Origin of the sequence: Massilia alkalitolerans DSM 17462, from assembly GCF_000427785.1 — a bacterium.
GTDB classification, from domain to species: domain Bacteria; phylum Pseudomonadota; class Gammaproteobacteria; order Burkholderiales; family Burkholderiaceae_D; genus Telluria; species Telluria alkalitolerans.
The window spans coordinates 1-47,120 of record NZ_ATYR01000038.1 but is presented as its reverse complement, the minus strand read 5'-3'; the positions used below and the strand labels follow the sequence as shown (position 1 = coordinate 47,120).

General features: G+C 58.5%; 50 protein-coding genes and 4 pseudogenes. 12 read left to right on the top strand and 42 right to left on the bottom strand.

Translation table 11 applies throughout. The features are described 5' to 3' along the window. The 14 genes and pseudogenes from YWC_RS34280 to YWC_RS0124435 all read right to left on the bottom strand — a co-directional run. Positions 1-203, bottom strand: a 203-nt coding sequence (locus tag YWC_RS34280; protein ID WP_443093629.1) for a DsrE family protein, incomplete at its 3' end; no start/stop codon positions are given. 141 nt (positions 204-344) lie between these two features. Further along, the gene (locus YWC_RS30720; protein ID WP_443093628.1) at positions 345-1,148 is read right to left on the bottom strand and encodes an MBL fold metallo-hydrolase; all 804 of its coding nucleotides are present in this window, start codon (positions 1,146-1,148) and stop codon (positions 345-347) included. A gap of 238 nt (positions 1,149-1,386) precedes the next feature. Next, positions 1,387-1,770: a GlcG/HbpS family heme-binding protein gene (locus YWC_RS0124495; protein ID WP_503826182.1), complete on the bottom strand. Its 384-nt coding sequence runs from the start codon at positions 1,768-1,770 to the stop codon at positions 1,387-1,389. A 630-nt stretch (positions 1,771-2,400) separates the two neighbouring features. Further along, positions 2,401-2,853 (bottom strand): rhodanese-like domain-containing protein, encoded by a 453-nt coding sequence (locus YWC_RS0124485; protein ID WP_443093626.1) that lies wholly within the window; start codon positions 2,851-2,853, stop codon positions 2,401-2,403. 160 nt (positions 2,854-3,013) lie between these two features. Next, positions 3,014-4,726 (bottom strand): annotated as a pseudogene (gene soxB, locus YWC_RS0124480) (thiosulfohydrolase SoxB). 60 nt (positions 4,727-4,786) lie between these two features. Next, positions 4,787-5,083 (bottom strand): annotated as a pseudogene (soxX, locus tag YWC_RS34240) (sulfur oxidation c-type cytochrome SoxX). 429 nt (positions 5,084-5,512) lie between these two features. Beyond that, the gene (soxA, locus tag YWC_RS0124470) at positions 5,513-6,310 is read right to left on the bottom strand and encodes a sulfur oxidation c-type cytochrome SoxA (protein WP_229413192.1); all 798 of its coding nucleotides are present in this window, start codon (positions 6,308-6,310) and stop codon (positions 5,513-5,515) included. Positions 6,311-6,394: 84 nt separating this feature from the next. Beyond that, positions 6,395-6,706: a thiosulfate oxidation carrier complex protein SoxZ gene (gene soxZ / locus YWC_RS0124465; RefSeq protein ID WP_027867739.1), complete on the bottom strand. Its 312-nt coding sequence runs from the start codon at positions 6,704-6,706 to the stop codon at positions 6,395-6,397. A gap of 28 nt (positions 6,707-6,734) precedes the next feature. Continuing rightward, complete coding sequence (gene soxY, locus YWC_RS0124460) at positions 6,735-7,196, bottom strand: thiosulfate oxidation carrier protein SoxY (RefSeq protein WP_027867738.1); 462 nt, start codon at positions 7,194-7,196, stop codon at positions 6,735-6,737. Positions 7,197-7,246: 50 nt separating this feature from the next. Next, a complete protein-coding gene (locus tag YWC_RS0124455) occupies positions 7,247-7,579 on the bottom strand; it encodes a pseudoazurin (protein WP_443093625.1) in 333 nt (110 codons plus the stop codon). 155 nt (positions 7,580-7,734) lie between these two features. Continuing rightward, the gene (locus YWC_RS0124450) at positions 7,735-8,808 is read right to left on the bottom strand and encodes a c-type cytochrome (RefSeq protein ID WP_027867736.1); all 1,074 of its coding nucleotides are present in this window, start codon (positions 8,806-8,808) and stop codon (positions 7,735-7,737) included. Beyond that, entirely contained in the window at positions 8,792-10,141 is a 1,350-nt protein-coding gene (gene soxC, locus YWC_RS0124445) for a sulfite dehydrogenase (RefSeq protein WP_027867735.1), read from the bottom strand. Before soxC ends, YWC_RS0124450 begins: the two co-directional genes overlap by 17 nt. 111 nt (positions 10,142-10,252) lie before the next feature. Continuing rightward, on the bottom strand, positions 10,253-10,618 hold the full coding sequence (locus tag YWC_RS30710; RefSeq protein WP_036215874.1) for an ArsR/SmtB family transcription factor: 366 nt from the start codon (positions 10,616-10,618) through the stop codon (positions 10,253-10,255). A gap of 140 nt (positions 10,619-10,758) precedes the next feature. Next, positions 10,759-11,442, bottom strand: a complete 684-nt coding sequence (locus YWC_RS0124435) for a DUF302 domain-containing protein (protein ID WP_229413189.1) — start codon at positions 11,440-11,442, stop codon at positions 10,759-10,761. Positions 11,443-11,466: 24 nt separating this feature from the next. Here YWC_RS0124435 and YWC_RS0124430 point away from each other — a divergent pair, with 24 nt between their 5' ends. The 3 genes from YWC_RS0124430 (at position 11,467) to YWC_RS0124420 (ending at position 14,285) form a co-directional block, all read left to right on the top strand. Continuing rightward, positions 11,467-12,126, top strand: a complete 660-nt coding sequence (locus YWC_RS0124430) for an ArsR/SmtB family transcription factor (RefSeq protein ID WP_027867733.1) — start codon at positions 11,467-11,469, stop codon at positions 12,124-12,126. A 117-nt stretch (positions 12,127-12,243) separates the two neighbouring features. After that, positions 12,244-13,011 (top strand): MBL fold metallo-hydrolase, encoded by a 768-nt coding sequence (locus tag YWC_RS0124425; protein ID WP_027867732.1) that lies wholly within the window; start codon positions 12,244-12,246, stop codon positions 13,009-13,011. Further along, on the top strand, positions 13,008-14,285 hold the full coding sequence (locus YWC_RS0124420; RefSeq protein ID WP_027867731.1) for an MFS transporter: 1,278 nt from the start codon (positions 13,008-13,010) through the stop codon (positions 14,283-14,285). Before YWC_RS0124425 ends, YWC_RS0124420 begins: the two co-directional genes overlap by 4 nt. Positions 14,286-14,342: 57 nt before the next feature. Here the strand turns inward: YWC_RS0124420 and ccsB are convergent, their stop codons facing one another. From ccsB to YWC_RS0124385, 7 genes are all read right to left on the bottom strand, one after another. Then, a complete protein-coding gene (gene ccsB / locus YWC_RS0124415; protein ID WP_027867730.1) occupies positions 14,343-15,503 on the bottom strand; it encodes a c-type cytochrome biogenesis protein CcsB in 1,161 nt (386 codons plus the stop codon). Between the two features lie 71 nt (positions 15,504-15,574). Continuing rightward, positions 15,575-16,204: a class I SAM-dependent methyltransferase gene (locus YWC_RS0124410; protein WP_084416574.1), complete on the bottom strand. Its 630-nt coding sequence runs from the start codon at positions 16,202-16,204 to the stop codon at positions 15,575-15,577. A gap of 19 nt (positions 16,205-16,223) precedes the next feature. Continuing rightward, positions 16,224-16,922 carry an MBL fold metallo-hydrolase gene (locus tag YWC_RS0124405; RefSeq protein WP_027867728.1) on the bottom strand — a complete coding sequence of 233 codons (699 nt, stop codon included), beginning with the start codon at positions 16,920-16,922 and terminating at the stop codon, positions 16,224-16,226. 45 nt (positions 16,923-16,967) lie between these two features. Next, positions 16,968-17,771 (bottom strand): sulfite exporter TauE/SafE family protein, encoded by an 804-nt coding sequence (locus YWC_RS0124400; protein WP_027867727.1) that lies wholly within the window; start codon positions 17,769-17,771, stop codon positions 16,968-16,970. A gap of 27 nt (positions 17,772-17,798) precedes the next feature. Continuing rightward, entirely contained in the window at positions 17,799-18,236 is a 438-nt protein-coding gene (locus tag YWC_RS0124395) for a YeeE/YedE family protein (RefSeq protein WP_027867726.1), read from the bottom strand. 13 nt (positions 18,237-18,249) lie between these two features. Further along, positions 18,250-18,681: a YeeE/YedE family protein gene (locus YWC_RS0124390; RefSeq protein ID WP_027867725.1), complete on the bottom strand. Its 432-nt coding sequence runs from the start codon at positions 18,679-18,681 to the stop codon at positions 18,250-18,252. Then, positions 18,678-19,037, bottom strand: a complete 360-nt coding sequence (locus YWC_RS0124385; RefSeq protein ID WP_051306730.1) for an ArsR/SmtB family transcription factor — start codon at positions 19,035-19,037, stop codon at positions 18,678-18,680. Before YWC_RS0124385 ends, YWC_RS0124390 begins: the two co-directional genes overlap by 4 nt. 286 nt (positions 19,038-19,323) lie before the next feature. On the opposite strand from YWC_RS0124385, the pseudogene YWC_RS30705 reads away from it, so the two are divergent. The 3 genes and pseudogenes from YWC_RS30705 to YWC_RS0124370 all read left to right on the top strand — a co-directional run bounded on the left by YWC_RS30705 (position 19,324) and on the right by YWC_RS0124370 (position 22,685). Further along, a pseudogene (locus tag YWC_RS30705) lies at positions 19,324-20,988 on the top strand (bifunctional protein tyrosine phosphatase family protein/NAD(P)/FAD-dependent oxidoreductase). Between the two features lie 63 nt (positions 20,989-21,051). Next, complete coding sequence (locus tag YWC_RS0124375) at positions 21,052-21,519, top strand: methyltransferase family protein (RefSeq protein WP_027867723.1); 468 nt, start codon at positions 21,052-21,054, stop codon at positions 21,517-21,519. 431 nt (positions 21,520-21,950) lie between these two features. Further along, positions 21,951-22,685 (top strand): OBAP family protein, encoded by a 735-nt coding sequence (locus tag YWC_RS0124370; protein WP_156923877.1) that lies wholly within the window; start codon positions 21,951-21,953, stop codon positions 22,683-22,685. A 90-nt stretch (positions 22,686-22,775) separates the two neighbouring features. On the opposite strand, the gene YWC_RS0124365 is transcribed toward YWC_RS0124370, so the two are convergent. Then, positions 22,776-23,732, bottom strand: coding sequence for a c-type cytochrome (locus tag YWC_RS0124365; protein WP_027867721.1), 957 nt, complete (start codon positions 23,730-23,732; stop codon positions 22,776-22,778). 2 nt (positions 23,733-23,734) lie between these two features. Continuing rightward, positions 23,735-24,433: a c-type cytochrome gene (locus YWC_RS0124360; protein WP_036215871.1), complete on the bottom strand. Its 699-nt coding sequence runs from the start codon at positions 24,431-24,433 to the stop codon at positions 23,735-23,737. A 538-nt stretch (positions 24,434-24,971) separates the two neighbouring features. On the opposite strand from YWC_RS0124360, the gene YWC_RS0124355 reads away from it, so the two are divergent. The 5 genes from YWC_RS0124355 to YWC_RS0124335 all read left to right on the top strand — a co-directional run bounded on the left by YWC_RS0124355 (position 24,972) and on the right by YWC_RS0124335 (position 28,607). Further along, positions 24,972-25,220: a hypothetical protein gene (locus YWC_RS0124355; protein WP_027867719.1), complete on the top strand. Its 249-nt coding sequence runs from the start codon at positions 24,972-24,974 to the stop codon at positions 25,218-25,220. Then, on the top strand, positions 25,217-26,716 hold the full coding sequence (locus tag YWC_RS30700) for a cbb3-type cytochrome c oxidase subunit I (RefSeq protein WP_036215868.1): 1,500 nt from the start codon (positions 25,217-25,219) through the stop codon (positions 26,714-26,716). The genes YWC_RS0124355 and YWC_RS30700 overlap by 4 nt, the downstream gene beginning before the upstream one ends. 67 nt (positions 26,717-26,783) lie before the next feature. After that, positions 26,784-27,401: a cbb3-type cytochrome c oxidase subunit II gene (locus tag YWC_RS0124345; protein ID WP_027867718.1), complete on the top strand. Its 618-nt coding sequence runs from the start codon at positions 26,784-26,786 to the stop codon at positions 27,399-27,401. Continuing rightward, positions 27,391-28,047 (top strand): c-type cytochrome, encoded by a 657-nt coding sequence (locus tag YWC_RS30695; protein ID WP_169728154.1) that lies wholly within the window; start codon positions 27,391-27,393, stop codon positions 28,045-28,047. Before YWC_RS0124345 ends, YWC_RS30695 begins: the two co-directional genes overlap by 11 nt. After that, positions 28,044-28,607 carry a hypothetical protein gene (locus YWC_RS0124335; RefSeq protein WP_027867717.1) on the top strand — a complete coding sequence of 188 codons (564 nt, stop codon included), beginning with the start codon at positions 28,044-28,046 and terminating at the stop codon, positions 28,605-28,607. Before YWC_RS30695 ends, YWC_RS0124335 begins: the two co-directional genes overlap by 4 nt. On the opposite strand, the gene YWC_RS0124330 is transcribed toward YWC_RS0124335, so the two are convergent. The 13 genes and pseudogenes from YWC_RS0124330 to YWC_RS32355 form a co-directional block, all read right to left on the bottom strand. Beyond that, on the bottom strand, positions 28,585-29,472 hold the full coding sequence (locus YWC_RS0124330; protein WP_027867716.1) for a CopD family protein: 888 nt from the start codon (positions 29,470-29,472) through the stop codon (positions 28,585-28,587). The two genes, YWC_RS0124335 and YWC_RS0124330, sit on opposite strands and share 23 nt — an antisense overlap. Further along, positions 29,444-29,863 (bottom strand): copper resistance CopC family protein, encoded by a 420-nt coding sequence (locus YWC_RS34235; protein WP_169728153.1) that lies wholly within the window; start codon positions 29,861-29,863, stop codon positions 29,444-29,446. Before YWC_RS34235 ends, YWC_RS0124330 begins: the two co-directional genes overlap by 29 nt. Before the next feature lie 260 nt (positions 29,864-30,123). Further along, positions 30,124-31,125: a cytochrome d ubiquinol oxidase subunit II gene (gene cydB / locus YWC_RS0124325; RefSeq protein WP_027867715.1), complete on the bottom strand. Its 1,002-nt coding sequence runs from the start codon at positions 31,123-31,125 to the stop codon at positions 30,124-30,126. A 7-nt stretch (positions 31,126-31,132) separates the two neighbouring features. Next, positions 31,133-32,548 (bottom strand): cytochrome ubiquinol oxidase subunit I, encoded by a 1,416-nt coding sequence (locus tag YWC_RS0124320; protein WP_027867714.1) that lies wholly within the window; start codon positions 32,546-32,548, stop codon positions 31,133-31,135. Between the two features lie 304 nt (positions 32,549-32,852). Then, a complete protein-coding gene (locus YWC_RS0124315; protein WP_036215864.1) occupies positions 32,853-33,680 on the bottom strand; it encodes a cytochrome c oxidase assembly protein in 828 nt (275 codons plus the stop codon). Positions 33,681-33,685: 5 nt separating this feature from the next. After that, positions 33,686-34,111, bottom strand: a pseudogene (locus YWC_RS33625) (DUF2243 domain-containing protein). 220 nt (positions 34,112-34,331) lie between these two features. Then, on the bottom strand, positions 34,332-34,568 hold the full coding sequence (locus YWC_RS0124310; protein WP_027867712.1) for a YgaP family membrane protein: 237 nt from the start codon (positions 34,566-34,568) through the stop codon (positions 34,332-34,334). A gap of 71 nt (positions 34,569-34,639) precedes the next feature. Then, positions 34,640-35,389 (bottom strand): MBL fold metallo-hydrolase, encoded by a 750-nt coding sequence (locus YWC_RS0124305; protein WP_027867711.1) that lies wholly within the window; start codon positions 35,387-35,389, stop codon positions 34,640-34,642. 33 nt (positions 35,390-35,422) lie between these two features. Then, entirely contained in the window at positions 35,423-35,872 is a 450-nt protein-coding gene (locus YWC_RS0124300; RefSeq protein ID WP_027867710.1) for a hypothetical protein, read from the bottom strand. 10 nt (positions 35,873-35,882) lie between these two features. Then, positions 35,883-36,299 (bottom strand): hypothetical protein, encoded by a 417-nt coding sequence (locus YWC_RS0124295; protein ID WP_036215886.1) that lies wholly within the window; start codon positions 36,297-36,299, stop codon positions 35,883-35,885. A gap of 467 nt (positions 36,300-36,766) precedes the next feature. Further along, on the bottom strand, positions 36,767-37,552 hold the full coding sequence (locus YWC_RS0124290; RefSeq protein WP_229413188.1) for an extracellular solute-binding protein: 786 nt from the start codon (positions 37,550-37,552) through the stop codon (positions 36,767-36,769). Between the two features lie 116 nt (positions 37,553-37,668). After that, complete coding sequence (locus YWC_RS0124285; RefSeq protein ID WP_027867707.1) at positions 37,669-39,105, bottom strand: bifunctional metallophosphatase/5'-nucleotidase; 1,437 nt, start codon at positions 39,103-39,105, stop codon at positions 37,669-37,671. Positions 39,106-39,738: 633 nt separating this feature from the next. Continuing rightward, positions 39,739-40,530: a metallophosphoesterase gene (locus YWC_RS32355; protein ID WP_229413187.1), complete on the bottom strand. Its 792-nt coding sequence runs from the start codon at positions 40,528-40,530 to the stop codon at positions 39,739-39,741. A gap of 131 nt (positions 40,531-40,661) precedes the next feature. On the opposite strand from YWC_RS32355, the gene YWC_RS32350 reads away from it, so the two are divergent. Continuing rightward, complete coding sequence (locus tag YWC_RS32350) at positions 40,662-41,306, top strand: HAD family hydrolase (RefSeq protein WP_084416571.1); 645 nt, start codon at positions 40,662-40,664, stop codon at positions 41,304-41,306. Positions 41,307-41,538: 232 nt separating this feature from the next. Here the strand turns inward: YWC_RS32350 and YWC_RS32345 are convergent, their stop codons facing one another. The 6 genes from YWC_RS32345 to YWC_RS33920 form a co-directional block, all read right to left on the bottom strand. Further along, positions 41,539-42,834: a tyrosine-type recombinase/integrase gene (locus YWC_RS32345; protein ID WP_169728152.1), complete on the bottom strand. Its 1,296-nt coding sequence runs from the start codon at positions 42,832-42,834 to the stop codon at positions 41,539-41,541. After that, entirely contained in the window at positions 42,834-43,202 is a 369-nt protein-coding gene (locus YWC_RS34290) for a VPA1267 family protein (RefSeq protein ID WP_503826181.1), read from the bottom strand. Before YWC_RS34290 ends, YWC_RS32345 begins: the two co-directional genes overlap by 1 nt. Next, the gene (locus YWC_RS33095; protein ID WP_156923875.1) at positions 43,203-44,132 is read right to left on the bottom strand and encodes a hypothetical protein; all 930 of its coding nucleotides are present in this window, start codon (positions 44,130-44,132) and stop codon (positions 43,203-43,205) included. After that, complete coding sequence (locus YWC_RS32340) at positions 44,133-46,241, bottom strand: tyrosine-type recombinase/integrase (protein ID WP_084416570.1); 2,109 nt, start codon at positions 46,239-46,241, stop codon at positions 44,133-44,135. It abuts the gene before it with no gap. Then, on the bottom strand, positions 46,234-46,791 hold the full coding sequence (locus YWC_RS33090; RefSeq protein ID WP_156923874.1) for a hypothetical protein: 558 nt from the start codon (positions 46,789-46,791) through the stop codon (positions 46,234-46,236). Before YWC_RS33090 ends, YWC_RS32340 begins: the two co-directional genes overlap by 8 nt. A 100-nt stretch (positions 46,792-46,891) precedes the next feature. Next, on the bottom strand, positions 46,892-47,120 hold a 229-nt coding region (locus tag YWC_RS33920; protein ID WP_027867704.1), incomplete at its 5' end, for an integrase core domain-containing protein.

Here is a 47,120-nt window from a genome sequence, read left to right as displayed (position 1 = left end):
TTGCGCCCCTCGAGGGTGTTATTGCATACCCGGAACTGGACCTTGCGGTTCGCGAGTTCCTGGACCACCGCGTCGTAGGGATTGCCGTTCTTGTCCTTGGCGTCCTCGAGCAGGAAGTCGATCCCGGCGCCATGNGTGACCACGACGATGCTGGCGTTCGGACTGGCNTTCAAGTGNTTACGGATATTNCCGAGCGCCTGCATGGCGTTGCTCGCGTCGCTGATGTGGTACACGACNTTCTCNGGCCGCCCNGCGGCGCCGGCGCTCACGGCAANNCNCAGGAACAGCATGGCAGCGATTACACGGAACAGTTTCATATCGTCTCCTTTGATTGGTANGCGGCGTTACTTCTGCTGCAGGCTNTCCCGCTCCATGAGCAGGAAGGTNCCGTAGGCGTTGATGCGGTTGGCCTGCGCAAATGCAGGATAGCCTGCGTACGCGCTCCAGTCGACCTTCGCATAGGCTTCGTCGAAGGTCGCCAGCTCCGCGACCGCCTCGCCCATCACCTTGCGCAGGAANATCAGGTAGGAGCGNGTCAGCGCGAGGTCCTTGCCCGGATNGCGCGANACATCGCCNTGGCCGGGCACNACCACGGCCGGGGCCAGCGCCAGCATGCGNTCGAGNGCGCCCAGCCACACGCGGCTGTCGGCATCGCCCACGAAGGGCAGCCGCCCGGTGAAGAACAGGTCGCCCGCGAAGAGCAAGCGGTCTTCGACGACGGCCAACATGATGTCGTCCGGTGCATGGGCGCCGCTGGTGTCGATCACTTGGAAGTGCAGTCCGCCCATCTCNAACGCGATCGGCNTGCCTCNCGGGAAAGNGAGCCAGCGGTCCGCCGGCAGCAGGCGCGTGCGGCCNTCGACCCACGGCTTGAGNGNTTCNTTGCGCTGCGCCAGGCGCNGNGCGGCCGTGTNCGAGGCCAGGTANGCGCGGCCCTGCTCGTGCGCCCAGATCTCGGCACCCNCCGCCTTGAATGCCTGCAGNCCGTAGAAATGATCNGCNTGGTAGTGGCTNACGATGACGCGGCGGATNGGNTGNTTCGTCACGCCGCGAATGGCCNGCACCATCGCCTCGCCCAGGGCCGGCGTNCCGAGCGCGTCGAAGACGACCACGCCATCCCCGGTAACCACNAAACCGGCGTTCGACATGAAGCCGGCGTTGGCGTTGTCGGCCATGCCGGAGTGCCCCCTGAACATGTACGCGTGTGCGCTGACCTTGATGGGCTGCAGCACCGGAAGCGGCGCCGCNNCGGCNCCGNCCGCCAGCCAGGACNCGGCGGACAACACCAGCAGGAGGCNCCACANCNTGTGCGNGAGTGCCGCNGCGATACGAATCGACTGCATGTTCAGGTCCTTCTGCGCACNGTGGCGCATGTCAAGAANCGNGTCAGAAATTCAGGTCCTCGGCCACCGCCGCGATNCCCGCGCGTGCGCAGGTGTCGTCGGCGGCGCCACCNGGAGCGCCGGAGACGCCNATCGCGCCCACCAATGCACCGTTGNCCTCGACNGGAATGCCGCCGCCGACGGCCAGCACGCGGCGGATGTGCCGGATCCCGCTNGCCTCGGCGCCCTCCNTGGTGGACAGCGCNAGCGCCGTGGTGCCCATCTTGAAACTGGCNGCNGTCCAGGCCTTGTCGGCCGCNGCGTCCACCGTATGGCTNCCCGCCAGGCGGTCGCGNAGCANTACCTGCACTTGNCCGCCGCGGTCGGCCACCGCCACCGCCACCTGGTAGCCGGCCTGGCGGCATGCAGCCAGCGCGGCCTGGGCCATNCGCANGGCCAGNTCNGGACTCATCANGGTGACGGTGTAGGTGGCAGGCGCAGGCGCCTGCGCCGCGGCGGAGCCGGCGTTCAGCGCCAGCAGCAGCNCGCCGCCNAGGATGCGCAGTCTCATTCGGTTCTCCTGTTNTTGGATGCGGCCAGCGCGCGGCGCGCGCCGGCCAAGGCTTCGTCGAGATAGGCGCCGTACATNCCGGCGACGTCCCCGCCCTCGAGCACAGGCNCCAGCAGTTTGCCNTGGCCGTCGAGNATGGCCACGCTGGGCGCCACCCGGATACCGTAGCGNGNCGCCAATGCNTTGCCGCTGCTGGCCTGCTTATCGAAGCCGCGCAATGGCGCNGTCGACGCCANGCCGGCTTCGCGTATGANCGGACGCNGGCCCGGCACACCTTCCCGGGACAGAGGCAGAAGNTAGTTGCGCCGCACNGTTTCGCAGTAGCTGCAGTCAGGCAGCGAGAACAGNATCACGANCGGTACGCGGCGCTGGGCGGCATCGNGGCCGTCNGCGGCCAGATCGCCCGAGGCAGGTAAAGCCGTGTGCTGNGCTGNCGCNCCANTACCGGCCACGCACGCCGCCAGCAGCGCCGTGTGCACAATGGCNCGCNGCACNANCCCTGCACGCTCAGTAGGCCGGGAAGTAAGCACGNGTCTTGCCCAANTCGTAGGACCACGGCAGNCCGGCGTTNTTCCAGCCGTTCAGGATCCGCTGGCCACGCTTCTCACCCGATGCCACGGCGTCTCCTTCGAAGCCGTCGACGACCGTGTACACCGATGTGTAGCCCAGTTGGCTCAGNAGGTTNGCCGCGCGTGCGCTGCGGTCGCCCGANCGGCANATCANGAGCACNGGNGCATCCTTGCCGAGTCCGGCCGNNTGCAGNCGGCGCGCCAGTTCCGGGCCGAAGTCGCTGTTGACATCGAGCTTGAANCGNCCNGCCTTGTCGTCCCANGGGGCGTCCTCCGGGTGTTCGACATAGGGAATATTGGCATCCACCACGGTCGGCAGGCCGACGTAGGCGACTTCGNAGCGGGTNCGNACGTCGACGAAATAGGCNCGCGGGCCCAGCTCGCGCTTCATNGCGTAGGCCTCGCGTGCATCGAGGTAGCGCCCCGCGATGGTNTGCTTGTTCTTNGGCACCGCACTCGCCTCGACCGCCNAGGCGTGCGCGCAGGCCAACAATGCCAGCGCGGCCGNCAGTGCCCTGATCTTCCGGATTATCNTCGCCATCCTCGCCTCCTCANGCCATGATGCCTGGATTGCCCTGCACGCCAACNAGGCGCGGCGTATTCAGCTTGCGCGGCTTGACGACTTTCTCCGAACGCAGCCATTGCGCCACCACNTCCCACACCGGCTCGCCGGAAGCGCCTTCCGCCACCGGNGCCCAGCCGGCCACCTTGTAGGTCTTCCCCGCNTCGAGCAGCTTNCCGCCCAGNCGCATGTCGCTGATGCGCGAGCCCATCGGCGCNNTGGGATCNATCGCGTAGNTCATCCCNCCCACCCNCACCATGTCGCCGCCCTGCTGGTAGTAGGGATCGGGNTTGAACAGGTTGTCGGCCACGTCNTCCAGCACGGTCTTGATGGTNGCGCCNGTCATNGCGGTNAGCGTGGAATGCGAGTACGTCGTGGCGGTCTGGTCCATCAGGTGTTCCATCAGGATCGGGCTGTCNGGCAGCAGCGTGGTGCCCCAGCGGAAGCCNGGNGAGAANGCCATATCNGCACCCTTGACCGCCATCAGNGCATCGANNATCANNTGNTCGAAGGTNCCGTTGAAGTTGCCGCGCCGGTAGAGCGTGCCTTCNGTNACCGCCAGCTTTTCGTTCAGACGGGCTTCATANGGCTTGCGGANCTTNGCNANCAGGGCNGCCATNTCGCGGTCGGCCGGNAGGAAATTGGAAAACACCGGCAGCANNCGGTACTGGAANGCCTGCACCTTNCCGCCGCGCACATCGAAGTCGAGCACACCCAGGAACTTGCCGTTGCTGCCGGCGTTNGTCACCAGGGTCTTGCCGCCNCCNTTNCTGACGANGACCGGCACCGGAATGCCNTCGTGCGTATGCCCNCCCATGATGGCGTCGATNCCGCGCACGCGCGANGCCATCTTCAGGTCGACGTCCATCCCGTTGTGGGACAGCACGACCACCGCTTTCGCNCCCTTGGCNCGGGNCTCGTCCACCATCTTCTGCATGTTNTCNTCCTGGATGCCGAAGCTCCAGTCGGGAACCANGTAGCGCGGGTTGGCNATCGGGGTGTACGGGAAGGCCTGGCCGATNATGGCCACCGGCACGCCGTTCATTTCCTTGATCACGTAGGGCGGGAANACNGGNTCGCCGAAGTCGTTGGTNTTGACGTTCTGGGCCACGAAATCNACCTTGCCCTTGAAGTCCTTGCCNACNATTTCCTGNACCCGCTTGTCGCCNAGCGTCATTTCCCAGTGCGCNGTCATGACGTCGACNCCCAGCAGCAGGCCGGCGTCGACCATGTCCTGNCCNTTGGTCCAGAGCGCCGTGCCGGAGCCCTGCCAGGTGTCGCCGCCATCGAGCAGCAGCGCGCCGGGGCGCTCGGCCTTCATCTTCTTGACGAGGGTGGCCAAGTGGGCGAAGCCGCCGACCTTGCCGTAGGTGCGCGCCGCCCGTTCGAAGTCGAGTGCCGTGAAGGCATGTGCCTGCGGCGTGTGNGGCGCNANNCCGCTNNCCTTGAGCAGGGCTTCGCCGACCAGGTGCGGCATGCGCCCCGCNGCCGGCCCGAGTCCGATNTTNACGCTNGGCTCGCGAAAATNGACNGGCATCAGCTGCGCGTGNCAGTCGGTGAANTGCAGGAAGTGGACGTTGCCGAAGCGCGGCAGGTCGTACAGNGCGCCNGGNGACGGCGCCGCCATGGCGCCGCGCGNGCCGAGCAGCATGCCGCCGGCGGCGGCAATCCCGAGCAGTTGCGCGAATTCGCGCCGATTCATACCCATGCTATGTCCTTGATACTGTTNGCCGGCNGGCATCCGGATGCCANCCGGCGTGGTTCACTGGTTGACNGGCGANGCNGGATCCANCAGCAATGCCATCACATCCTTGANCTGGGCCTCGGTCANNATGCCGCTNTGGCCGAAACGCGGCATGTTGGAGCAGGCCGTANACGCCTGNGCGTTATAGATTTTTCCCCANGTGTANTTGAGCATCTCGTCGCTGCTGCCGCGGATNTTGCCGTAGTTGTANAGGCTCGGCCCGATNTTNCCGAACGANATNTCNTGCTTCGANATCTGGTGGCAGGCGTAGCAGTTNCCGCCNTTGATGCCGCCGACCNTGTCGGANGACTGCATGCCNCGNCCGTTCTGGGCGANCTTCTCGCCCTCTTTCCAGTCGCCNAGGTACTTGCCGTCGGCNGGCTGGCGGATNTTCTTCATCTGCGTNGCTTCGATCCGNGCCGCGACCTCGGCCGGGCGNTCCTGCGGATACTGGCTGCANAGCTGCTGGGCTTCGTCCTGGNTGNTNACGCGCTCCAGCGTCGCCGGNCCCTTCGAACGGAAGTCCTGCTTCAGCAAAGCGAGCGCGGCCTGCCGGTAATCGGGCTCGGCTGCGACGGTTGCGCAGCCGGCGGCAGNGNCTCCCAGCACGACCATCAGCGTGGTTTTCAGTGGTGTCATGCTGGCCTCCTATCGTTTCAGTGCCGGACCGGCGTACACGCCGCCGTCTGCGTTTTTCGCAAGGAACATNATCAGCGTGGTTTTCAGTGGTGTCATGCTGGCCTCCTATCGTTTCAGTGCCGGACCGGCGTACACGCCGCCGTCTGCGTTTTTCGCAAGGAACATTGTGATCGCGGTGATCGCCTCGGATGCATACATCGGCTCGGGGAAACGCTGCTGCCGGAAACAGTCGTTCAGGCGATGCTGCATGGTGCGTACCTCGCCCTGGGAAACGCGATACGCAGGCCAGGTGGTGTAAGCCGCCTGTGCATTCGCCTTCTCCAGGATGTTCGGCAGTTCCTGCAGGCGGATGCGCTGGCCCGAGGTGGAGTGGCAGGTGGCACAGGCGAAGTCGTGTGCGCCCCCACGATAGAAGAACAGCTGCTTGCCCGTTTCGTACGCCTGCTTTTCCTTCGGATGCCTGGTCGACACCGCCATCGTGGCGCCGCGCGACTCGGCCGTGATGTAGGCCACCAGCGCTTCGATGTCCGACTGCTTGCCGGTCGAGCCAAACGGCGTCTTCGTGGCATCGGCCATGCTGAGCCCTTGCAAAGTCATCCGGCAGTGCAGCAGGCGTTGTTCGAGATCCATGACCTTGTCGACGTCCCTGAAGTAGCGCGGCAGTTCGGCATACGCCCCCTTCAGCACGCCCGGCCCCTTGCCGAAGTCGCATCGCTCTAGCGATACATTCTTCGGGCCCGCTTTCTTCTTCCACAATTCTTCACCGCGCATTTCCCACAGCTCGGCGGGATTGCCATCCGCCAGCATTTGGCGGTATTTGGCGATTTCGTCGGTTGCTGACGATTGCGCCAGCGCCGTGGCGCATAGCACGAGCAGCGACGCTGCGACGAAACCGGAACGCATCCTGGTCATGGCTGTCTCCTCTTGATATGTCTGCGCGGTCTGGCGCCGCGCATGCATGCGCCCCGGCGCGGGGCGCGTCGTGCTTCAGCTGATGGTGCCTTCGTCGGTACGGGTGTCGCCCGCACTGTCGACCCAGGTCACGCTGACCTTGTCGCCCTTCGCGGCGCCCTTGAACTTGAAGGCCAGGAACGGGTCCTTCGAAACCGAGGGACCGAAGTTCGCGTCCAGCACGACCTTGTCCTTGACTTTCGCCACGAGCGTCTTGATGTAATGGGCCGGAATCACTTTGCCGGACGCGTCCTTGCGTTGTCCGGTTTCCATGTCGTGCCGCATCAAGACCTTCACCTCAACCGTGTCGCCGGCAAGGGTGGCGCGGATACGCATTGGGTCTGCCATGTTCTTTCCTTTCAATAAGCTTGATTGATCAGCCGCCGCAGCCGCCGAGCGTGACCTTGATTTCCTTGGTGGCGACCAGCCACTTGCCGTCGGCACGCACCAGCGCGTGCACGTTCGAGGTTGCTCCCATCTTGACCCGCGTGGTAACGGCCGCTTCGGTGCCCGTCGGGATATTGAAGCTGGCCGACATGGTGCTTGGATTCTTTTCCACCAGAACCGCCATGAAGTCGGTATTCGGCGCCTTGCTGGCGATCGATACCGGCACCACGGCGCCGTTCTCGGCGATGTCCGGCCCGGTGATCGACACATCGGGACTGACCGTGAACTTGTCGCCGCCCAGTTCCTTCACCGCCGCCTCGAGGCTCTTGGCGTCGAAGACTTTCTGGCTCCATTCGGCTGCGAACACGTCAGCTGGTTTCAGCACCCCCGCGGCAAACGCGGCCCCCAGGATCGCGCTGATGCGCATGACATTGCGTCGCTGTTGATTCATACCATCCTCCAATTGTTGAAAACGCCCAGCCGCCGGAGCGGCATGCATGCTCACTTCACCTGCGTCATGTACTTGTCGAGCCGATCCTTGCTCATGACGAAGGACTTCGAGAGGGCGTCCGCCCCCTTCTTCGCCTCCACAAGGTTGACCGGCTTGCCGACTTGGATCNCCCCTGCCATGGCCATCATCTTGTGCGGCTCGCACACATAGACGTAGACGCCTTCCTGGTCGAGCTTGACCGAGATTTCCTCGTCCGGCTTGCCTTTCCACGCGGCGGCGCCGGGCGGGGTGACGACCGAAGCGCTGTTGTGCGACGCATCGACCTTGATGAACTTGACGGTATCGCCCTTGGCGACCTTCAGGAAGCCCGGCTCGAAGACCATGGTGCCGTCCTTGCCGGTGTTGAGCATCTTGACCTGGTGCTCGGCCGCCATCGCCCCAACGCAGGCGATCGACAGGATGAGTCCGCTTACGACATGTTTCATATTGCTACGTCTCCCTTAAGTATTGTTAACGGTACGGCTTGCCGCCGTACCGGTTATTGCGGGGCCAGAATCCAGCCCACCAGGACCTTGAGATCCTCCTCCTTCACATGGGCCTGGGGAGGCATCGGGACTGCCCCCCAAACGCCGCTGCTGCCCTGCCTGATCCTTTCGGTCAGCCGCACGGAGGCGCCGGCATCGTCCTTGTACTTGGCGCGCACAGCGGCGAAGCTCGGCCCCATGACCTTATTGTCGATGCCATGGCAGGCCAGGCAGGCGTTCGCCTGCAGCAGGGCGGTCGGCACGGAGCCGGCCGCGGCCTTCGCCAGTGCTGCCGGCGCTGCCGCTGCCGCCGGCGCCGCAGCCGAACTGGCGGCAGCGCGGGTGGCCGGCGCGGGACGGGTGGTATCGACGCCGCGGGTAGCGCCGAAACCGCGGGTCTGCAAGGCCAGGTTGCCGTGGGCATTGCGCGCCGCTTCGGGCAGGGTCGAATGGGGCGCCGGATCGACCGGGCAGTCCTTCATGCAGGCCACGCTGCGCACATCGGGCTTGCCCTTGACGTCCCACATCCCGTGCTTGGTCACCATGCCATTGCGGTTAGGCATGCGCGCCTGGGCCTGCGCCATCGTTTTATCGGAGAGCACGAAGTCCTCGGGAATGATCTCGCCCATGTTCAAGAGGTAGGCGGTCACCGCGTAGACTTCGTCGGTGGTGAGCGACTTCGGGGCGGTCCAGGGCATGGCGCGGTTGATGTAGTCCCAGAGCGTCGAGACCGTCGCCACTTTCATCAAAGTGGTCTTCTGCGGCTGGCGGCCGTTGGCGAGCGCGGCCACCCGGCCGGTCTTGACGTCGTCCGCCGTCGTGCCGCCCACCAGCGGCGTGAATACCTCGTTGGATTCGCCGAAGGTGCCGTGGCAGGACGCACACTTGCCCTCCCATACGACCTGGCCCGCCGCCACGGTCCCGGAGCCTTTCGGCAAGCCCTTGAAGTCGGGCCGCACGTCGATATCCCATGCCGCCACCTCCTTGGGCGTCGCGGGACGCCCCGGCAAGGCCTGGGGACCGGCGAACACGGCGGCAGCCGCGGCCGCCAGCAGCGCACCCGCCGCGAGCTTAATAGACCTGGACATTCGACACCTCCCCCGATTGCGCCACTTGCCAGGACTGGATCGCATTGTTGTGATAAATCGAGCGCGTGCCGCGCACTGAGCGCAGCTCGTTAATCTTCGGCTGAACGTAGCCTGTATCGTCGATTGCACGCGATTGGAGGATTGCCGGCGCCCCGCTCCAATCCCAGTCGATGTTGAAGCGGGTCAGGCATTTGCTCAGCACCGGCGTCTCCAGCCGTGCCGTGCGCCAGTTGCGTCCGCCGTCGACCGAGACGTCGACCCGCTTGACCTTGCCGCGTCCGGACCAGGCCAGGCCAGTGATGTTGTAGAAGCCAGTGTCCAGCAGGCGCTGGCCGGCCGATGGCGTGGTGATCACCGATTTGCATTCCTGGATCGACGTGTACTGGCGATAGCTGCCGTCGGGCATGGCGTCCATGTAATGGATCGCCTCGTCCTTCGTCGCATACGGCTGGTCGCCGACTTCGATACGACGCAGCCACTTGACCCAGGAAACACCCTGGATACCCGGAACGACCAGGCGCAGCGGGTAGCCGTTCTCGGGACGCAGCATTTCGCCATTCATGGCCCAGGCGACGATCACGTCGTCGAGCGCCCTGTCGATTGGAATGGTGCGCGTCATCGACGAACCGTCCGCCCCTTCGGCCAGCACGACCTTGGCCTTGCGCTTGTCGTAGCCGCAATCTTCCAGCAGCACCGAAAGCGGCACGCCCGTGAACTCGCTGCAGCTCAGCATGCCGTGCGAATACTGCACCGACGGGACGGCCACGTTGCCCCACTCCATGGCGGTATTCGCCCCGCACTCGATGAAGTGCATGCGCGACACCGATGGCATGCGCATTAAGTCATCCATCGTGTAGACCTTCGCCTGCTTGACCAGGCCGTTGATCATGAAGCGGTGCTTGCTCGGGTCGATGTCGTGCCATCCCTGATGGTGGCGTTCGAAGTGCAGGCCTGATGGCGTAATGATGCCAAACAGGCCCTGCAATGGAGTAAAGGCCACGGAAGCGGCCGAGACGCGGGTCAGCCCGGGAGATTCCCGGCGCTGCAGATTGGCCTCGAACTGGGACGGCATCCCGTAAGGCGCCGAGGCGACCGGCTTGCCGAGCGTGCGCGCATGCTCGGGCAGCGTCAGGATGTTCGGATCGCCCTCGGCCGCCTGGGCCAGGGCTCCACCACTTGCCATTGCAGCACTGGCTGCGAGAAAGCTGCGGCGCAGGAAGCCACGCCGCTCCTCGTTCAGGCCATGCTCGTTGATGTCATTGATCAGAGAGCGCTCGACAAAATTTTCTGGCGCCTTCAGTACACGGCCGAACTTCCGAATCGGGTTACCCATCTACTCCATCCTTGCGATGAACAATAAAAATAACCGCATGCGCATATGCCTATATGCGCATATGAGCATAAAATGAGTGAAGAGGCGCCGATCTGCCTGCCGTACGGCTCCTTAGCTACCCGTCATGAAATTCTCGATCGCTACCTGGTCTATCTGGCGGCTTTTCTTGACCTTCTCTGCCATGTGATTACACACGGTGCGACACAAGGCGATGGTGTTCTGATCTTCGATTCGGTAGTACACCTGCGCGCCATCCCTGCGGCGCCCCAGGATGCGGGCACGGTACAGCATGTTCAGCTGGCGCGACACGTTCGCCTGGTTGGCCCCGAGCTGCGTCACGATCGCCCCAACGGACCGCTCGCCATTGCACAGGGCGTGCAGGATCTTCAAACGTGTTGGTTCAGAGAGCAGGCTGAAGTAATTCGACACTTGCTCGAATACTTCTGCCATCTCCTCGTTGTCGAGATCAACATCCATGCCTGTGGTGCGCTTTACTTATGAGCTTATGTATTTATAAGCATATAACCATTAAGATACATACTGTGCAAGATATTTCGATGCTGCAAAGCGGCAAACAGCGTCACATCTTGTCTGCACCACTAAGAAAACGAGCAGGATTAGAACTCTCCATTCGCAGCGCGATCAAGCATTTTCAGCATGGTCGCACGCACCCGCGTCACTCTCGCATGGAGTTCCGGTGGCATCGGCCGCCCCAGTTTGATCAGGATGTCCATGTCCATCGCGTAGATCCAGAGCCCATTCTCCTGCTCCACAACGGCAATCCGGCATGGCAGGAAGGCCGCCATCGCCGGACTGAAATCGACGATCGACCGTGCGGTATCGGGATCGCAGTACGAATAGACTTTGAGGAACTTCTGGGCCTGTCCGGTGCGCAGCGCCAGTTCGTTAGAGAGAAACAATTCGCCAACCGGTCGGAGGTTGTCTTCTGCAGCGACGCTTGTGAAGGCTTCTTCGATCTCCTGGATCGACACGCCAGGAGCGACCTTGCGCGACCAGGTAGTGGCCATAGCAGCATCGCCGCCGGCGTCGACCCACTTGCCGAATACCGTGGCAGCTTCACGTGCGGCGCCCGGTTCGGTGCGCGCGAGGACGCCCAGGGTATTGCAGCCCGAAATCGCAGCTGCAAGCGAAATGACGAGCGTGATATGACGGATGGAGGAATGCATGGGGTTGTTTGAGCCGGGAATCGTGCCAGCAGCATATTCTTCAGGAAATTCCTGCACAAGTAAAACCGGTAACTCTTTGAGCTCCAGTTGGAAGCTGAGCAACTTGTCTATCATTCTAAAGAATCTTAGAATGACGATATGAGAGAACTCAAAAACCACCTTTACGAGCAAGTCGCCCGCATCGGCAAGGCCCTCGCCAACCCCAAACGTCTAGAACTCATCGAGTTGCTGTGCCAAGGCGAGAAGTCCGTCGAGATGCTGGCGGCCCAAGGCGAAATCAGCGTGAAGCTCGCCAGTGCTCACCTGAGGGACTTGCGTATTGCGGGCCTGGTGGACACACGAAAGGATGGCAAGTACGTGCTTTACCGGCTAGCCAGCACTAGCGTTGCCGACCTATGGGTCAATCTGCGTTCGGAAGCCGAAGAGCGCCTGGTGGAGCTCCAGATGGCCCTGGGCTCGATCGTTGAACACGCCGACGACCTGCAAGGTCTCAGCCGTCCCGACATTCTGCGCCGGGCAGCTGCTGGCGAGCTTCTGGTGCTGGACGTCCGCCCGGCCGATGAATACGTTGCAGCTCATCTGCCCCACGCACGCTCCCTGCCTGTAGACGAGTTGAAAAAGCGCATTGCCGAACTACCCTTGGATGTGCCCGTGGTGGCCTACTGCCGGGGACCGTTCTGTCTGATGGCCAAGGACGCGGTCGAGTTGCTGCGCAAGCACGGTTATCAGGCCTTTCACCTCACTGACGGTGTGCCCGAGTGGCGGACCCATGGTCTGCCCGTGGCCTACTGCAAATGACACTGAATTTACCACTGGCGACCCTATTGCAGGAGCGCATCGTAGCACGATGGACAAGCTTACTCAATGGACTGCGTAGGCCGACAAGCCCCTTATGATCTGACCCAGGAGACAATCATGTTTTTTCTTCAACGGCCGGCGATCAACACCACACTTTCGTACCTCTTTGGCTGCGCCGGCCTACAGAAAGCTGTAGCCGTCGACGTTGTTGCTGGGGACGAGGACTGGTTCATCGAAGAATCGCAGCGCGCTGGAGCGATCATCGTCCATGTCATCGACACTCACGTACATGCAGACGACTACTTGGGCGGCCGGGAACTCGCGCAGCGTGTTGGCGGAAAGTATTACCTTCCTGAGAGCAACCATCTGCGCGTGGGATTCCCCTTCTCACCGCTGCGCGATGGGCAGCGCCTAGAGGCCGGAAACGTCGTGGTCGACGTTATGCACACACCAGGGCATACCCTAGACAGCGTCTGCTTGGCTGTACGAGACCTGCGACGCGGAGACGAGCCGTGGTTTGTCGTCATTGGTGACACCTTGTTTGTCGGCGCAGTTGGCCGTCCGGACCTGGCAGGTCAAGAACGCGAGATGGCGACGCAGCTGTATGACACGCTGCACTCACGGCTGCTATCGCTGCCGCCTGACCTGGAAATTTACCCGGGTCACCAAGCGGGTAGTACCTGCGGCGCAGGAATATCCGGCAAGCCGGCGTCGACCATTGGTTTTGAGAAGCGCTTCAATCCGATGTTATCAATGTCGCGGGAGGCGTTTGTCGCCGCATTGACCGCCGGGATTCCGCCTCAGTCAGCAGACATTTCCCGCATCATCGAGGCCAACCTTCAAGGCGTGGTGCCAAAAACAGCATCGTCTGAGTATCGACTATGAAGTTCGGTATCCGCGACAACCTCGGTCAATTCCTGCATCAGCTGCTGCAGGTACTACTTGTGGGCATGACAATCGGGATGATGCGCAACGTCGTACCAGCATTGGCCGAGACGGAGTTCGGCGTGCCGCGCGGCTCGTTCATGTTGCTGGTTGCCTTCGTCGTCGCGTTTGGCTTCGTCAAGGGAGCGATGAACTTCGCCGCCGGGCGCCTGGCCGAGACCTTCGGGCGTAAAAGAGTGTTGCTGATGGGCTGGCTGGTCGCATTGCCCATCCCGGCGCTCATCTACTTCGCTACCAGCTGGTCGTGGGTAGTCTTCGCCACCGTCCTCCTGGGCATCAACCAGGGGCTGACGTGGTCGATGACGCAAACGGCCAAACTCGACTTTACCCGTGCCGACCAGCGTGGCCTGGTCATCGGGCTCAATGAATTCTCGGGGTATGTGGGCCTGGCCATTGCCGGAATCGCCACGGGTTACCTCGCGTCTATATTCAGCCCGCGCGGGGCCTTGCTGTGGTTCGGCATGGCCGTTATCGGCCTGGCCACCGTCCTGTCATGGATGCTGATTGCCGAAACGCTGCCATGGGCTCGAGACGAGGTCAAACGCCACGCTGGTCCAAGCGCGCTTGTGCTCAGGCCCCGGTATCCAGAGGCGGTCAGCGAGCATCCCACGACGGCCGAGATGTTCGCCTTGATGAGCTGGCGCGACCGGCGCATGGCGGCCATGTGCCAGGCCGGCCTGGTTGAGAAATTTGTCGATGCCCTGGTCTGGGTTTTCTGGCCCGTCTACCTGCATCAACAAGGGATGAGCCTGCCGGGCATCGGCTGGATAGTGGGCGTCTACGGTTTCACCTGGGGCGCGGCGCAGTTCATTACCGGCCGGCTGTCCGACCGCGTGGGCCGGCATTTGCTCAACTCGTGGGGCATGTGGGTGTGTGGCGCAGGCGTGGCGTTGATGCCGCTGGGCACGGGTTCGTTATGGTGGAGCGCATCCGCCGCCATCGCAGGCCTGGGCATGGCAATGCTGTACCCGAACCTGAGCGCAGCGGTAGCCGACATTGCCCACCCCAACTGGCGTGCATCGGCCATCGGCATCTACCGCTTTTGGCGTGACCTGGGCTACGGTATCGGAGCGCTCGGTCTTGGCGCTGCAGCTGCGCTGGGTGGACGCATCGAGAGTGCATTCTGGTTCGTCGCCCTGTCCATGCTAGTCTCGGGCGCCGTCCTCTTCCGCTGGGGTGAAGAGACCCATCCTCGGCTCAATCCCGCCACCTGATTTTGCTGACCCAGGCTGAACTCTCAAGCGATCGAGCTTCTACAAAACCCGGATGGTTCACAGCTCCCCATACGAGTGCAGCCCCGACAGGAACATGTTTACGCCAATGAATGCGAAGGTAGTCACCAGCAGGCCAACCACCGACCACCATGCAGCCACGCGGCCGCGTAGTCCGTTCATCAGGCGCAGGTGCAGCCAGGCCGCGTAGTTGAGCCAGACGATCAGCGCCCAGGTCTCCTTCGGGTCCCAGGACCAGTAGCCACCCCAGGCCTCCGCTGCCCAGAGCGCGCCCAGGATGGTGGCGACGGTGAAGAAGGCGAAGCCGACCGAGATCGATTTATGCATCACGTCGTCCAGCACCTCCAGCGAAGGCAGGCGGTCGGCCAGGATGCCGTGCGATTTCAGCAGGTAAGCGCATCCGACCATTGCGGCCAGCGCGAAGGTGCCGTAGCCGATGAAGTTGGCCGGCACGTGGATCTTCATCCACCAGCTCTGCAGGGCCGGCACCAGCGGCTGTATCTGGGCGGCATCGCGTGACACCGTATACCAGAGGAGGAAGACGACCGCGGCGGCGATGATCAGCAGGACGAAGGCGCCCAGCTGGAGCGTGGCGTAGCGCTCTTCGTAATACAGGTGGAACAGCGCGGTGATCAGCGCGAACAGGATGAAAACTTCGTACAGGTTCGACACCGGAATGTGTCCGATATCCGCTCCCATCAGGTAGGACTCGAACCAGCGCACCGCCATGCCGGTGAAACCCAGCACCACGGCGGCCCAGCACAAACGCGAGCCCAGCGCACTGCTGGCATGCGAGCGCGCCAGCATCCCGATCCAGTAGAACACGGTCGAGAACACGAACAGCACGCTCATCCAGAGGATGGCCGACTGGCTCGACAGCATGTATTTCAGGAAGAAATTCTGTTCCGCCGCTGCCAGTGAACCGTCGTAAAGCGACACGGCCCATAAGGACAGGAGCGCAGACAGCGGGAACAGCCAGCGCACCGGCTTCCAGTGCCAGCCGAGCGCGGCCAGCGTCGGCGCGGTCAGCAACAGGATCGCGCGCTCGTAGCCATCCATGAAAGCGGCATAACGGTTCAGCGCAAACAGCGCGGCGGCCAACAGGCCGGCGCCGAACATCCAGTCAACGCCCGTTAGACGCCGAAAATAGCCGGGCGCCTCCTTGTAGACGGCGCCCGGATTCGGTTGGGATGCTTCCATGCTTGTCTCCATCAATCGTTCTTATAAAAGTGCGTTGTTGGCGCAGGCCGGCAGGCTGCCCCACGTCGCGACTACAGGGCTTTTCTGCCGACCAGGCCGATGAGTGCCGAACGCCCCGCATGTTGCGTTCCCTCGGCCAGGTTTGCCTCGTAATTCAGGAGCTCGACGATGTCCAGTGAGCCGAGTTCCGCGCGTAGTATTTCCTCGGTATAAAGGTTCTCCAACACTCCAGGACCGCCCGTCTTGTAGTCGAGTTGCATGGGCGTATATCCCTGCAAAATCAGGATGCCGCCCGGCTTCAACGTGGCGATGATGTTTGCGAACAGTCGGGCCCGCATGCGTGGGTCGGCAAACTGAACGAAGATCGCCGCGACCACATCGTAAGATGCCGGCTCCCAGCTCCAGGCATCGCAATCGGCAATGTGAAAGTCAACTGCCACCTGTGCATCGCTGGCGAGCTGCCTGGCCTTCCCGACGGCCACCGGCGAGAGATCGAACGCGTCTACGCTCAGGCCCTGGCGTGCGAGCCAGACACTATTCCGGCCCTCGCCGTCCGCGACCGCCAGCGCCCGCATCCCCGGCCGGAGCAGGTGCCCCTGACTGGCCAGGTAGTCGTTGGGCGCCGTCCCGAAGAGAAATTCGGGTGTGCCGTATCGCTGGTCCCACAGGCTTGCCACCTTTGCAGCTGTATCTTCTGTCATCACAATCCTTGTTCATGCGTCAGACGCTATGCGGCAAACCGAGGTTTTGGTTCGCCGGCACGGCGACGTCGATCCGTTTCGGTTTTGGCAGGTTCAACTCGCCCATCAACTGGACGAACTCCTCACGGCTGCGGTTGGCCAGGCGCGCGTTGTTCTGCTTCTCCCAACCGATCGTCGATACCACCTGCCCCTTGTAGTCGTGCCCCGGCCACATCAACATGTCGTCTGGAAGCGAAAAGAGCTTTTTCGTCACGCTGTCGAACAAGGCGTCGGCACTGCCGCTCTGGAAATCCGTACGACCGCAACCGTTGATCAAAAGCGTGTCGCCGGTGAACACGTTATTGCGCCACACATAGCTCATGCTCCCGCCGGTATGGCCGGGTGTGTGCAAGACTAGGATTTCTTCGCTGCCGAAGCGGAGCACATCGCCGTCATTCAACTGGACGTCGGCAGGAGGAATACCGCAGCCGCTCGGGACCGCAGCCTTCGCGCCGGTCAGCTCGCGCAGTTTGCCGGCCGACGTGACGTGATCCGCATGGGCATGCGTCTCAAGGACGTAAGCCAGCTTCAGGCCGAGGCGCCGCAGGTGCGCCAGGTCGCGCTCCCAGTGCTCGTCGACGGGGTCGATCAGCACTGCCTCGGCACCAGCCTGGGTCGTGAGAATATAGGTAAAGGTCGAAGACTCGGCGTCAAACAACTGAATCGGTCTGAGATTCATGGCAGTTCTCCTTGAATAGGATAAGCGCCGCATGGGCGGCTAAGATTATCGGTACAGTACCTTGGCGATCATGCCCACCGCGACGAGTGCCGACACAGCGGCAAAACCGATCTGCAACTGCGGACCGGCGAGCCGGTCCGATACAATGCGGCCGCCCAGCATGCCGGCCAGTGCCCCCGCGGCAAACGGTAGGGCCACCGCCCAAGTCATCGAGCCGGCAAACGCACTTGATGCAACGCCGGTCACCGACACCAGGGCGATCACCGCAAGTGAAGTCGCCACGGTCGATTGCATATCCAGGTTGGTATACCGCTGCAGCGCAGGCACCATTACGAAGCCGCCGCCAACACCGAGCAGGCCGGACAGCAAGCCCGCGACCGTGCCGGACAGGGCAAGCGAACGCGCGCAACGCGCAGTCCAGACAAAGCGGCCTGTGCCGCTGTCACGCATGCATGGCTGCTCGAGGTCGGCAGTGTTTCGCTGGACAGACGTTTTGCCGGTGGCGCGTCTAAAGGTTTTGAAAGCCACGAACAAGAGGACGAGTGCGAACAGTACGCTCAACCAGCGATTATCGATACGGTGCGCAAGCCACAAACCGACCGGCGACAACAGCATGCCGGTCGCCGATATCAGAATCGCGGCCCGGTAGCGCACGATGCCGGACTTCAGGCCCAGGACGGCCCCTAGCGCAGCCGCCATGCCTACTGCCAGCAGGCCGATCGGACCGGCCTGGGCAACCCCCATCTGCATGCCAAAGACGAGTAGCGGCACAGCCAGAATGCCGCCGCCGGCACCAGTGAGCGCGAGCACCACGCCGACCACCAGACCAAGTCCCAGACTGATCAGCATGACGTGGCCCTCACCGTGGCGCTGCGGTTACGCACGTTGCTTGCCCGGGGCAGCTGGCAGGCGCTGCAGCAGCTCGAAGATCGCCATCCCGGCCAGCAGTGCGCCGGTAAAGATGAGCGGCTTCTCGCCGCCGCCGACCAGCGAGACTAGCGCCGGTCCCGGGCAATAGCCCGCCAGGCCCCAGCCTACCCCAAAGGTCAGGCCGCCGAACACCAGCCGCCGGTCGATCTGCGTGGCGGTCGGCAAGCGCATCGCCTCGCCGAGCAGCGACTTTTTGCGCCCGGCGGCAAAGTGGAATGCGATCAAGCCAACTACGATCGCGCCACCCATGACGAATGCCAGAGAAGGATCCCAGTCACCAGCAAGGTCGAGAAAATTCAGGACTTTCGCAGGGTCGGCCATACCTGACACGAGCAAGCCGATACCGAAGACAAGCCCGACGATCAATGCCATTACGATCTGCATGAGAATTCCCTCCTTAAGCCATCAGGTGGCGTACGACATACACGGTGACGAAGCCGGCCAGCATGAAGCTTGCCGTGGCGACCAGGGAACGCGGCGAACGCCTCGACAGTCCGCATACGCCGTGGCCGCTGGTGCAGCCGGCCCCATAGCGCGTTCCCAGTCCGACCAGCAACCCGGCGACAATCAGGGTCCCGGTGCCGGCTTCGATGCGGGCCTCAGGCAGGGTGGCAAACATCCCGTACACCAAAGGCGCACCGAGCAGCCCCCCTAGAAACGCCACACGCCAGGCAATGTCGCCGCGCAGCGGAGCTAGTAAACCACCAAGCACGCCGCTAATGCCGGCAATCCGGCCGTTGAACAGTACAAATAGCGCAGCCGACAGACCGATCAGCAAGCCGCCAAACAGCGACGCCCACGGCGTGAACTCGCTCCAGTTGATGGTCATGATTTACTCTCCTTCATCGTTTTACAGTACAGCTCGTACAAAACTTCCATCACCGCCATCGCTTCCCTGCTCGCTATGCTGTAATAGATCTGCTTGCCCTCGCGGCGGGTGCGAACCAGCTGTTCGTCTCGCAGAACGCCTAACTGTTGCGAGAGTGTGGGCTGGCGAATGCCGGTCAAGGCTTCCAGCTCGCTGACACAGAACTCTCCCTGGGTCATCTGGCAAAGCAGAAGCAGGCGGTCGGGATTGCCCAGCGCCTTCAACAGGCCACAAGCCTGCTCCGCGGCACGCCGCATCGATTCGATATCGATGCCGTCAGCAGGACACAGCCCTCCTTCTTCAACCTTTGTCAGCATCCTATTCACCATTCAAAATACATTTTTATAGTATATCGCGTTTCGAAATATTTTCAAGTATATTGTCACTTGTGCCGGCGATCGGGGACATTACGTGTGCGTCCCGGATCGGGAGTCAGGCGTATGCTTATGGTTGGCACCTGAATTGCTGCAGGCGAGAAATTGCTAAAAAGAAAATTTATAACGTTCCTTGATCCGCATGGCCGGGCAGCGGCGCTCCTTCTGGCGGCCGTCAGCTCGTAAGCACAGTTCGTCAGACGGCAAAATATACCATCCAGGAGATCCTATGAAATTCAAGCAGCTCAGCCCGGACCTCGCGGTCTCGCAACAGGTTCAACTTGAGGACATTCCCGCCTTGGCACAAGACGGTTTTCGTTCAATAATCTGCAACCGGCCAGATGGCGAAGGACCGGACCAGCCTGCGTTCAGCCAGATCGAACAGGAAGCTGCACGGTTCGGCATGGAAGCAAGGTATCTTCCTGCGGCACCGGACAATGTCACCGACACCCATGCGGTTGCGTTCAAGCTACTGATGGCCGAATTGCCAAAGCCGGTACTCGGCTATTGCCGCACCGGGCGGCGCTCGACGTCGATGTGGGCGCTATCCCGTGCGGGCGAGGAATCCCCCTCCAGGCTGTTGGAGGCAGCCTCGCAGGCCGGCTACGATCTCGGCGCACTCGCACCGCGCCTGGAAAAAAAATAAATGGAGGCAGATATGTCCGGATCACATGAGGTGCTCATCGTCGGCGGCGGCGCGGCCGGGATTGCAGTCGCGGCCAGTCTGCAGGCGCGCCTTCCCGGCATCGACATCGCAATCGTCGAACCTGCCACCACCCACTTTTACCAGCCCGGCTGGACCATGGTCGGGGCCGGAATTTTCAAGGCCGGCGATACCGCGCATGACATGGCTTCGGTCATGCCGCGCGGGGTTCGCTGGATCAAGGTTGCGGCCGCCGAGTTCGCACCGGAACGCAACGCAGTGGTGCTTGCCGACGGCAGCGAGGTGGGTTACCGCAGCCTCGTGGTGTGCCCCGGCTTGAAGCTCGACTGGCAAGGCATCGAGGGCCTGACCGATGCGCTTGGCCGCAATGGCGTCACGTCGAACTACCGCTTCGACCTGGCGCCATATACCTGGAAACTAGTGCAGCAGTTGCGGCGCGGCCGCGTCCTGTTCACCCAACCCGCCATGCCGATCAAGTGCGCCGGAGCGCCCCAGAAAGCGATGTATCTGTCGGCGGACCACTGGAAACGTGCAGGTGTGCTTGACGAAATCGATATCGACTTCTGCTCCGCCGGCGCAGTGCTGTTCGGTGTCGCGGACTATGTGCCGGCACTCATGGAATACGTGCAGGCCTACGGAATCAGGCTCAACTTCGGCGAGAACCTGACCGCGATCGACGGCGAAAGCAAGCGCGCTACTTTCACCCAGACAGGGGCCGACGGGGTCAAGCAGACGGTCGTCAGGGACTTCGACCTGATCCATGTGGTGCCGCCCCAGGTCGCTCCCGATTTCCTTCGCAGCAGCCCCTTGGCCGACGCTGCCGGATGGGTCGACGTCGATCCTGCCAGCTTGCGCCACCGTCGCTACGACAACATATTTGGACTTGGGGACGCGTGCAATACCACCAACGCCAAGACCGCCGCTGCTACACGCAAGCAGGCACCGGTAGTGGCGCACAACCTCCTCGCCCAGCTGGGCAAGGCCCTGGGGACGGCGAGCTACGACGGTTACGGTTCCTGCCCGCTGACCGTGGAACGCGGCAAGATCGTCCTGGCCGAGTTCAGCTATGGCGGCAAGCTTGCGCCGAGCTTCCCGCCCTGGCTGATCGACGGCACCAGACCGTCGCGCCTGGCCTGGCACCTGAAAAAGGACATCCTTCCGCCACTCTACTGGGAGTGCATGCTTAAAGGACGCGAATGGCTGGCTCGGCCGCAGACGTCACAAGCCTGAGCCTTGGGTGGCGAGCGGTACGGCTCGGCCCACGCTCGCCTCCCGCGGAAAACCGGAGATGACGTGAATCGAGACGGTTTCGGCAGTCGCGGCGAAGCCTGGGTGCTGATCCAGGCCTTGCTGCTGGTACTGTTCCTGTTGATGCCCCGGGTTGGGCCGGCCTGGCCTGCCCCGGCGCTGTTCCGCATCCTGGGAGCGGCCGCTGTGCTGGGCGGAATCGCCATTCTTGGCAGTAGTGCCGTCTCACTTGGAAAATCGCTCACTCCTTTCCCACGGCCCTTGCCTACCGCCCGACTCGTCACAAGCGGGGCCTACCGCCTGGTGCGGCACCCGATCTACTTCGGCCTGCTGCTGGCCGCGCTTGGGATCTCCCTGTTCACATCGAGTCCTCTGCGGCTCGGCTTAACCTTGCTGCTGGGCGTATTCTTCGACCTCAAAGCCACACGCGAGGAAAAGTGGTTGCTGGAGCGTTATCCCGACTATCCGGCCTACCAGGCAACGGTCAGGAAACTGCTGCCCTACCTCTACTGACAACTGACGCGGGTGTCGGGTAGGTCGTGCGTCAGCGCCTGTGCTGGTGCTGCACGATTGGCTCGCAGCGGTCAGGAACATGCAATTCCTGGCTAGCCCGTGCCACATCAGACGACCACCGCGAGCAAGCTAACTGACGTCGCAACCAGCTTCGGCATCCTGAACACAGCACGAGCGCGGCAGCGCTTACGTGCGCCACCCAGCATATAAAGCGTGTTAGCGTAATACCAATCCTTAAGCGAGCGCTGGCTTCGCAGCAGATTCCCTATTCAACGTACATCATCAATTGTTCGGCGCCAATTTGGTTGACCGCTACGCTGCTATCCGAAGGAAAATCATTTACAGAAATATTTATACGTGAGGAGCTCGAAATGAAATTGAACGCATATGTGGCTGCGGTAGTTTGTCTCGCTGGACTTGGGAGCGGATGCATGACGTCGCAGACCGGCTCAGCACCGAAGACCACTCCGGCGGGCGAGGCAAAATACGGCGATACCAAGATGCTCGAGGCTGGCGCGAAGATCTTGCAGAGTAATGCACCTCTCAAAGGATTCGATGTGTATCTGGATGGATTCCATCCAATGAAGGACAAGCCAGAAATGCAGATGGAGGCCCACCACTACTGCAGTCAAGTGAACGAGGACTTCGCGCAGTGTGTCCTCTTCGATGGCAATACGAGAACCGCCAACATGAACGGTGTCGAATATATTATCTCGGAAAAGCTGTTCAATACCCTGCCGCAGGAGGAACGGAAATACTGGCATCCGCATAACGGAGAAATCCTGTCCGGCCAGCTGATTGCGCCAGGCCTGCCAGAAGCCGCCGAACATGCCCTGATGAAGAAGAAAATGAACAGCTACGGCAAGACTTGGCATGTCTGGCATACGGGAAATCAGGGCATGCCAGGCGACAAAATGCCGCTGGGTGAAGCCATGCTTGCTTGGTCGTTCAACCGCGATGGAGAAATCATGCCTGGCCTGGGCGAGGCGCGCGACAAGCAACTGAACGTCGATACGGCCAAGAAGCGTGAGCAGCGTGCCGACCTCCGCGCGCTCGCCAGGCCGCAATCAGGCGTGGATGATCTAAAGGGTAAATTCCCGAGACCGACGAAAGATATCCCTGGCGTCGTTGATCAGAAAGCCGCCGGCACAAAACCGCTTGACTGATGTGTTTTGATTGGAACTGACGCCGAAACAAGAGGCAGGTCTCCTGCTCGATGCAGTCCTCGACGAGCGAGCGGGTAGCCACAGCCGTTCTTACGGAGCGGGTTTCCCTGGGGCCACAGACTTGCTCCCAAGAACGTAACCATTCACTTCAATCCCGTACAGTGAAGTAGGTTCATCATGGTATTTCTTGCGCGTTTCGGCGACCGATCCCTTGAAGCGCGGATCCTGGGGCCGCTCGTGGCTGTTCATGAAGATCGCGACATCCCAAGCCTCCTGGTCGCTGAGCTTCCCGCCCTGTCCGAGCGGCATGTTGGCCTTGATGAAGCCGGCGGCGTTCTTGATGTCGTGCATGCCGGCACCCCAGTTGAAGGACTTTGGCCCCCAGAGTGGGGGAAAGACCGTCTTGCCGCCACTGACCTGGCCTTCGCCATTGGGACCGTGGCACACTGCGCAGTTCTGTCCATAGACCTTGGCACCGCGCGCGATGTCAGGCGGCATCGCCGGCTTAGGTAGTTTCGGATAACCCCGTCCCTTGACGTTCATGCGCACCGGCGCCCCGGTTGCGAGCCAGTAGGCATAGGTTTCCAGTGCGATCAAGGTTGGGTCGCCGAGTGGGGGAGCCTTGCCGTTCATGCTGTAGCGGAAGCATCCCTGTATCCGCTCGGCCAGTGTGTTGACGTGGCCATTCTTGCTTCGGTAGGCCGGATACGAGATATAGGCGCCCCACAAGGGACTCGAGTCAGCCTTGCGCCCGGCGTCGAGGTGGCAGTTCACACAATTCAGACTGTTGCCGACAAACTGGCGGGCGTTCTGCTGCGTATTCACAAAAATCTGCTGACCTTGCCTGACGACCTTGCCGAATTCGTCATTCGGAATGCTGTCGGCGGGCGGCGGCGAGAACGGGACCGGCTTCTTCGGCGCCATCGATTCGGCCGGCGCCGCCGGTTCGGGAGGCCCGTCCTTGCTGCCGGCCACTTGTTTTGCGGTTTGCCCCACCGCGCTTGCGGCCACGCACAGGATTGCCAGCTGCAATCCAAGCTTACGCATCTTCATTTCATGCTCCTTCCGGGGTCCGTTCCCTGCGCCTGGCCGGCAAGACCGAAGTGATTGGCAATGGCGATCACGTCCGCATCCGACAAGCGCTTTGCTACCGCCCCCATGAGATTGCCGGGTCCGCCAGGGCGCTTGCCGGTCTTGAATGCTCGCAACTGTGCCGCGATGTAGGCCGCGGACTGGCCTCTCAAGGGCGGGAACACGGCGCCAACCCCCTGCGCTGCGGGCCCATGGCACTGTATGCATGCGGGTATGTTCTGCTCCCAGCGCCCGCGCATGATCAGAGAGCCGCCGGCATCGCGCGCCATGCCCTGCCCGGCCCCGGGGGCGCCAGCCACGGGCGCCCAGGGCAGTGAGCCATAGAACAGCGCCAGCGCCGTCTTCTCGGATGGAGTCAGCCTTGCCGCGATCGGGCTCATGACGCCATTCGGTCGATAGTCGCGCGCGAAATTACTCAGCTGCTCTTCGATGTAGCGCGGATTCAGGCCGGCCAGCCGGGGAAAGCCCGCCGCTGGATTGCCCTCACCGGCACTGCCGTGACAGGCCACGCAGGCAAGCGCACCTTTGGATCCGCCACGTGCCGCGATCACCGCTCCCGTTGCGCTGTCCGATTGCGCGTAAGCAGGTTGCAGCGCTTCGAACGCAATGGATGCCATTAACGCCATGAAAACCGTACGATTCGTTATCTTCGGCATAGGCTTGGCTTTTCTTCGAATACGACTTCTCGAAGCGCTGCTTGACTCCAGGGTGCCGTACACAGTCAGTGACGGTGTGTTCGCAAGCGGTCGAATCAGTCGACTGTGGCTAGACTGTGTTGCCTCCAGATTGCCGATAATTCAAGCAAGCCCCGGATCGTAGGTGGCTCGGGCTGTCTGCCGGTTCGGCAGGTGAAATAATCGTACAGGAAAACCATCGTTGTCCCGCGCACGGATACGCATCGCTGCGCTTGAGCGCTGATTCGAGTAGCGATGGCAAGCAATCGAATCGGTCACTGACGCAATCGTGCGCGACTAGGGATACTGATGATGATATTTTTATCATGGTAAGCGCTGGCACGATATCGCTTGCGCCAGTCGGATGTGGCCCTCGTGTTCCATGGCGTGGCCTGATTCGCGGGCGGCAACCATGGTCGCAGCCTTATATTGGCCACACGGCCCTTGGCAGCATGGCAGCATGGCTCCATGGCAGTGGAGCCTGCAAACGCTGGTTGAACATTACTAGACCAAGGAACTTATGTTTGCGAACTCGCCCGCCGTCGTCGTCCTCGGCCTCATCATCGGTCTACCCGCCGTGTTCCTGCTGCTCTGGGCTAGCGTGAACGGATATTTCGATGCGCCCGAAGCGACCGCCTACGTCATCTTCGAAGACGGAGAGCTGAACCAGTTGCGCCCGTGGGAAACGCCAACACAGGCGTGCGAGCGCGTGGCAGCATACGGACTGCCCGATCAGGAATCCCAGCCGGCCTGGAAGCAATGGCTATGAGCGCGGCCTCTTCCGAGCCGGGTGGGCCCCACCCGGTAGACGCGGCAACCCGGCGCGACAGCAGCCAGCCCCATAGCGAGATGCGCATGTCCGTGCGCAATGCCGCCCGCTTCGATGCGTCCAGCCGCGCGCCCGTGCTTCTGGGATTCGCGCTGGCCCTGTTCTGGCTGCTTGCCGGCTCCTTGCTGGGCGATATTGCAAGCTTCAAATTCGATTTCCCCGACTGGCTTTCCCAACCGGCCGCCATGACTTTCGGGCGGGTGCGCCCGGCCCACCTGAACGTGATGATCTATGGGTGGGCCTCGACTGCCATGTTTTCGGTGTCGCTCTGGATCATTCCGCGCCTGTCCTGCACCGTCCTGCACTGGCCGCGCCTGGCCGGCGCGGGCATCCTGGTCTGGACGCTGGGTGTCCTGATCGGGCTGATCGGCCTGCTTTCCGGCCGCAGCGACGGCCTGGAGTGGCTCGAATTCGACCGCACCACCGCCGACCCTTTCCTCATCGCCGGCGCCCTGCTGGTCGGGGCGTCGATCTGGCGCACGCTGGCTGCGCGCCAGGTCAAGCACCTGTACGTGTCCGTCTGGTATGTGGCCGCTTCCTATCCCTGGTTCCTCATCATCTTCGTCGCCGGGAACCTGCCGCATTACACCGGGATCGATTCGGCCGCGATCAACTGGTTCTATGCCCACAACGCACTCGGCCTGTGGCTCACGACGGTCAACCTCGGCCTGATCTATTACCTGCTGCCGAAAATCATCGGGCGCCCGATCTATTCCTACTGGCTGTCGCTGGTGGGCTTCTGGGGGCTGGCGCTGTTCTATTCGCTCAACGGCATGCATCACCTCATCGGCGGCCCGATGCCTTCCTGGATGATCGCCACCTCGATCGTCGCCAGCATCCTGATGGTGATCCCGGTCGTCGCCGTCGGGATCAACCAGCACATGACGATCGTCGGCCGCTTCGGCGCCATGCGCTACTCCCCGACCCTGACCTTCCTCGTGCTGGCCGCCATGTCGTACACCGCAGTGTCCCTGCAGGGCATCATGACGGCGCTGGTCAGCGTCAACCGGGTGACGCACTTCACGCACTGGACCATCGCCCACTCGCACCTCGGCGTGTACATGTTCGTCACCATGAGCCTGTTCGGCGGCATGTACTACATCCTGCCCCGCTTGACCGGGCGCGAATGGCCGAGTGCCATGCTGATTCGCGCTCACCTGCTGTTGGTCGTCGGCGGAATGGTGCTGTATGTGGTCGCGCTCGGCGCCGGTGGCGTGCTGCAGGGCCTGGCCTTGCTCGACCCGTCGATACCGTTCAAGGCATCGGTGCTGGCGGCCAGGCCCTGGCTGGCGGCGCGCAGCGTGGCCGCCGTCATCCTCACAGCCGGTCACCTGGTCTTTGCGGTCCACGCGTTCATGCTCGTGCGCAGAAAACGCGGCGCCGAGATCGATCAGCCGGCCTTTTTCTTCATTCGTCCGGTGCTGGTGAAAAAGTGAACGTGACTCAGCCAAGCGATGTCGCCCCATGCCGGGCCTTCCACAAGACTAACGGGGGACGCGCCAGATGACCCGTATTTCGGTACTACTGCTCGGCGCACTGGCGGCCGTGATCTTTGCCCTGATCATCCTGATCATCCTGCCGACCACCCTGATGGCCGAGGTGCCGCACCCCGCCGGGCTGCGGCCCTATACTTCCCAGGAGCTGCGCGGGCGCGAAGTTTACATTGCGAACGGCTGCGTGTACTGCCATAGCCAGCAGTTGCGCGACCGCCACTTCACGGTCGATGTCGCGCGCGGCTGGGGCACCCGCTCCTCGGTGCCGGCAGACTATGTGTACGACAGCCCCCATTTGATGGGAACGATGCGGACCGGTCCCGACCTGTTCAATGTCGGAATCCGCCTGCCTGATCCGCAGTGGCAGCTGCTTCACCTGTACCAGCCGCGCGCCGTGGTGCCCTGGTCGATCATGCCCTCCCATCCTTTCCTGTTCCAACACAAGGAGTCGGCAGCGCCGGGCGATCAGGTGCTGGCCCTGCCGCCCCGGTTCGCGCCGGCCTCGGGCGTCATCGTCGCCACCCCCGACGCCAAGGCGCTGGTCGCCTATCTGCTCGCACTGAAGCACGATTATCCGGCGCCAGCCCACGACGCATCCGGTAGTCGGGAGGATGATGATGAACAATGAGGACAAGCCGCGGGAGGCGCCGGCGATCGAAGGGGAAGCGTCCACGCTGGACATCCACGAGGCTGTCATGCGCGAGTCAGACGACCCGGACGAGGGTGTCGATCCCGGTCCGCGCTGGTTCTATGCATTGCTCGTGTTTGCCTTGATCACCGGCGGCGTGTATTTCAGCCGGCACTACGGCAGCCTGGGTCCCGCGCCGCATCTCGGCTTTACCGAAGCGTTCGATACGATGCGCAAGGATCCCCGCTTAGCACAGCAGACAATATCTGGCGCGGCGATCTACGCTGAACGATGCGCGAACTGCCACCAGGCGTCCGGCTCCGGGATTCCCGGAGCCTTCCCTCCCCTGGCAGATTCTTCCTACGTGCTGGGCGACCCCACCGTTCCTACCTGGATGGTATTGCACGGCCTGCGCGGTCCCCTGACGGTGGAAGGCCAGGATTACGATGGCGTCATGCCCGGGTGGGCGGACAAACTGAGCGATAGAGAAATTGCCGCAGTGATCAACTTCATCCGCAACGAACTCGGCAAGAACAAGGCGCCCCCGGTCGACGCGGCATTCGTCGCTGGGGTGCGCCGGCAGACGCTCGCCGCCGCACCGCCCGCAGGCTCCCGACCGCACCCGACTACAGGAGCGCCGCAATGAAACCAGCATCGCCCAGCCGTGCTGCCGAAGAACAGGCATCGTTCACCGTATCGGCATTCTTCTGCGACGAGCGGCAAGCGCACGATGCCATGTGGGCCTGCCTCCGCCTCGGAGTTCCGCGCGACCTGATGGACGTGGCGGTCTCGGAAGACGCAGCAAAACAATTTTTCTCCGGCCAGGCCCAGCCCTACCGCGACGGATGGTTTTCCTGGGCCGGGCGCGGCGCGCTGGCCGGCCTGCTGCTGTCCGCCGCGTTCACGCTGGGACTCATCCTGTTCCCCGGCCTGAACACCTCGGGGTGGATGGCCATCGTGCAGTTCCTGGGGCCGGATATCGGCGTCATCGTCGGCGCCGCGCTCGGCGGGCTGTATGGGCACCTGCGCAAGACAGACGTGAAGCCCCAGATGAGGCGAGCGCTCGAACGCGCGGACGCGATGCTGATGCTGGTCCACCTGCAACCGCAAAGGGAAGCGGAACTGATCGGCCGCACCCTCGAGGCGCACCATGGCGAAAGCGTCCGCATCGACCAGGACTCGGCTAAGTCGGTGGGAGCTGAGTAAGCAGCGATGTCGCAAACACGACCAGTGCCGCAAAGAATACCTCGGAACTGAGTCCATCGTTGTAGCGCCGCTCCCACGACCGGTCGCCACTGTCGCGCAGCTGCCGCCGCAGCCCGGCCGCCGTCACGACAACACCGAGCACGGCGCCGAGCTTCAAGCCCAGCATCAGGAGGTAGGCGCCGCCGAGATAGGCGCCCTGCTCCTCGTATTGCACGTACAAGCGCACCAGCCCGGTCAACAGGATGGCGCCGAACATGGGCAGGGCGATACGGGAAAAGCGCAACAGGGCGTCCCGCTCCGGCGCCCATGTCTTCCCCAGCCGGCCCGCCACCAGCAGCGCGAGTGCACCAAGCCACATCAGCGCAAACGCCAGGTGCAGCAGGTCGATCCAGAGCGCGGGCCCCGACCAGCCATATTCGCCAGCGTGGCCTGCGAGCGCGAGCGCAAGGCCCATCCCGAGAACCGTTGCCCATGCGAGCGGGCGGTAATTCCCGAAGACCGTCCCCAGCACGAGGCATGCGGCGTAAGCCAGCCACGCGTTGCCGAAGGTGGTGCCGAGGAGCACTGTGTGGAGCTCGGCCAGCGTTGCAATCCCCAGGTCCTGCCCCTGTGGTCCGAACGGCGCGGCCAGCTCGACTGCGGTCGCGTTGAGCGCGATTAGCATCCCCACGAGCCCGCAAGCGGCTGCCGATATGCGCAAGCCCACCAATGATTTCAGGTCGACACCGCGGACCAGGTCCGGCCACACCCGGATGCCAAAACACAGGGCGAGGCCGAAGTATGCCAGCGCCCGCCCCAGCGCCCCGTCCAGCACGTGGGGATGGGCCCCGAGCGCCTCAGCGAACTGTAAAGTCCAGTTTCCCATCTTGGGAGTGCCCGTCGCGAGACAGTACCCGCCATCTTACCCTGTAGGGTCCGGGATCGAGCGCAGGTAACGCGGCACGCAGGCGCGCGCCATCCTGTTGGGTCACCAGGGCTTGCCACCGCCCCCCGCGGCGCAGCTCGATCCGGTTAAAGCGGGCTTCGGGCGGAGCGGAGAACACGAGTACGACCGCTGCTGGCGGTGAATGGACAAGCGCTCCCTGCTCTGGAACACTGCCCAGCAGTCGGGTGTGACCCCACGCGGGCAACAGCACCGTACAGGAAAGCAAGAACAGAAACCACTGCTTTGGCAGTCTTGCCAGCAATGGACGCCGCACGGAGTGCGGCGCTGACAAAACAGCCTGCCCTGCGGGCGGGGCTGGGGATTTTTCCATGCGCTGTGGATTTCCAATGATTACGATCGACCGGCTCAGCATACCCTGCTCAGCTGACGAATGGCGCACCCGAAGAGGCTTGGCAGAAGTCCGACAAGCTCGTGCGCACTATGCGCTCTTCAGCACAAAACGAATTAGCAAGGCGAGTACCGCGAGTACGCCGACGCTGACGGCCCATATCCCCACCATCCAGAGCAAACGGACGACAAGTGGCGCCGGCCTTCCTTCCTGATCCTTTCGCCCGCTCCTCGGCCATTTCATCAGTGGTATCCCTGGCTGTCGACTTTTCCGCGGAAAACCCAATATGCCCACGCCGTGTACGCAAGGATCATCGGCATGATGATGACCGTGCCGACCAGCATGAAAGCTTGGCTGCTCGGATCGGTCGCTGCATCCCAGATCGTCAGGGCGCCAGGTACGATATAAGGAAATATGCTGATTCCAAGCCCAAGGAAGCAAAGAAAGAAAACAAACAGGGCCAGCAGGAAAGGCGCCAGTTCCCGGCCGGACTTCATACTGCGATAGAAGGCATAGCTGGCAAGCGCGACCAGCAAGGGCACCTGTGCGACCAGCAGAACGTTCGGATAGGCGAACCAGCGATCGAAATACGCACCTTGCAGGAATGGCGTTGCGACACTCACGAGCACGACGGCTGCCAGGGTGCCGGCGCCTGTTTTCCAGGCAAGACGAGTGGCGCGCTGCTTCAGGCTCCCTTCCGTCTTGAAGATAAGCCACGTCGAGCCGAGCAAGGCATAGGCCACGACAACGCTTATCCCCGTCAGTATCGAAAAGGGCGTAAGCCAGTCCCACCAGCCGCCGCCGTATGCGCGTTCGCTGAGTTTCATCCCCTGCAGCAGCGCGCCCAGGATGACTCCCTGCGAAAACGCCGCAACGAATGATCCTCCTGTGAATGCAAGATCCCATGCCGGACGGTGCGCGGGATCTCGCCATCGCGCTTCGAATGCCACGCCCCGGAAAACCAACGCCAGCAGCATGGCAATGATGGGGGCATACAAGCCCGAGAGGATCACTCCGTAAGCCAGGGGGAAGGCGGCAAGCAGGCCGCCCCCGCCCAGCACGAGCCAGGTTTCATTTCCGTCCCACACAGGCGCAATACTGTTCATCGCCGTGTCGCGATCGACGCCAACCCGAAAGCAGGGAAAAAGAATGCCGATTCCCAGGTCGAACCCGTCCATCACCACGTACACGAAGACCGAGAAAGCAATGATGAATGCCCAAACGATTGTCAGATCAAGATTCATGGAACACTCAGCTCGGGATGTGGGTGGAAGTATGCGCAATGGCCGGCGCCGGCGTGATGCCAGCCGTTCGTACGGGCAAGTCCGGCAGCTCAGGCTCATGGGAGACAAGCGCCTTGGACAGGAGCTTGATTATGTAAAGCACGCCAGCCCCAAACACCAGAAAATAAATGACCACAAAGGCGGCCAGCGAGGCCGCAACGGCGGGAGCCGCAAGCGGCGATGCCGACTCGGCAGTGCGCATCAGGCCATATACCGTCCAGGGCTGGCGGCCAACCTCGGTTGTCACCCAGCCTGCCAGTACGGCAATCAGACCCGACGGCCCCATCGCTACGGCAAATCTTAGTAGCGGACGTGATACGTACAATCTGCCCCGATAGCGGGCATATAAACTCAATAGCCCGAGACCGGCCATCAAAAAGCCAAGCCCCACCATGATCCGGAATGACCAGAACACGATGCCGACAGGTGGGCGGTTCTCGAGGGGAACCGTATCGAGGCCCGCCAACGGCGCATGCAGATCGTGTTTCAGAATCAAGGACGAGGCCTTGGGAATTTCGATGGCGTAATCCACCCGGTTTAACGCCGAATTCGGAATGCCAAAGAGGATCAAAGGCGCACCGTCCTTGTGACTCTGGAAATGACCTTCCATCGCCATGACTTTGGCAGGCTGATGCTCGAGCGTATTCAAGCCGTGCATGTCTCCAATAATAATCTGCAGCGGCGCGACAATCGCGGCCATCCACATCGCCATCGAAAACATGATTCGGGCCCGTGGGTTGCCGCTGTTTTTCAATAAATGAAAGGCGCCGATACTGCCGACGATAAACGCCGTGGTGAGATAAGCGGCGGACACCGTATGCGCGAGGCGGTACGGAAAACTGGGGTTGAAAATGATTTCCAACCAGCTTCCGTTGGGAATGAACTGGCCGGCGGTGTTGATTGCGAACCCGGACGGGGTCTGCATCCAGCTATTGACCGACAGGATCCAGAAAGCCGAGAAGAAGGTACCCAAGGCAACCATGAGAGTGGCAAGGAAGTGCAGCTTCTTGCCGACACGATGCATACCGAACAACATTACTCCGAGGAAACCGGCTTCTAGAAAGAAAGCGGTCAACACTTCATAGGCCATCAATGGGCCGATCACCGGGCCCGCTCGGTCGGAGAAAACAGCCCAGTTGGTGCCGAACTGGTAAGACATCACGATGCCGGACACGACTCCCATGGCAAAGACGAGTGCAAAGATCTTTACCCAGTACTTAAACAAGTCCATGTACTCCGATCTGCCCGTCCTTAGCCATAGTCCTTCGAGCACGGCCAGGTAGCTTGCAAGTCCAATCGTTATTGCTGGAAAAAGGAAATGGAAGCTGACTGTGAACGCAAATTGCACACGTGCCAGCAACAAAGCAGTCGGAAGCTCAAACATGGTGTTCTTTCATGAATTTGGCGCGCCTTTTCTCGCCGCCCGACAAGCCTCAGTAGCTGAAGACGACAATCCGCTGTGCTTTGAGACACTGCAATGATATCGGCTCAGGTGACATCGAAAAACTAAGCACGACGGCATTCGCAGCGGCGGAAAAAGGCAAGTGCCGAGCTCATTGCTCAGCTGTCAACAAAGATTACGCAATTAACTCCCCATCCGCAAGCGGACAAATTGTCCCAGGGTGGAGCCGAATGAGCGATGAGGTGGGCATAGCGCTACTGCACGGGAAATATACCCGCGCTACATATCAAGCGCTTTTTGCCTGGAGTGATACCGAGCGGCCGCGCTCCTTGCGAAACCAAATCGCAAAGAATGCGATCGTGAGCAGTATTTCGGCAACATCGCCCCCGTAGTACATCAGTTTTGCCGATGCTTCTATTTCTGATATGTCGCGTCCAGTTCCTCGCGGAAAGCCATACGCGTACATTGACTTGGACAGGGTTGCGTGAACAGCGGTGCCAATGAAAAGCACCCCGAGGCGCAGAACAAGGCTAGGTCGATGGGGCGCAGGGTCGGGTCCGGCGATAGACCAGGTATAGAGGTAACCAGACAATACGAAATGGAGGTGAACCAAAAAGTGGATCGTCGGATTGGTCGTGCTTATCACGTAAAGAGGGCTCAGATAGAGTAGGCACATGGCTCCCATGTCCAACACGACCGCGGTGACAGGATGAATGAGAAACCGTACCGGCCTGGTATCGAGCAGGGCGACCAATCGCCTGGCTACCTCCGTGCGTATCGATCGCAGCAGTAGGGTCCCGGGGGCGCCGAGAACGAGCGCCAGCGGTGCAAACATGCCCAACAGCAAATGCTGAACCATGTGCCCGCGGAGGTCTGAATGGGCATAAGAAATAACGGCGGGCGACAGGGGAATTCCAAGGAGAATAATCCCGACTGAAAAGCTGGTTGTGCGCCACATGGTCCATGTGGAGGCCGAAGTTCTTGTTTTAATAACAGCTGCGAAATAAAGTAGTAACAGAGCCCCCAGTAAGAAAATTACCCCATAAGATTGTGGGCCGCTTGCATGATCGTGGGCGCGCAATGTCGCGTGCTCGACCGTACGGTATGCGTGCATTTACTTCACCGAGCGGCGGCAGACGAACGTACGCGCATTGCCATCACAAGGCCGACTAGCAGCAGTACCGCCCCAGCAGAATTCCATACAACGTCATAGGTCAACAAGTTATCGACTCCATATCGAATCTGATGCAACCGAAGAACTTTGTGATTAATCAATCCATCGAATAGCTGAAATGTGCCCAAGCCCAAGAACAACCCTGCCCACCCTGCACGCGAAGAAAAAACATGCTGGGACCGCAAGTTCGATAACATGAAAGAACCCGAGATCAAGAAAATCAATTCAGTGGAATGAAGCAAACCATCAGAGACCTAGCCAATTGCAGGTGTTGCCCGATCATAAAAATGATGCCAGCTGAGGATCTGGTGAAATATGATCTCATCCACCGCCGCCATCAAGCCTATACCTATCAAGGTTGTGGCGACCATGGATTTCTTAATATTTTGATAGGCTGGAAGCGGTTTATTTTCCATAGCAAGATCTCGTTTGGAGCGAAACAGATACATAAAATAACCGTGGGAACTCCGTTGCTATCGAGGGCGATGCACCATTACCAAGCCCGGACGGCATAATACAGGTGCTCGCTTATTGGAGTTTCCAGCTCAAGCGTGACGGTGTCCCATGTCGGTCGGCAAGCGGTGCGGCGTACTATTCCGCCCGCTCGGCGCCGCCGATGCGCATAGGCTTCATGGCGCCTAGCGACAGATTGCAAGAGTCAACTCCAAGTATTGCGTACGTGGGGCAAAAGCGAATCAAGCCCGACAGCACCGGCACGGCTCCGAGCCACCCCCACCGGCCGACGAGGCCCGTAGCGGCAAGGCCCACGGCGGTGGCGCCAACGATAACACGCAGACGCGCGTCGAATTTTCCGACATTGGCTTTCATGTTTTCCCTGTTCTTTACAATAATTAACTGGTGGTACAAACTTCAGTGCGGGGCACCGGCAGCACACCATCTCACCCTTGGGGGCTCTCTGTCATTTCCCGACAATATTCTCCTAGGTGCTCGGGCAAATCATCCGGACATACCCCGCAGCGCCGGTTCCCGGGGACGGCATGGTCGATAAACTTCGGATACGGTAGGTTCAGCCCCCCCATGATCTCCCTGAAGCGCGCCAGGTCGGTGCCCTGCTTCAGGCGTGGATTGCGCTTGCGCTCCTGCTCGATGGTCGACACCCTGCGGTCCTGGTAGTCGTGCGCCGGGTACACCAGCGTATCGGGCGGCAAGGCGAACAGTTTGTTGGCCACGCTGTCGTATAGGGCATCGGCGCTGCCGTTCTGGAAGTCGGTTCGGCCACAGCCGTCGATCAACAGCGCGTCGCCGGTGAACACGCGGTCGCCTAACAGGTAGGCGAAGTGGCCATCGGTATGGCCGGGCGTATGCAACGGTTGCAGCAGTACGCTCCCGACCTGGAACGGTACCCCTTCCTCGATGCCGACATCGGTGCAAGGAAGGCGGTCATACGCAGGAGCGGCGATGCTGCTGCCGGCACGCCGCTTCAGTTCGAGTGCAGCGGTGATGTGGTCGGCGTGGATGTGCGTATCGACCGTATACGCAAGCTTCATCCCCAGTTTCGCGATCTCGGCGAGGTCGCGCTCCATGCTCACAATGACCGGGTCGATCAGTATTGCCTGACCGGTCTCCTCGCAGCCGAGAAGATAAGTGTAGGTGCTCGACAGCGGCTCGAATAACTGGCGAAAAATCATCGCTTCTCCTTTTTTCGATGGTTTACCCAAAATCTAGGCGCGAACCGCGCGGACGATCGCGTCCGGATCCTGCGAGCGCTCGACCTCATCGAAGTCGCCGCGCAGCGACTTCAGTGCAAAGCGCTCCTCGGCGATTTCCCTCGCCGTGCGCACACCCAGGCGGCGCAGCACGGGAAGCGGCGGACACCAGCCTTGCAGCGCGTGCTGCACCATGAAGGCAGGAACACCGGCTGCCAGTACCAGCCAGCGCTTGTCGCTCTTGAGTGCGAGCGCGAGACCGATGAGCGAGAGGGTAGCAAAATTGGTCTGAAGGGTACGCTCGACATCCCACTCGTGCTCGAGTTCCTTGAGGCGACGGGTGATCAGGGCCTTCTTGTCGTTGCCTTCGTATTCGGCGATCCGTTCCTCCGTTGCGTGACGAATGTGCTCGTTCAGATGCGCGGAGGTGTGGCCAGATACTTGCGTCGCGGTGGCTGTGAACATGATGGGCTCCTTAATGAACTGTGGTTGCCAGCGTGGATTTTTCGCCTAGCAATGCCTTCAATGCCATGCGTTCCTGCTCGATTTCCTCGGCGGTACGCAGTCCTGCGGCACGAAAGACGGGCAATAGCGGGTACCAGCCCTGCAGGTTGTGCAGAATGACCATGCTCGCCGCCATCGCAGACACCGCGAACCATTTTCGATTGCTCAGGCTGCCCAGTGCCAGGCCGAGCAGAATCATGCTCGGCGCCTCGACCTCGATCGCCCTCTCGACATTCCACTCACGATCAAGTTCTCTCAAGCGCTGCTCTATCGCCTGCTTGTCTGCCCCCTTGAGTCGCGCGATATTCTCTCGTAACTGCTGGTCGAAGCGCTGCATAGCGGCCACTGACGTATTGCGTTCGGCTTTTTCAGTTGTTGCAGGAAACATCGGAGCCTCCATTTCAGGGTTGAAGACTGAACAGCTTTATCGCCAGTCCGGGATACGCTTGATTGCTAAAACAAACAGGGCCGGATGAGGCCTTACAGCCGATCTTAGACCAGTTTAGGAGAACGGCATGTACCGTTCCCCTTTGCAAAATTCGTGATTTTCCTTGTCAAGTTGTGTACTCCGGCGCGCGTTTGATTTACCGATGAACGCTGAAGGCTAATGTACGCTGCTCATCCTGTAAGCAAACCCAGAGGCCTTGTGGGGACTCTCCTTTTCTCGGTTACCCCCTGGTGCAGGGGTAGTGTCCAGAGAAGCGTCGTGTTGAACAGACGCGCGGACCACAGCGATCTGCATCGAACGGCGTCATGTACGCCTCTCAAGCTGAGCTCGCGATAACTATGCCTGGTCGGATACTCGGACACAGGACGCGGCACTTGCCGCGCCGTCCTTGTCGCACCGGATAACAATCAGGTTTTCCATCCCCACTTGGCAAAGATCCGTGCGCCCTCCTTCGATTGCAGGAAGTCGACGAACTGCCTGGCCAGCGGCTTCTTCATGCCTTGCAGCGACAAGGCGACTCCGGTGTCCCGGTAGATCGCATAGTCCGGCTCGATCGGCACCGTGTCGGCCAACTTAGGGTTTGCTACCTGCCAAATATTCCAGATCAGCCAGACGTCGATGTCGGTCTTTTCCGTCCAGGTCGTGCGGGCCACCGCGCTGTTCGGTGCATAGCTGACGATATTGCGGCGCAATTGGCGCACGGTGCCGATATCGCCTTTGCGGCCGGCGATGTCCTCCCAGACGCCGTTCTGGCCAGCGCCGTTGACGACCAGGATCTTCGTGCCCGGCTTGAGCAGGTCCTGGAAACCGGTAATGCGCTTCGGATTCCCGGGCCTCACCAAGATCGACATCGGACGAAGGTACAGGGGCGTGATCGTCTTCTCGTCGATACGGCCCTCCATCGCCACCACGAAGTCGGTCATCATGGTCTCTGAACCGCTGTAGATGACGTCGGCGTTCTGCCTGGCCTTGTCGATCCAGCTCGGCGTGGGCCCGGAAGTCACTTCGACCTGCACGCCATGCTGCCGCTGGAAGGCTGCAGCGGCTTCCTTCATTGCCGGCGCTGGTCCACCTGGACCATAGACGAACAGCGCATCGGCAGCGAGCACGCTGCCCCCGCTGACGAAACAGGCCAGTCCGAGTGCCAGCATCGCGATCGTGCGACGTCCCTGCGAATGACCATTCTTGTCCATTTTCCCTCCAGAGTTTGATGAGATAAGGCGTCCACACCATGTACCGTGTTCATGGAGCGAGCCCCCCTCTATTGTATGCTTCGCATGAGAAGCATCGCGCACGTCAACCTGAACCGCTATACTGCGGTTACCGAACCATTGCTGCAACTTCCGGCTGTCGAGAGCGCCAGGTAGCGCTGAAGCGCTTCAATGGCGCGCGTGTCGAGCACTGTGCGATTGCATCCGAATTTCATGGGGACGCCCTGGTCGGTCACGAATGCCGCCGTGTAGCGGCGGTCGGGATCGACGGGTGCACCAAGTACGAACAGGCGATCGACGCGGCTCCCGACCGGGTTCTCGATCTTCACATACAGCCGGACGCCGCGGCAGCGCTTCACGTATCCACCCATCTGTTGGAAAGGATCGGACGAAAAGGTGCGCTCCAGGTTCTCTTCCAACATGACGCGAATTTCCTCGCCCGTCAATTCCACCGTCTCGACCGCTGGATTTGTCGGAATAATATTCCACAGATCATTGATGATAATCGGGCCAGGCGGGATTGGCGCACCATAACGCCAGCCATTCGAGAATGCGATTTCGGTGCCGGCGGCCAGTGCGATAGCGTCGAGCAGCAGATCGTCCATCGAACATTGCAGTGACTGATAACGAGTCAGCGCTACATTTGTATGCCCAACGATCTGAGAAAGTATGGTCCGATACGGGGCCATCGCAGTATCGACCTGCTGTTGCACTTCTCTGTCAGGAGCGAAGCGTTCGTCGACCGCGATCAGCTGGTGATGGTGCCGCACGATCTCACCATCATCGATGTCCAGATTGAGCCGGCCGATGAACGAGCCATGGCACCCGGACTGAAAAATGATGGCGCCATTTTCCATGACGGGCGCTTCCATCCGGTTGTGGGTATGACCGCTAACCAGGATATCGATGCCGTCTACTTCGGAGGCAAGTTTCACGTCCTGCGGAAAACCGAGATGCGAGAGTATAACGACCAGATCAGCACGCTCATGCTCACGTACATGACGAATCCATTCTGGAAGCTCTTCGCGGCCAACACTGAAGCGCAAGCCTTCGCTAAACGCGCGCGGCATCGTCTTGTCGACGATATGACAAGCGATGGCGATCACCGCGACACGCAAGCCGCTTCTTTCGCGAATCAGGTACGGTTGAAAAAACAGTTCGCCGTCGACCCGAAAGCAATTGATGGCAAGGATTGGATAGCTCAGCATGTTCGCCAGCCGTTGTACCTGGTCCGGGCCATATGCGAACTCCCAGTGCACCGTCATCGCATCCGGCTTAAAGGCGTTCATGAGCGGGGCAAGCGCTTCCCCATTTGACTGTACCGCAAGATAGGTTCGATGGAAGGTGTCGCCGTTGTCGAGAAGCAGTACTCCATCCTGCATACCGGTACGGATTTGTTTCACCGGCGCAGCAATACGTGCGAGTCCGCCGAGAGTTTGGAACTGGTCGCCCTGCGCACTTCGGACGAGTTCAGGATGTGGCTCGACGCAGCCGTGCAGATCGTTAATCTGCAGGATGGTTAGACGCTTTATCATCATCATCTCCAGTCGGTCTGTGGGACAGAATGGTGGATGCCGATTAAGCGCACATTAACCAAGGGCGGAGAATCGGAACAAAGCGATTCGAAGATATCGGCGCGTTTCGGCGGACCGAAGGCGGCAGTTTCCCCTCCTACGTCGACGCGCGGTACTGCAAGGCGGGCAGATCCCGGTACTGGGCAATGGCATCTTGCGCACAGCAGAGCAATCAAGTATTGCGCCTTGCTCATGTTAAGCGAGGTGAAGTGCAGCGAAAAGACAGTGCCTTGTCGCGATCCTGCATGGGGCCGCCTATAGGCGTAAGGATGACAGCCATGACTATGCCACAGCTGAGACTATCGACGGGTCCTAGACCCTGAGTCTTTTCAACGGCGGGGTCCTTGGCAGACACGTGATCTCGTCGAAATGGACAAGCTTGGATGCAGGGTTGAATTGTCGTGGTATTAGGGCTCACTCGGCTATATTCCGCTGGTTGCAGATGAGGCAAAGAGCCAACTATTCCAGCCGAAGGCGTAGCTGGGCTGCGTCAGGCAGACTCACACCGGCCGGTGGCTGTGTCCGGGAAAAGCTGGGCAAGATCAATGCACTGGACACTGTAAGTCCACTTGATGTGGTATAGACATCCTGACGTTAGCGTTTTAAATGAACAATGAAGTTTGGATCAAACTCTTCGTTCTCAGGATGGCCATTCTGCATTGGATATCCCAGAGGATTAGATACGACACGACATCCTTCCACGTCATAATTCGAGCTATTATGCGTATGACCATGTATCCAGACGTCAGCCTTCACTATCAAGTCTTCCATGTTTGAAGCGAATGCAGCAGAAAGTGGATCCGCTACGTATTTAGATGAAATCGAGCACATTGAAGGCGCCATGTGGGTAACGACGATGGTCGGCCCCGTGAACGGCTCATCAAGTTTTCCTTTAAGCCATGCTCGTTGTGCGGCATGTAGGCGAGCAGTATCTTGTGGATGTAACTTCCTATATCCTGCAGACGCGACCTTAATACGTTGGTAATCATTCATTGCAGTCCTGGCGTCAAGCATGGCACTCCACCTGCGATCAGGATTAAATAGAGCAAAGTCAGTCCATAAAGTCGCACCTAAAAACCGAACTCCACTATAAATGTATTCGCCACAGTTAAGATAGTGTATATTAGGGTAACAGATGCATTCTCGGGCAATTGCCTCACCCGTTTTTTCGATTGTTTCCCCATAAAACTCATGGTTGCCAGCTACGTAAACCACAGGTAATCCCGAGAATATTTCTGAAGCCCATGAAGGTGCACGAAATTTTGTGTGAATGTCACCGGCAAGAATGACGACATCTGGCTGGCTGAGCGATATATCGATTTTAGGCACTTGATCGCACCATACCTCTAGGTGGAGATCAGATAAAACTAATAACTTCATCGTCATCCTCGTGTCTTGTTGACGAACTTCGCGTATGTGTGTGATTTACCACTGTCTACCGGCTTTATTTGAGCTCGCCATGAATATGACGTATGCCCGCTGTATATTTTCAAGCTTAACTTCATTGCTGAAAACAAATGGAAAAATTCAACAGAAGCGCGGTAAAGGTCATTCTGTTTGATGTCTACGGTACGCTTGTGACCATCTCTAACAAGCGTGCGCCCTTTCGCCAACTTATCAAAATCGGCGCGGGCCAGGGTAGAATGCCCAATTCCAAGGACGCTGAAATACTTATGGGCCAGCCTATTGGACTGCTTGAAGCTGGTGAGTTATTGGGAATCGCATTAACAGATGACGAACGTGAGCAACTAAAACAAGAGTTGGTTGTTGAGCTCGAATCTATCTTGCCATTTGTAGACACGCTACCAGCACTTTATGACCTAAAAAACCGTGGATACAAACTAGGGCTCTGTTCCAATCTTGCCAAAGAGTACGCCGAACCGGTCTTGTCGGTGCTTCCCCCAGTTTTTGACGCTTATGTTTGGAGTTTCGACGCAGGCGCAATCAAGCCTAATCCAGCGATTTATGCACATGCTTGCCGGCAGCTGCGCTGCTTGCCTTGTGATGTTTTAATGGTTGGCGATACCCTCGAAGCTGACGTTGAAGGACCTCGCGCTTTCGGAATGCAAGCGCTGTTACTGGATCGCAAACAACGCTCGAGTTCGAAAAACTCGCTCTCCTCTTTGTTAAGGCTATGTGAGATTGTTGAACGCGTAATGTAATCGGAGGCCGACTTGGGCCCTTCGACTAAGGCTCCTTTTGTGTAATGACGAGCACTCACAGTGTAAACTACTCATAGAGGAACTCAACATCAAGCCCGACTATCGCCTAATTAAGATCATTTACATCGAGTGTACTTCTTTAAGATGTATGTTGCTCTCGTCCAAAGTCAACAATATAAAATCTAGCGCCCTGCTGATAAGAGCTCGATTCAAGTAAACTTGATAACGGTCTTCAATAATCGATAGCATCAAGAAGCGCGTTCAAACCTTGATTAACGTGAGATTTTTTAAGGTCTGCCAACAGATCATCGTGATGAAACCTGTTCACAAGATGAACGTAGTATTTGTAAGTTGTCCCGACATCCTCATGGCCAAGCATCTTCCGAAGATCCTCATCAATTACCGGATCGTACACGTATTCCTTTCCAACTCTTCCTTCTTTTTTCAAGCGTTCATAAACGAAATAGGTAGCACAAGAATGCCGCAGCATTCTAGGGGTGTACTTTCGCCCATGAAACACGACAGCATGTCTACTATCTTTTTGTTCAGCACCATCTTCCATGCGATCAACCGGCACGACTTTCGCAAAATTGTATCGAAGCATATAAGGCGTAACAACAACTCCATCACTACTTAAAAAGAGCTGATTGTTTCGTGGGCTTACCCCATTCTTTTCATAATGGATTTCGGCCCGCTCTCTTCGCAATGGAATATAGACTCGGCAAATCAATTCCCACAAAGCTCCAGGGAATTCAATTGACCTATTCTTACCCTTAGAACGAAAATAGAATCGAATATCTTTACGTTTTAAGTCTGAAGGTATTTCGTCTATATCATAAGGGACGAAGCCGAAATTCTCTTTATTCCCTCGATAAGGTATCTGAAAAAGATCCCTAGGTCGAAGACCCGTTATCCGGATAATTGTAGCGATAATCTTATATACCACATCATCCAGTAAGAAAAGAGCCGCTCGATGGTTACGCTCGGTCACAAACTTTTCAACTTCTTTTTCATGCAGCGCAGGACGTCCAATCGGAGTAGTAAATGGAAGTTTTTCTACTTCCACATGTGATTTGACATGTCCTAACAAGAGTTGGTCTTTGAGGTTAATTTTAACAAGAGCATCACACTCTTCAACATCCCAACTAAAATAATTTTCGTAGCCATTGCTAGTTGCCCACTTATAGAATGAGGCAATTCTTGCGCAATAATAGGTTGCGGTTTCTGCAATTATTTTACTCTGGCAAAGAAACTCGATATATTCTTCGAAGATCTCTTGATCAACAGCCATCCATTGATGGGCTCCATACCCAGAGTCCTCAAGCCAACGCAAATACCTTTGCATCAACTGAGAATATGTATGCAGCGTTGCCTTACTTCTTGAGTATTTTGACGCGAGTTTAATTGCCCACAAAGACGGCGCTTCAATTACCCGATGCGAATTGTCAAGAAAAATTGGAGTAGAGATGTCTAATGGATCATCTTGCGAATTGCGTCGCGAACCTTTAGCGAAGAAGACATTGACCATTATTTCATTTGATATAGTTTAAGGTGCTGCGCAACCAACTCAATTGTGCAATCCAGTTGAGTAATTCCTTCTTTAAGATTAGTCAAACGTTTATTGAGACTATCCAAAGTTGACAGTTGCTGAACGTCGTCTAACGTCAAGTCATTGTCTGAACAAACTAGTATTCCCTTCTTTCGCAATCTTTCCTCTAGATGCCAAAGAATGGACACGACCTGGGAATCTTTATATAAACTTGAACGCGAGACAGACGCTTCTCTTACAAGCAATGCACGTGATACTCGAAGACGATCTTTTGAAACATATAAATCCCAGTCACCGGCAACATCTCGTGCCTCGATGAAATCACTAAGAAGCGATGCATTACTCATTTAAATAATTATGAAAGAGTCAAATGGCTCATCAAAACTAGGGTGCTCGAAAAATTCTGTATTGAATCTTGATTTCGCAGACTCATCAGTATGCCGGGAATTTTTGCCGACGTCCTTCATGAGTTGATCTCTCATCAACACACAGTGGATTTCTCCCGAAAGCATCGCTCGAATCTGTTGTAAGAAAAAAAGTCTTGTATCGCTAGTACCCGCGACTGAGTTTATGTACAAATTTAGTCCAGTTGACTTCGGCTCATGGTTATGGATCCACTCATCTCTGAAGTTCGAATTTAAGCTACACAAAATATAACTTGCTGCAGGACGACCTGGCAACAGATAATGCGAAGTTATCGACTGGAGTTGATTCATGAAAGATCCGAAGAACTCGCCTGCAGTCAAGCCGTCTTTCAGTATAATGGTTTTTTTGTGTGAAAGCATCCGCATATTAGTCGGACTTTCAAGTTGCGCTAACATAGATGCGTTTTCTTTCCGCAGCCTCTCGCACTCGGCTTTCAATTTCAAAAGTTCCGCCGCATCATGAACTTTCTTCTTTTTATTATTTAGTGTTTCAGAAGCAGCGACAAACCAGCGCTGGATTTCATCAATCAACTCAGGATACACTTTATCAGCAACTGACGTTATCCTTGTTAATTCACTTTCTGCTTCAGTGAGCCGTTTTTCTAATTCTTCAATTGCTAAAGCAGATGCACTTTTGATATTAACGTCAAGCGCAGTGGCTGCCAGCCTTTCGGAATCTTTTCCAGCAATAACATCTCTGACTTCTTTCCAATCTTCATCTTTAAGGTAAATAGTTGACCTAGCGACACCAGCTATTTTTCGAACTAGTTCAACATTTAATCTTTGCATCCCTTTTGCTTTTAGACTTGCAATTGCCTTATAAACCTTCTCGAGGTTTTCTTCGTTTGCCATTTATGCCGCCTCCATCTCCGTCGAGCCATCAGACACCCCTACTTCAGATAGGCGCTTTTTTGCATCTTGAATGCGTCTTTGCGAAAAAGTCTTTTGTGCACTACTGCTTAGAGGATGAGCAAGATATTTTTGGTGAAATAAAATCTCATTCTTCAATGACGGAACATTTGCTTCGACAAATGCGGCAAAACGACAGTTGAACGGGTCACATGCAAATAAATTTGGATGCAACTTTGTAGTGGGGTCGTCGTTCTTTCCATCACACGGTGCAGTTTCATAATAGCCTGGCGTTTTCATGCAAATCGCTAAATTCGTCCTATGCAGCATTTTAACGCCCTCGTCGAGCATCGACTCTACATACTGGACTAGCGCTTCTCGCCCTTTGTCTTGGAGCTTTGCGATTAAACGAGGCGAACCTTCTACAGATTTGCGCAGACGATTACCGGCTTCGCCACCAAGACGCCCAGTTGCAGCACCCTCTAAGATTTCAACCAAAATTTCAAGATTTTGCTCCACAATGATCTTCTTCATCTCATCGTTGACTCCTGGCAACGATATAATGTAACGCAAAGTCATTTTCAAACTTGCGTGCGAAAACAAGTGTCGAATAATCTCGATGTTCTTAGAATCCTGATATATAAGATACATCGCTAGTGTTTTTCTGAACCTATGCGGGTGTATCCTTTCATCAGCACCGACCGCTTCACACACTCGTTTAACTGCTCGCTCAGGATAAGCCGCATGAGTCTCTCCCCCGAAGAACTGTCGGGTGACGGATGAAAAAAGCTTATTATGCTTACCGTAATTTCGCGACTCACCACAAATCAACTCAACAATAGCAATGGCTTTTGCAGTTAATGCAGGAATTGGGATTCTTTTGGCGTCGCCTTGCGAGGCGATTGATGTTTTGAAAACAGTGTAACGTAACCAAAAGCCGCTTTCATCTTCTTCAACGCAACCACTAAGAAGTCCCATGACTTCTGAGCGACGCATACCGGTGGTAGCGAGTATCGTTACGCAACACGCATCGAGCAACGAAACGATCAAACTAAGTATTGCTGGTAGCGATACATAACTCGTGGAAGATTTGTTTGCGCCTTTTGGGTTTGCTCGTTCCTGGATCTTTAAGGACCACCAAGGTTTTCCATCAACCAGCACAGGTTGATAGTCAATAAAAGCTTTAACCCCAGCCTCGCTTCCAGGGGAGTAACATACCGGGTTTGTAGTCCCTCGGTCTGAATGCTTCCAACCGCCGATGATTGAGCGATAGTACGTTTCATACAGCCAAGTTATGTCTTTACTATATACATTTACTAACCCTACACAGTGATTAACAATGTTTGAATAATCGTCAAGGGCAATAGGCAGGAACGGTGCACTTTCATCTTCGTACTCAGCTCTGAGTTTAGCGATCTGCTCTTTTGTAACAAGTGGTGAAGTAATCGAGTACTCATCTGGCAGGAGGCAACCAGTCGATACTTTCTGCCAAAGTTGAATGGCAGAGGCTAATTCCCATTTGATTCCTGCTGTTGGCAACCCTGCTATATACCCGGCGATCGTTTCCCTATTTAAATCATTGATAGTCCTGAACGTCGGACTGCCTAGATTTCCCATATACAACTGCTCTTTTTGGAAAAGAGCGATAAGCCGACCGAATTTTGTTCGCTTCGAGCCTAAAGACCCGTACGATCGCGCATAATTTGAAACAGCAAAATGAGGGATGTTATAAAAGATTAGAGCTTTGACAATATTTTCCCAGTGATTATATTCCGGTCTGGTTAGGTTGATACCATTTTGGTTGTCGAAATCAAAGTTTAAACGAACAGATCTTTTATCCACGTGTGGATATGAAAGGAAACTCCAGAGCTTGTCGCCGAAAATACTCTCTGAACTAACCTTAATGTTTTTCCACTGTTCAACTGGTATTTTGCGCAATGCAAGAACTGCCGGGATCTCTTCTGCATCTTCTTCGGCAATAATGTCTTGGTTAGGCCCTAAGTCAGCAAGAATTAACTGGTCCTCATCGCTGTCGACCTCAAGAGCGCGAGACGCCACAACATCAATGGCTTTCTGTAGATCATCTTGCAGCGGTACGATTTTTCTATTCATTACTACCTCGCATGGTCAATGGCAGAGCATAAACATCATTTTTCGCAAGCACCTTGGCGTCTAACACCTGCTCTTGTGGATTCCACTGATTTAAGATCTGTTCCCAAGCGGCTAATTCGTCACCATAGTTACTGGTCCACTCAATTACATTGAGTCTTGATTTCAGCCGAATTAAGTCATCGACTCGTCGAGCGATAAACGGTAAAGCCTCACGGAAAATAACCGCTTGTCTGCACATGCAGCATCGATTAAAAAAACTGCATCTTTTAGACTCAGAAACGAATCTCTCGTGTCCCTCCCAAGATGGTTTCTTTGAGTCTAGACAAGCGACAATGAAAGTTTGTCCCTGTGGAGAGAGTAGATGAATAATCTGCTGCTCATCAACAAGCTTTAGTTCGTTGACGAGGCGCGATTTCACCCGACTTGCGTTCGCAAGATTTGTTGCGTTGCGTAGATCGCTAAGAGCAATCGAAGTTGCCAATCTCACACCATAATTGGTAAAGTCTTCAGTCCATTGGTTTTGTAATTTGCGTAAGCTCTTATTTCGCAATGATGTACATCCACTATCACTATCATAATAAGTTACTGTGGTCTCTAAATTCGCATGTCCCTAAAGTGGACCCATCAGTCAAGACACTGAGCCGGCTAGTTTAAGCTGTGTCCATTTCCACTTTCGCAGCTGTCCGGCGCTGCCCCGTTTCGCCGTTTTTCTCCGGCGCCTGGTCCGCGTTGCTAAACTTGTCGACGATCAGCGCGCCTCCCCCAACACCAGCAATGTAGACATGGTCCGGCGTCTCATAGCCCAGCGCCTGATGCGGACGCTCGGCGTTGTAGAACGCAAAGTACTGCGCCAAACCCACTGTCAGCTCGGCCATGTTG

Excerpts from the sequence above, each read along its gene's own strand:
- soxA (WP_229413192.1), bottom strand. The coding sequence starts at position 6,310 with ATGCGTTCCGGTTTCGTCGCAGCGTCGCTGCTCGTGCTATGCGCCACG.
- soxZ (WP_027867739.1), bottom strand. The coding sequence starts at position 6,706 with ATGGCAGACCCAATGCGTATCCGCGCCACCCTTGCCGGCGACACGGTT.
- soxY (WP_027867738.1), bottom strand. The coding sequence starts at position 7,196 with ATGAATCAACAGCGACGCAATGTCATGCGCATCAGCGCGATCCTGGGG.
- YWC_RS0124450 (WP_027867736.1), bottom strand. The coding sequence starts at position 8,808 with ATGTCCAGGTCTATTAAGCTCGCGGCGGGTGCGCTGCTGGCGGCCGCG.
- soxC (WP_027867735.1), bottom strand. The coding sequence starts at position 10,141 with ATGGGTAACCCGATTCGGAAGTTCGGCCGTGTACTGAAGGCGCCAGAA.
- YWC_RS30710 (WP_036215874.1), bottom strand. The coding sequence starts at position 10,618 with ATGGATGTTGATCTCGACAACGAGGAGATGGCAGAAGTATTCGAGCAA.
- YWC_RS0124435 (WP_229413189.1), bottom strand. The coding sequence starts at position 11,442 with ATGATAGACAAGTTGCTCAGCTTCCAACTGGAGCTCAAAGAGTTACCG.
- YWC_RS0124430 (WP_027867733.1), top strand. The coding sequence starts at position 11,467 with ATGAGAGAACTCAAAAACCACCTTTACGAGCAAGTCGCCCGCATCGGC.
- YWC_RS0124425 (WP_027867732.1), top strand. The coding sequence starts at position 12,244 with ATGTTTTTTCTTCAACGGCCGGCGATCAACACCACACTTTCGTACCTC.
- YWC_RS0124420 (WP_027867731.1), top strand. The coding sequence starts at position 13,008 with ATGAAGTTCGGTATCCGCGACAACCTCGGTCAATTCCTGCATCAGCTG.
- ccsB (WP_027867730.1), bottom strand. The coding sequence starts at position 15,503 with ATGGAAGCATCCCAACCGAATCCGGGCGCCGTCTACAAGGAGGCGCCC.
- YWC_RS0124410 (WP_084416574.1), bottom strand. The coding sequence starts at position 16,204 with ATGACAGAAGATACAGCTGCAAAGGTGGCAAGCCTGTGGGACCAGCGA.
- YWC_RS0124405 (WP_027867728.1), bottom strand. The coding sequence starts at position 16,922 with ATGAATCTCAGACCGATTCAGTTGTTTGACGCCGAGTCTTCGACCTTT.
- YWC_RS0124400 (WP_027867727.1), bottom strand. The coding sequence starts at position 17,771 with ATGCTGATCAGTCTGGGACTTGGTCTGGTGGTCGGCGTGGTGCTCGCG.
- YWC_RS0124395 (WP_027867726.1), bottom strand. The coding sequence starts at position 18,236 with ATGCAGATCGTAATGGCATTGATCGTCGGGCTTGTCTTCGGTATCGGC.
- YWC_RS0124390 (WP_027867725.1), bottom strand. The coding sequence starts at position 18,681 with ATGACCATCAACTGGAGCGAGTTCACGCCGTGGGCGTCGCTGTTTGGC.
- YWC_RS0124385 (WP_051306730.1), bottom strand. The coding sequence starts at position 19,037 with ATGCTGACAAAGGTTGAAGAAGGAGGGCTGTGTCCTGCTGACGGCATC.
- YWC_RS0124370 (WP_156923877.1), top strand. The coding sequence starts at position 21,951 with ATGACGTCGCAGACCGGCTCAGCACCGAAGACCACTCCGGCGGGCGAG.
- YWC_RS0124365 (WP_027867721.1), bottom strand. The coding sequence starts at position 23,732 with ATGCGTAAGCTTGGATTGCAGCTGGCAATCCTGTGCGTGGCCGCAAGC.
- YWC_RS0124360 (WP_036215871.1), bottom strand. The coding sequence starts at position 24,433 with ATGCCGAAGATAACGAATCGTACGGTTTTCATGGCGTTAATGGCATCC.
- YWC_RS0124355 (WP_027867719.1), top strand. The coding sequence starts at position 24,972 with ATGTTTGCGAACTCGCCCGCCGTCGTCGTCCTCGGCCTCATCATCGGT.
- YWC_RS30700 (WP_036215868.1), top strand. The coding sequence starts at position 25,217 with ATGAGCGCGGCCTCTTCCGAGCCGGGTGGGCCCCACCCGGTAGACGCG.
- YWC_RS0124345 (WP_027867718.1), top strand. The coding sequence starts at position 26,784 with ATGACCCGTATTTCGGTACTACTGCTCGGCGCACTGGCGGCCGTGATC.
- YWC_RS30695 (WP_169728154.1), top strand. The coding sequence starts at position 27,391 with ATGAACAATGAGGACAAGCCGCGGGAGGCGCCGGCGATCGAAGGGGAA.
- YWC_RS0124335 (WP_027867717.1), top strand. The coding sequence starts at position 28,044 with ATGAAACCAGCATCGCCCAGCCGTGCTGCCGAAGAACAGGCATCGTTC.
- YWC_RS0124330 (WP_027867716.1), bottom strand. The coding sequence starts at position 29,472 with ATGGGAAACTGGACTTTACAGTTCGCTGAGGCGCTCGGGGCCCATCCC.
- YWC_RS34235 (WP_169728153.1), bottom strand. The coding sequence starts at position 29,863 with ATGGAAAAATCCCCAGCCCCGCCCGCAGGGCAGGCTGTTTTGTCAGCG.
- cydB (WP_027867715.1), bottom strand. The coding sequence starts at position 31,125 with ATGAATCTTGATCTGACAATCGTTTGGGCATTCATCATTGCTTTCTCG.
- YWC_RS0124320 (WP_027867714.1), bottom strand. The coding sequence starts at position 32,548 with ATGTTTGAGCTTCCGACTGCTTTGTTGCTGGCACGTGTGCAATTTGCG.
- YWC_RS0124315 (WP_036215864.1), bottom strand. The coding sequence starts at position 33,680 with ATGCACGCATACCGTACGGTCGAGCACGCGACATTGCGCGCCCACGAT.
- YWC_RS0124310 (WP_027867712.1), bottom strand. The coding sequence starts at position 34,568 with ATGAAAGCCAATGTCGGAAAATTCGACGCGCGTCTGCGTGTTATCGTT.
- YWC_RS0124305 (WP_027867711.1), bottom strand. The coding sequence starts at position 35,389 with ATGATTTTTCGCCAGTTATTCGAGCCGCTGTCGAGCACCTACACTTAT.
- YWC_RS0124300 (WP_027867710.1), bottom strand. The coding sequence starts at position 35,872 with ATGTTCACAGCCACCGCGACGCAAGTATCTGGCCACACCTCCGCGCAT.
- YWC_RS0124295 (WP_036215886.1), bottom strand. The coding sequence starts at position 36,299 with ATGTTTCCTGCAACAACTGAAAAAGCCGAACGCAATACGTCAGTGGCC.
- YWC_RS0124290 (WP_229413188.1), bottom strand. The coding sequence starts at position 37,552 with ATGGACAAGAATGGTCATTCGCAGGGACGTCGCACGATCGCGATGCTG.
- YWC_RS0124285 (WP_027867707.1), bottom strand. The coding sequence starts at position 39,105 with ATGATAAAGCGTCTAACCATCCTGCAGATTAACGATCTGCACGGCTGC.
- YWC_RS32355 (WP_229413187.1), bottom strand. The coding sequence starts at position 40,530 with ATGACGATGAAGTTATTAGTTTTATCTGATCTCCACCTAGAGGTATGG.
- YWC_RS32350 (WP_084416571.1), top strand. The coding sequence starts at position 40,662 with ATGGAAAAATTCAACAGAAGCGCGGTAAAGGTCATTCTGTTTGATGTC.
- YWC_RS32345 (WP_169728152.1), bottom strand. The coding sequence starts at position 42,834 with ATGGTCAATGTCTTCTTCGCTAAAGGTTCGCGACGCAATTCGCAAGAT.
- YWC_RS34290 (WP_503826181.1), bottom strand. The coding sequence starts at position 43,202 with ATGAGTAATGCATCGCTTCTTAGTGATTTCATCGAGGCACGAGATGTT.
- YWC_RS33095 (WP_156923875.1), bottom strand. The coding sequence starts at position 44,132 with ATGGCAAACGAAGAAAACCTCGAGAAGGTTTATAAGGCAATTGCAAGT.
- YWC_RS32340 (WP_084416570.1), bottom strand. The coding sequence starts at position 46,241 with ATGAATAGAAAAATCGTACCGCTGCAAGATGATCTACAGAAAGCCATT.